The following is a 57,292-nucleotide window of genomic DNA, read 5'->3' as shown; positions in this document are numbered from 1 at the left end:
TTATGCTCATTTTCTATGGAACAGAGAATCTGCTTGTTACATTCTGGACTCGCACAGTTGACATAACGTTCACATGGTGTGCCGTCGAAGTGATCCCTGCCAACGATTACATGATCAACTCGATTGATTGGGACACTTATGCGCTCGTCGAACACATAGCATTTGCCATCCCACAGCTCTCCTTTCACGTCCTCATCTTTTCCGTACGTGACAATACCTCCATGCAGCTGTGCTACATCTTCGAACCCTTCTCTTTTTAAAAAGCCGGAAAATTTCTCGCAGCGGATGCCGCCGGTGCAGTAAGTTAACACTTTTTTTCCTTCAAATTTATCTTTATTTTTCTGGAGCCAGTCAGGCAGCTCCCGGAAGTTGTGAATATCCGGGCGGATGGCACCCCGGAAATGGCCGAGATCGTATTCATAATCATTTCGTGCGTCAAGAATGATGGTGTCCTCACGTTCCATCGCTTCCTTAAATGCCTTTGGATCCAAGTATTCGCCGGTAAGTTCATTCGGATCTATATCCTCGTCAAGCTTTAGGGAGACAACTTCCTCACGCGGTCGCACATGCATTTTCTTAAAAGCATGGCCGGCTGACTCATCAATCTTAAATTCTGTATCGGCAAAACGGGCATCTGCCGTCAGATTCTTCATATACTGAGTAGTCTGTTCAATGGTCCCGGAAACTGTGCCGTTAATGCCTTCCTCTGCCACGAGAATCCTGCCCTTCAGCCCAAGTTCCTTACAGTAGCGAAGATGCTCAGAGGCAAACTCCTCCGGGTCCTCGATGCGGACATAGTTATAATAAAGCAGTACTTGATACTTTTCCATTTTCATCACCTATTTCATATATTTGCAAGATATATTCCATATAGGCATATAGAGCTCTCTTACAATAGTCTATTGTAAAAAAAACGGAGAATGATTGCAACTCATTTCACGTTCCTGCCCCACATACAGTGGAAAAGAAGGGGGGCAGATCATGAGTTTTTGGAGCGATGTTTCAGCGGATGCGTGGGTACAGGTGTTCAGCACAGTTCTTGGTGCGTTTATCGGTACTTTGCTGGCAGGAGTTATTTCAGTCTGGCTTTATACAAAGGAGCAGCGGGATCGAATGAAAGTGGAAACAAAAGGATTTAAAAGAAATTTTATCCTCTATTATACCCCACGAATCAAAGCAGCCCTTCAACTTGCGAAGGAAGTGGATCTCAGAGACAATGATTTTTCGAAAAATGAGAGAAGATATTACGCCCTGAATGAAGTAATTAATGAAGCAAAGCGCTATTATCTCCGTGAACTTGAGCCCCTTACACTGATTGAACGACATGAACTATTTGAAGATATTTATATGAACCTCGTAAATATTCAGACATTTTCCAGATACACAACAAATGAAGCAAATTATACGTTATATGCGGAGATTATGGGTATAGATAAGATAATGACACAGTCGATTGAACGTATTGAAGCACGAATGAAAGAAATTACAGAGGAGGTTCATAATGATTAATGGAGGGAAGATACGATGTGGCTGAAAAAGAAAACGATGGAGGAGCTGCTGGCGTTGGAGCAGGAGCTTCAATTTTCCATGCTTGATGATGAGAGTGACATGTCACTTGCAATTTCTGTACTTGAGGAGATTTATAGGAGAATGGTTCAGGATGAAGAAAAAGCTAGTGAAGCCGATTTAATAAATTATAAGAAAAGGCTGATAACCTCCCTGTCATTTTATGGAGTACATCTGCAAAATGAAAATCGGCCGGATATGTTAAGACGAGCGCTTCGATTTGAACGGGAAAATCCACTCGTCCATTTTCTGCTTGGACAGCAGGCCTATCAATCCAAAAGCTATTTTGAAGGTATTATTCATTTTCAGAATGCCATCACATTTCAGCAGACAGTTCATGAAAAGCCTTATAAGCTTACAAAAACACAGCATCAGTTCGCCCATCTTTATTTAAGTAACAGCGCTTGTCTCCTTGCAGAAAAAGCACAGAACAACGCTGATAAAATTTTAGAAACAACAGGAAGTCACGATGCCGCTCTTACTGATATTATCCGCCGTAATGAAATTTTTTTACAAAAGAATCAGTACAGCTTTATTTCTGAATTATCGTTCAGGCAGGGAGATAAAGAAGAGTGCAGGCTTCATCTGGCCGCGGAGGATACCATTATTTTATTCGTCGAATCCGGCAGTTCTCAGATTATATTTAATGGCAATAAGAAAGAAATCTCTCTGATTCAGGCGGAGGTATTCCAATATTTATGTCAGCACAGCAGCCGGAAGGCGGCTGCTAGTTCAAAGGACCTGGAATTTATTTTTTTAGCAGAAGGGGAAGGAGCCGTGCAGGCGATGCAGCAGAGCATGGATAGTCTGAAGAGCAGACTTCTCGAAATCGGACTTAAAGAGGGTCTGTTTGTAACGGTGTCAGGGAGGACAGGCCCGTCTTATTATTATAATCAAGCTGTACCATTCCTTATTATTCACAAAAGTGAAGAGAGTTTCCTATTGCGAAAATAAGCCGATGGATGAAACAAAAAAACCTCCGCATCACAGTAAGTGGTGATACGGAGGCAGAATCATTTTTTTACTAGCGGCTGCGCCAGTCTCCATAACGTCTGTGATCCGAGCCGCCATAGATTTCACTTTTCTCATAGTTTACGATCAGGCTCTGAACGCTGCCAAAGTACATAGATGTCTGGGTTTCATCGATAGAATATCCGCGGTCCTCGAGCTCTTCGACCGTTTTTTTAGGAAAGCGTCCTTCTAGATAAATTTCTTTCTTGTCCAGATTTTTGTGCGCCCGGTTTTCGTCAATTGCTTCATCTATTGGCTGCTCCAATAAAACATGCCGGCTCAGTACCTGCGTTAATACAGGGGTGATTCTCCTGCCTCCGGCCATACCTATGCCAATTACCGGCTTATCATCCTTTGAAAGGATAGTCGGAGAAATATAGCTGTAAGGGCGTTTTCCTGGCTCGTATTCGTTTGGTGATTTATCACTGTCTGTAAAGTTATCTAACTGGTTGTTTAAGAAAAAGCCATTGGTATACTCTCCAGAGCCAAAGTAATCACTAATAGTATTGGTAACAGAGACCATCATGCCGTTTTGATCTACAATGACAAAATGGGTCGTATTTCCATCTTTGTCCTTTTCTCCACTGGTCAATTTCTCTCCATCGAGTGAATCTGTTGACACGTCTGAAGCCAGCTCTTCTGTATAATCCTTGCTGATCAATTTATCGGTCGGAACATCGACAAAATCAGGATCTCCAACATGTTCATAGCGGTTGGAGTAAGTTTTATCATTGATCTCACTTGTTCGTTCAATGAAATCAGCCTGGCTTGCTGCTGTTTGTTCCAGCTTTAAATGCTCTGCCATCTGCAGAGATTGAACAAGCATGACCCCGCCGGCGGGAGGTGGAGGAGCCAGCACGTCATAGTCTTTAAATGAACCTTGTATAGGTTCTGTTTTCACAACTTCATAATCCTCAAGGTCTTCCTTGGAAATATCACTTTTTTTTGCAATACCCGCGGCAATTTTTCCTTCGTAAAAGGCATCTGGACCGTGCTCGCTGATATCTGACATGGTGTCAGCAAGAGATTCCTGCTTTAACCTCGTTCCTTCCGGCAGGGCCATTCCATTTGGAAAGAACAGTGACGTATCTTCTCCTTCCACCCGATAGCCTGCGTCACTTAAACGCCCGTGAAGGTTTTCAGATACCGACACACCATCCTCAGCCTGGGATATTGCCGGATCCATTAATTTCTCCATCGATAGCGTTCCATAGTCACTATGCACAACATCCATTCCCTTTACCAGGCCTGGAACGCCTATCTTTGAGTCAGGCATTGATTCTTCACTGGGAGCCGTCTCCCGATAATCATATACAGACGGTTCATCAGAATGTCCTTCAGGTGGATGAACAAGCATGATACCGCCTCCGCCTATTCCGGAAGCAGACGGCTCCGTCACTCCAAGAGAATAAGATACCGCTATTGCTGCATCCACGGCATTGCCCCCTTTTCGGAGCACATCCATTCCAACACCTGTGGCATCAGGGTTATCGGTGGCAACCCCGATTCCCGCGCTGTTTCTACGGTCCGCTTCAAATTCCCCGGACTCTTCATCAAGATGCTCAGATGTTTCAGGTTCAGACGGAGTATACAGGGAGGACTTAATACTAAGTAAAACAGCAGCTGCGAGCAGTAAAATGACTACTCGAGTACTGTCTTTCAAGTTTCCCATTTACTCCACATCCTTTTTATATAAACACCACTAAAGTAACCAGTGTTAAAATAAACCCGAGTATTGTATGAGGCTTTGTTTTCGTTTTATAGCCCTTCACAATTTTTAATAGACTTTCCTGAAATGTTAAATTTGTGCTTGATGTTTCCATGATATCGTCTCCTTTTAAATAATAAATGAATTGTAAATGGAAAGAATTCCAAAGGTGGTAAAGCAGAGCAGTAACGTAGTGGCTACGGTCGGAACAAATCCCTGACGCTGTATCGTATTTGCGATCAGTCCAGGGACTATTAACCCGATGGCCTGCAGCTGGATGACATCTGTCGGGATAATACCGAAGGCGGCATCAAAGCTGAGCTTCAGTACGATACCTATCATAAGCATCGCCGTAAACTTTCTTCGGCCGTATAGAATTGTGTAGTTTGCAATGATATTCATTACCACAAGATAGGTGGCAAAACTAACAAACAAAATGGATACGAGATAGAGAGGCTCGTCTACGATTAGAGCGAGATATCCCGGCACTACTAGTCCGGCTGGTAAAATGCCGGTCTTTTCTGCAAAGAGTAAACTAAGCGCAACGCCGGCCACTAGAGCGATGGTTATTTCTTCTAAGCCCATTTTTTGTACTCCTCCTTTGTACTGGACATACTGAGTTCTTCTAATGCTTCAACAAATGGTTCCGCTGCGCCGTGAATATTACCGACACCATAGATAACACTGTGATCAAGATGTGGCTGAAGTTCTGCAACAATTTCGTCGGTTGAATATCCTTCTAGATTTAATAAATAGTCAGCGGGGATATTCTCCTTGTTATAGCTCTCTACAATCGGACCTGTGGTTTCCCCTATTAAAAGCAGCGTTTTACACGGGATATGCGGAAGAACATCGGAAGCAAATTGCTCTGTCCGATCAACACGGTCCTCTCGGCAGTTCATAACTACAATCGGTTCCTCTGTTGGATAGCCAAGCATTTTCACACGTTCCCAAATATTAATGGTGGAAGCAGCGTCATTAGCTGCAAATCCATTCACAAGAAAGGACGATGACTGCTCATCGCTTCCAATCGGGGTAATCTGCATGGAGCCAGGGTCCGGCCATGCATTAAGCATTCCTTTAAATGCTGTATCTTCATCAATGCCAAGCGCGTCAGCTACTGCCAGAGCAAGAGCGGCATTTTCAGGAAACACCATATATTTGAACTTCAGAAGGTATTCCTCAGGAACACGTGACGTGTCGCAGACAATTACTTCGGTGTTACGTTGTTCGGCTATTTTTTTAAAATATGGAACATACGGACTTTCGTTAATAATTAAGTACCCGTTTTCAGGGATTGTCGCTGTGAAGGAAAGTGCTACTTCATCGAGCGTTGGCCCCATGACATCCATATGGTCCTCTAATACGTTGACAATTACGCCGATATTTGCCTGCAGCATCTGTTTTTGAAAAACCACCTGATAATCTGGATTGACGGCCATACATTCACTCACCAAAGCGTCTGCTTCAAGATCAGCGGCAGTTTCCACAACTTTTCTTTGCTCTCCGATATTAGGCCCTTCATGGCGGCGTTTAATTGGTTCTTCATTATTATCGAACCAATAAAGCATCCTTGCCTGCGTCCCAGTGGTCTTCCCGACTGTTTTGTAGTCCGCCTCGGTTAAAATACCTGTGATTAATCGGGTTACAGTCGATTTTCCGCGGATACCGTTCACGTTTACACGAACAGGCAGCGAATGAATGTTTTTCTGGTGTTTACGGCGCTCTAAAACACCCAATATGAATAACAAAACAATAAATGGAGGTATGATGTAAATCATCTCATTCTCCCTTCCCTCATGCGAATTTTTTCATATTGAAAGTTTTTTCAAATGAAGACGTATTACAGTTACTGTGCCGTAAAACACCCCTTTTCTTTACTATTTGAAAACTATGAGAGAGCGGTGAGAAAATCTCTCAATGCTCATCCCTGTTGAATAGTAACGGTATATGAAAATAGTGACAAGGTTAATATAGCCAGTCTTTTTTACAATTTATTCCATTGATTTTCTAGGACGCTTGTAATGTGTTTTGTAAATTTTTATAAAGCCGGGAGCGTATGAATACGGTCATAACAGAGTTTTTGACTTTACATATGGTTTATAAAAGTCCGTTCGCTTCCCGAATCTTCGTGAACTTATTCACGATTTTCCTGCAACCTAATACATAGCTAGAAAAAGATGATACTATTTGACTTTACTAAATCAGGAGTCAATATAGGAAAATAATCGATGTGCTCCTTTCTCACCCTTTTTTATTATTAGGGCGGCGTAAATAGTTATCGACTGTTGAATGGTATCTCTGTGCTTTATTTGAGTAAAGGTATATTTAGCATGATTTTATTCCAGTTTTCCCCATGAATACAGCTACGGTGACTTTTGGCGGTTATTTTCACAATATTGCCTCCTCCCCTATTACGTTAGGACTTCTTCCTTTGGTAGATAAGAACACGGATTATTGGATTTCTATGGAAAAAGAGAAAACCTCTTCTAGAAGTCTCTGCTAAAAGATAAGTCAAAAGACGTGAATATAAAAAAAGCGTTGCAGCAGGCGTTTGGGGGACGATGACAAATTATATTTAACTTTTTGCAATATATATATTGCAAAAAGGAATATAAGAGCTATAATATAGAAAACAGGACTTAGGAGAGGAGTGGGGATGTGTATGTTTTTGTCACCTAAAATGAAAGACGAAAGAATTACAATAATGCAAAACAAAATCTACAAAGAGATTTATATTCTAGTTATTTTATTCTGTCTGGGGTCTATTGCCGTCAAACACTATCTGTATGGTTTTGAATTTCAGCTGATCGCCACGGAGTTGTTCATTTTGATCGGGCAGGGGATATATTACTCAGTGAGGGCATCGATGACCGGGCTGTTTTCATCAGAAGTAGAATTGCATGATCGAAGAAGCAGGCTGCCAATGAGCTCGAAAACTATTCTTATAGGTCTGCTGTTTGGAGCCGCCCTTTCCTTGTACTTCGGGATAAGAAGCGCTGTGCTGTATGGAGAGGGGACGGCACAGTCCTTGAATTATTTCCTGATTACCTTTTTGGGGGCCTTCATGATCTATGTACCGTTTTTAGCAGTCACTATGGCAGTCAGTTTTTATATTTCGAAGAAAAAAAGTGACGCTGCGGTGGAAAAAGCTCTTAAAGATGATGACGAATGAAAAATCTGAAATTAAAAAGTGCACGTGCAGAGATGGATTTATCACAGGAAGAACTGGCAAAGCGTGTAGGGGTTTCCAGACAGACAATCGGGCTCATTGAACTTGGGAAATACAATCCGAGCTTAAGCTTATGTCTGGCGATTTGTAAGACGCTGTCCCGGACGCTTGATGATTTGTTTTGGGAGGAAGAAAGGTAAGTTAGGTTTGCGGTTTCGCATGATTCTGATGATATCTTTAATAGGGGAAGAATAAGAAGAGGAGGGTGCAAGAGGAGAATCAAAAGTTTATTGTCAAAGATTCCCACTATCTATTTTGATAATCGGAGTCTTTTTGTCTTTAAAGAGAGTTATTTTCACACCTCTTAGCAAGTTGGATACCTTGAATAGTTCCGTTGTTATAGCCACATGTTCACTCCGATGATCTGTGGTCTGGAGTGGAATGTTCATTCTGTTTATAGAGGAAAAATAAGCCTGTGGATTTGATGCGGACATGAGAGCCGTTATTTTATTTGAGTCATCTGATTTCTAACGGTTGGCTGACATAAGGTACGCTATTTTCCTGAAAGGTGAAGAAATCAGCTCCCACTTCGGTTAATAACGGAACTCATGTCTGGCGATGCAATAAAAATGGGTTGTTTGGAGAAAATAGCGGAAGCGGCAGTGACAGCGGGGAAGAGGACGCTTCTCACAATCTCTCCCGCAAGTCAATCATAAAAAGCTGCCGTGATGACCAGCTATATGAGCCGAAACTTAATCCCCATTCATAATTTCCGAAACAATTTCAAAAGAGCGAAGGCGGGCGCGGTGATCATATATTTGAGCGTTGATCATCATTTCGTCTGCCTGCGTTTCCTCTAAAAATTGCTGCATTCGCTGCTTCACCGTCACTTTACTGCCAAATATAGAAGCGCCGAGCTGCTGATGCAGAGCCATTTTTTCCCGTTCTGTCCATACCTCGTCCATGTTATCAACTGGCGGCTGCAGGGGTTCTTCCGTATTTCTGACAAGGTTTAGAAACTGCTGCTGCAGCGATGTGCCGAGATACTCAGCCTCCTCGTCGGTATCCGCTGCGACGATGTTCATGCCGACCATGGCATAAGGCTTTTCAAGTACCTGCGACGGTTCAAAGGAGCGGCGGTACAAATCAAGAGCCGGAATCGTGTTTTCAGGGGAAAAATGACTTGCAAAGGCAAATGGTAGTCCGAGCTGACCGGCCAGTCTTGCGCTGAATCCGCTTGATCCAAGCAGCCAGATAGGAATATCGAGCCCCTGGCCGGGGAAAGCGCGGACATAGCCTTTTCCTGGATCCGGTCTAAAGTACGAACGAAGCTCTTCCAATAGCTGAGGAAATTCATCGCCGGTGCTGCGGTGATTTTTCCTCAATGCCATAGCTGTCCGCTGGTCCGTTCCCGGTGCCCGTCCGAGACCAAGATCAATACGGCCGGGATGAAGAGATTCAAGGGTTCCAAAGTGCTCTGCGATGATAAGAGGGGCGTGGTTCGGCAGCATAATCCCGCCTGAACCGACCCGGATCGTCGAAGTTCCCTGCGCTATGTGATTAATAAGAACAGATGTGGCAGAGCTTCCGATGAATGGCATATTATGGTGCTCTGCCATCCAATAACGATGAAAGCCCCACTTTTCCGTGTGCTGGGCAATATCAAGTGTATTTTGAAAGGATTCTGCAATGGTGCCGCCGGCAATAATAGGCGAGAGATCAAGAACTGAGTAGCGAATATCGTTCAGCGGTTTTGAATGATTGTGTGCTGTCATCTGCTTTCAACTTCTTTCATTTTGGCCCTGTTAACATATTGATGGTTATGAAGAGACATGACGAGAAGTTTTACGAACGTGCTGTCATTGACCAACAATGTATAGTAACTGGACCTTAATTTTATGTATGGTGCATTTTACATTCTACCAATTATTTTTCGGGTGCCAAAATAAAATGCTCGGAGTTTTGGAGCAGTCTTTAAATGGGTACAGAGGAATAAATCATAAAAGAGGGGGGCGCAGATGAAAGCTTCAGTACCCACTAGAAAAATTGATGAAATGGGACGAATCGTTATTCCGAAAAATATCCGTGAACAGCTGGGACTGATGGATACGAAGCTTGAGCTGGATCAATCAGTGGAGCCATACGGGCTTCGTGTAACCGCGGCGCCAGACCAAAGCAGTAATTCTTTTAAAACCCTGGATGACCATGGACGTCTGCAGATACCGGCTGAAATGCGCCGCGAGTTTGCGTGGAAGAAGGGAACGGAAGTAGGCATTACAATTGAAAACAAAGCCGCGGTTTTTTCAGTGAAGGTTCCAGAATGCAAAATCTGCGGGTCTGATACAGGACTGTTTCCGATCAAAGAGTCGTTTCTCTGTGAACATTGTTTAAAGATGGCAAACGAGGAACTAGTGATGAGATGGAGAAACGTGTTTAATAAATTGGCGGAAGAGTATATTCAATATTGTGAAAAATCGCTCACTTTTGAAGATTTAGAGGATGTTCATCAGGCGCGCGTAAAAGGCCGGCGTCTTCGGGCACTGCTGCTTTTTCTAGGGATGAAAAAGGATCACAAAATTTTAAAGAATATAAAAGAAGCTCATAAGCTGCTCGGAGAAGTGAGAGAACGTGATGTTCTCATAGCTGCGTTTCAAAAACGAGCAGAGCAGGAGGCAAACGATGAACATGCTGAGGTTTACCTTGAACTAAAAGAAATTACAAAAAAGCAGATGAAAAAACAAAAACGAAAGCTTGAGAAAAACCTTTTGAATATTATAGATGATAAATTCAGGAGGCGGACGCAGGAGTTTGAGATAAATATTTTACCTGAACTTGTGCTGCCGCTTGATATCAAAGTACGGCTCGCTGAATATACGAGTGTGTACAGCGAAACGGTAGAAAACTATCGGAAAGCAGCGGAAGAATTTAGAAAGGAATCCGGGGAAGCGCTGAAGGCCCTGCATGAGGTGAGAATTAAATCAAAGGAAATAAGATACTGTTATAACTTTCTTGGGAAAGTATATGGGAATCATTATAAAATACAGGCGAAGCCGTATAAGAAAAATCAACGGCAGCTCGGCGACATTAATGACAGGCGTGATTGGCTGAAAGCGTTGAAGAAAGAAATGAAAAAACTTGAAGCAGAGGACACTGCGATTGACGAGTTCAAGCAGCAGCTCGAGCATGAATTGAACGAGCATGTCAATGCTTTAGAAATACAATAGGATCGTCTTTTTGAAATGAATGATCTGTGCGGAGAGCGCACATATTAAAGAGGAAAACATTTCAAGGAGGCAGAGGATATGGCACGGATTGGCGTAGAGGAAACATTAACAGATGTTCAGCAGCTCCTTCGTGAGCACGGTCACGACGTAGTGGTATTAAAGCGTGAACAGGATATGAATGGCTGTGACTGCTGTGTAATTTCAGGGCAGGACCAAAACATGATGAACATGCAGAATGCCGAATTCCAGGGCTCGGTTATCAACGCGCATGGCTTTAATTCAGAAGAAATCTGCGATGAAGTAGAAGAAAAACTGCAGCTTCATTAAAAAAAATTGTGGGGGCCAGGCCCCCACAATTTTTACACAATTCAAGCTGGTTGGTAATTGGTGTGGTACGTTACATAGTGAGAGAGGTATTAATGAATGGGGGAAGAATGATGAAAATTGAAGTTTGGTCAGATATTGTATGTCCATTTTGTTATATCGGAAAAAGACGTCTTGAGGAGGCGCTCCGGCAGTTCTCTTCAGCAGACGGACCACCGCAGATAGTCTACCGGAGCTTTCAGCTGGATCCATCCGCTGTGAAAAAAAGGGATCAAACTGTCCATGAAAAGCTTGCTTCTAAATATGGAGTGTCTATCGACCAGGCGAAAGCAATGCATAATCAGATGGCTGAGCAGGCAAAGCAAGTCGGACTTCATTATCAATTTGATACGATGATCCCTGCGAATACGGAGGACGCTCACCGCTTGAGCCACTTTGCGAAAGAAAATGGGAAAATGGAAGATTTCATGGAACGGGTAATGAAGGCTTATTTTACAGAGTCGCTAGATATCGACGATCATGAAACTCTGGCGTCATTAGCTGCTGAAGCCGGTCTCGACAAAGAAAATGCGCTGGCAGTTCTCTCTGAAGATGCCTATCGCGAAGAAGTGCAGCAGGATCAGGAGGACGGACTACAGGCTGGAGTCAAAGGGGTACCCTGCTTCGTGTTTAACAAAAAATATGCCTTATCCGGAGCCCAGCCAGTGGAAGCGTTCCTGCAAGTGTTAGAAAAAGCAGATATAGAAGAAAAAGTTGAATAACACTCTTTTAGTGGATATGTAAATAATTAATGAAACCGAAGACTCAGTCAAGGAGACTGAAATCTTTGGTTTTTTTCGTTAGGACAGTTGACGAAAATAATTGTTAACTTTAAAATTATAAAGGTTAACAATTAATTAACCAACAGAAATGAGTGACTTTTCCTAATGAGCGATGATCCATTTTACAGCATTCGGATGCGGTCAGCAGAAGGCGGTGCCCATGGAAAAGGCGGGAGACATATTTCGGGTGGAGAAGCGCTGGCAAAAAAAGATCAGCTTGCTGAAAAAACGGCGTCGTTAACAGAAAAAGCTTTTTCTCATGAACGTGGCACACCGGATTTTTTTAACGTCACTATTGAAAAAGTAACCAGACGAATTCAGCGGCAGCGGCCGCTGTCTGTATTTTCAACCCCAGCAGCTACCGTGGAGGAAGGAAGAAAGGTGGCGGTCAAACTCCTGAATACGTGTGGACTTTCAATCATCGCAATTGAGCGGGCCATAAACATACTTGAAAACAATTTTGAAACGAGAGGCGCTATTATTATTGACAAATCCACAGGCGAGCGCCTGGACGATCGTCGAGAAAAAGGCGTACGCGTTTCTCAGCTTGATTGGGAGGCCGAGAATTTTAAGAGCTGGGCCAAAACACAAAAACAGCCTCGCAATGAACGAATGAAAGAAGCACTTACCATTGCTTCTAAGGTGTGCAGCCACCCCGCCACAGCAGCAGAATTATGCTGGAGCGATGACCCTGACTACATAACGGGCTATGCCGCCGGCACGCGTATTGGCTACCACAGAATCACAAAGATGAAAGAAATAGGAGACAACAGAGGCGGCAGACTTATATTTGCAGACGGCAGCATGCATCTGTCATCTTACATCGAATACCTGGAAACACAACCACTACTTATCGAAGGGATGAACAGTGAATGAATTTGGTAGATAAAAGTAAAAAACATTTATGGCTTCCATTTACTCAAATGAAGGATTATGACGAGCATCCACTCATTATCGAAAGCGGAGAGGGAATTAAAGTAAAAGATATTTACGGAAAAGAATACTTTGACGCTTTTTCCTCCGTATGGCTGAATGTCCATGGTCACCGTAAACAAGAGCTCGATGAAGCCATCACTGCCCAGCTGGGAAAAATTGCGCATTCGACACTGCTTGGCATGACTAATGTTCCGGCGGCAGATCTGGCCGAAAAGCTCGTTTCTCTCACTCCCGCCGAACTGACGAGAGTGTTTTATTCAGACAGTGGGGCTGAAGCAGTTGAAATTGCCGTGAAAATGGCTTTTCAGTACTGGCAGAATATAGGGAAAACACAAAAGCAAAAATTTATCTCGGTAAAAAATGGCTATCACGGCGATACGATCGGTGCCGTCAGCGTCGGATCAATTGATATTTTTCACGCTGTATACGGACCGCTTATGTTCGAAGGTTACCGTACACCGGTCCCAAATGTGTACCGGTATCCAGGAGAAAGCCCTGATAAGTGCCGCGATGAAAGTCTGAAAAGCCTTGAAAGCCTTCTCGAGGAGGAGCATGAAAATATCGCCGGCTTAACGATAGAATCAATGGTTCAGGGTGCAGGTGGAATGATTGTAATGCCTGAAGGTTATTTGAGCGGAGTGCGTCAGCTTTGCACGAAATATGACGTGCTTATGATTGTTGACGAAGTGGCGACCGGGTTTGGACGCACCGGAAAAATGTTTGCCTGCGAGCATGAAGCAGTGAGTCCGGATTTACTTTGTGCGGGAAAAGGATTGACTGGCGGCTATCTGCCGGTAGCAGTGACAATGACGACAGAGCAGATTTATGAAGCGTTTTACGATGACTATGAAACATTGAAAACTTTCTTTCACGGACATTCCTATACTGGGAATCAGCTTGGCTGTGCTGCAGCCTTAGAAAACTTGCGATTGTTTGAGCAGGACGATATTGTCGGGCTGGTGGCAGACCGATCAGTCTACCTGCAGCGGCTGCTCACAGAGTTTACTGAACTGCCTCATGTTGGGGATGTGCGGCAGCTTGGGTATATGTGCGGAATCGAAATAGTATTAAATAAAAAAACGAAGGAGCCATTTCCCTTCGAGAGCAGGACCGCCTATAAAGCTTCATTGAAAATGAGAGAATTAGGCCTGCTCACACGGCCGATGGGAGATGTATCTGTTTTTATGCCTCCGCTCGTAAGCACGAAAGAAGAACTGAGGGAAATGACTGAAATCATGAAAGAAGCAATTGAGAAAGTAACCGTGGAGGAGGCGGAGCGTCTTGAACAGGCCGGTATATAGCTGGGCGGAAGAAGCATTAGAAAAAATCGAAAACCTCGGGCTCTACCGAAAAACAAGAAAAATGGAAAGTTCGCCTGCGGGCTCGGTGGTTATCGGTAGAAAAGAGATGATAATGGCTTCTTCCAATAATTATCTCGGTCTTGCCTCTCATCCGGAAACGATCTCAGCTGCGGCCGGGGCTGTTCTGCAGTTCGGGGTCGGAAGCAGCGGTTCTCGACTTACCACTGGGACAAGCCCCTGGCATGAGGAGCTCGAGTTAAAGATTGCGGCTTATAAACGAACAGATGCAGCACTTTTGTTTTCCAGCGGTTACCTTGCCAATATTGGAGTGATATCAACAATCGCCGGGGAAGAAGATATTATATTAAGTGATGAACTTAATCACGCAAGCCTTATTGATGGCTGCCGGTTAAGTAAGGCCAAAACAAGCATTTACCGTCATACGGATATGTTGCATCTTGAAGCTCTGTTAACGGGTGCAAAGCATTTTCAGAACCGTTTTATTGTGACGGACGGAGTGTTTAGTATGGATGGAGACATCGCACCGCTGCCTGAAATTACAAGACTCGCAAAAAAGTATAAAGCATATGTGATTGTGGATGATGCTCATGGAACGGGCGTTCTTGGGGACACTGGCCGCGGCACTCCGGAGTATTTTCAAGAAGCTGTTGACCTCAGCATAGGAACCTTAAGTAAAGCGATTGGAACGGAGGGAGGTTTTGCCGCAGGTTCGCGCATCCTTATCGAACTGCTGCGGAACCGGGCGCGAACGTTTATTTTCCAGACTGCTCTGCCGCCTGCATCTGCTGCAGCTGCACTTGCTGCAATTGAAATCATGGATAAGGAACCGGAACGTCTGCAACAGCTTCAGCGTAATATCCGTTTTCTTCAAGAAAGGCTTGCCTCTCTTGGATTTTCTGTCAGCGAACATCCTACGCCAATTCTTCCTATTTTTATTGGAGAAGCAAAAGCTGCAGTACACTTTGCTGAAATACTCGACGATGAAGGAATTTACGCACCGGCAATACGGCCTCCGACGGTGCCGGAAGGAAAAAGCCGTATTCGTGTAACCGTAATGGCAGATCATACGATTGATCAGCTTCAAAAGGTCTGTGCGGCCTTTCAAAAAGCAGGCCGGGAATTGGAGTTGATATAAATGAGAAAAGGAATACTTGTGACAGGAACCGATACAGATGTCGGAAAAACATACATAGCTGCAGCGATAGCCGGTGCCCTCCGCCGCGAAGGAGTAGATGTCGGTGTATTTAAACCAATGCTGAGCGGTACTAAACGGGAGAGTCCGAAAAGCGATACGATGATCTTAAAAGCATTTGCCGGGAGCAGCCAGCCTCTGGAAGAAATAACTCCTTTCGTTTTTCAGGAACCACTCGCACCATTATTAGCCTCCACTCGAATGGGAATTTCCATTAAACTAATCGACATATTTATGCGCTGGCAGGCGATGAATGATAAACATTCCTTTTATATCGTGGAAGGGGCAGGCGGAATTTCGGTGCCGCTTGGAGAAGAGTACAACGTAAAAGACCTGGCACTCAAGCTCGGACTTCCTCTTCTGATTGTGGCAAGACCGGGTCTCGGGACAGTAAACCATACGGTGCTTACCGTTGACTATGCTCGCAGAGCCGGTCTCAACGTCTTGGGAGTAGTATTGACCGGCGGCAAAGAACACGAAGCAGGAGTTGCAGAAAAGACGAATCCACATCTGATAGAAACCTGCGCAAACGTGCCGGTCCTTGGGGTCATTCCATGGCTCGACTCAGATGATCAAGAAGAAATTATTACTACTGTACAAAATAAAATCAACTTATCTAATGTGAAAGGATGAGGCTGACATCATTCAATCAAAAACGCTGGAATTAACAAAAATTAGTCTGTTGGCCTGTCTGATTATAGTAACTGGAATGATCAAAATACCGTCACCGCTTCCCGGCTCAGAGTTTCAAATGTCAGCTCCGATAGCCGTAGCCATTGCTGTCGTATACGGATTCTGGCGTTATATCGCAGCCGGACTGATTGCGAGCTCGCTTCTACTAATGCTGGGGCTGCATACGATTATCAATGTGGAGGTTTCAATGATCTTTCGGATGGTGGCAGGCGGAATCATTGCTTTATTTGGCCACTCTGTGCCGGTTATCCTTCTTGCTGGTCCGGCTGGTACACTCGCCGCTCGTATTGGACTCGCAGAAACACTGCAGGTAAGCGCATGGCCATTAATTATCGGAGCCATCCCCGGCATGGTATTTACGATTCTGACGGTGATTCCTTTGATCCGCATATTAAAGCGCGCCGATAGTATCAGCAGCTATCATAAAAAGGAAAACGCTGCCTAAATAAAAAAAGCACCAGCGGTCGGTGCCAAGTGTAAGCTGCTGCAATTATTGAAATGATTATTTTATTGTGGCCAGCCACTTCGCAGCATGCTTATTCAAAGGATAGATTCTTTTTCTATCACCTCCTGCTTATATGATATGTACAGAAGGGTTTTTATTTTTGTATTACTATCTATAACAGTAAAAAAAGGCGGTTTTCCTGATAATTCCAGACTCAAAAGCAATGAACAGCTGTAAGCCATCCTCTTTTTAGTACTGAGTTTTCGTTCTTTTGTGTTTCCACATGATATAGCGGTAGCGTATGGTGCAGCCAATACAAAATCCCATGAGTGCAGCACCAGCAGCAGCGGCAACCAAAATACTAAAAATGTAACCAGCAGCGGTCCAATTTAAATAGAAGAAAATAACGGCCAATCCTAAAGCAGCTGTGGCAATCCACTGGTTGAACAGCTGCTGACTCTTGTCCTCCTGAATATATTGATCCCTGTCTTTTTTCAAAAACCTGCTGCCGAATCGAATAAGCGGATTCTGCTTGGTCATTAAAGTCATCACACCGATGATAAACGGAAGCAGTAGAACGACATGGTGGAGGATCAGAGCAAGGACGACAGTAATAATTATAAAAACTTGGTTCAGCTGAACAAGCGGCTTGGGGATTCCCATATCAATCTCTCCTTTACTTAATTCATATTATACATATCTGTATTATATTTTGTCTGAAATAAAGATTATGTAAGAAATCTATCAGGTTGACTGTCCAAACACACTATGGCTTGTTCTGCTGACAAGGGTTCCGTTATCGGCTGAAATGTAAGCCGAATTCCCTGTCAGCCAGGCTAATAGCTTACCTGAAGTCCGCAAAACATTCCAAAAAGAGCTATTTTGAAAGAATAGCGGATCTCATGTCCGCCTGAAGCACGTCGCCAGCATCGGCATGCTTCCCACAGACACTGGAGGAGGCAGGCAGCTTAATTTGTATGGTAAGCTGGTATTAGAATCTATAATTAACCTTACACGGGGAGGAGTCTGCTAGAATGAAATTCGATTTACACACCCATCATTACCGGTGCGGCCACGCAGCTGATGATATCGAAGATTACATAAAAGCCGCCATCGCTGCAGATTTGCACGTTATTGGCATTTCAGATCATTCTCCGTATTTTGCCGAGGATGGCGATCATCCATTTCAAGGATTAACAATGGCAAAAAGCGAATTCAGTTCCTACATTGAAGAAATTGTCCATTTAAAAGAAAAATATAAGAACGATATTGAAGTGCTTGCCGGAGTGGAATCAGATTATTTTCCTGCATCTGCTGAGATATACAGGATGGAATATGCCAAATATCCGCTCGATTATATTACCGGTTCCGTTCATTTTGTTGACGGCATTAATATATTTGATAAAAGCCGGTGGGATGGTATGAAGGAAGAGGAAATTCTGCGGGTGAAAGAGGATTATTATAAGCTGATACAGCTCTCCGCCAAAAGTGGTATGTTTCATATCCTTGGCCATATTGACGCAATAAAAGGCTATTTTCCTGAAATTGCGAAAGTGCAGACAATAGAAATCGACAACACATTGCAGGTGATCGCTGACGAGGATATCGCGATCGAAATTAATACGTCCGGAAAAATGAAGGACTGCGGCGGCTGGTATCCCGCGGGTGACATTCTTGAAAGAGCCTGCTATTTTGGCGTACCGGTCAGCTTTGGCTCAGACAGTCATCATCCGGAGAGAGTCGGTGAAGACTGGGCAGAGGTGCAGGCACACTTAAAAGAAATCGGCTATACCGAATGGCGGTTTTATAGAAAACAAAAACCAGTTGTGATACCGCTCTAATAGCGTCAAAAAACCTGATGTGATTTTCACATCAGGTTATTTTTTTATAGCTGCTATTTTTATAGCTGCTGTTTTTCTTATAGCTTTGTGATTGAATGTTATCAGGATCAAGGCCATTTCCCAGGGAGCCGAAGGATTTATCAGCAAACGGCTCCACTAATTCGTTATTTTCAAAATAGACCCTCGGCGTTTTCCATAGTGCTTTTAACGCCTTTCCCATCGGCATTTCGTGATATTTCTCCGGCCACATATTTTTAATGTGCTCTTTCACAAGCGGATAATACTTGGAGCTCATGCCCGGGAACAAATGGTGCTCGGTATGGTAGGAAAAGTTAAAGTGAAGCACGTCGACCCAGCGCGGCACCGTTACTGTTAAACTGTTGGCGAGCGGATCATTTACCGGTACAAGCGGATTGAGACGGTGATTCGTCGAAATATATGCCATCACGATAAAGTTTGCTATAAATAATGGAAGCAGGAACGCGAATACCCATTTTTCAAAGCCCATTAAAAACATTAATCCGATCCATGAAGCCCAAGGAAGTATCGCCTGCAGACACACCTCCGGCAGCTTTTTCTTTTTGCAGTCCTTAATATAAATACCAAACATTTTCAAAGAATGAGCAGTAAATTGAATGCTTAATGATGCAAAGCTAAAAAAAGCCCTAATGGATTGTGGCAGACGATAGACGTTGCGTATGCCTTTCATCCGAGAAACCTTTTCGAGTGTCGGCCAGGCATCAGGGTCTTTTTCATCATGCTGTGTGTGTACGTGATGTGTTAAATTATGCCACTTCGTCCAAAGTGCCGGACCTGTACTGAGTGGCCAAAATGCAATCGCGCCAAGCAGGTTTTTCAGCCATTTTTTGCGGACTACAGTGCCGTGGAGAATTTCGTGTCCTAAAAAACCCATCGCTGCAAAACTTGCTCCTATGATTAATGATAAAAAAACACTCAGAATGGGGTGAAGATCAAACAGGCCAATGACAATAAAGCTTGCGACTACTACGGTTAAATAGGCCAGGCCGCCTAAAAGACGGGCAGGAACTGGATTGAATACTTCCTTTGGAAGCTTCTTTTTTATGCGGGAGGCGTACCAGCCAAAGCTGTGAAATTCACTCATTAATATGCATCCTTCTTCCACCTTTTGGTATATAGTAATAATATTCAGACGGATCGCAGCCTTCACAATCTTAACAACGAAGTAGCTGTCAGTCAATAAATATTATAACCAGGTCTTAATATTTGATGAAACCTTATGAAAAAATGTCACATTCCTCAATACATTGTGTAGCAATATGGAAATATCATGCAAAAGAGTAAAGGACAAAGCAGGCTCTGCTATGATCATAGTAAGCCAAAAATGTGACTTAGGGGGTCAAAATAATGACAGATGAAAGAGATCGGAGGATTGAAGAGCTCGAGCGAAGAGTCACTCAGTTGGAGAAGCAGATATCAGCTGGGGGTCAGGAAGAAAATAAGGCTGCCGAATCAGCACAGCGGGAAAATTCAGTAATAAAATCAGGAACAGCGACAGAAAGTAAACCAAAAGTATTGACGGGAGATAATTTCGGTACCGTATGGCTTCCGCGAATATTTTTATTTGTACTGCTGTTAGGTGTTGTGTGGGCGTTTGCAGCAGCGTATGAAAATGGATTACTCACTGAACCATTAATTCTCGGGATTGGGTATAGTGTTTCAGCCGGTCTGCTCCTGGCAGGTGTTCACCAGTACCGAAAAGGAGCGACGGCATTTGCGCAGGTATTGCTGGCTGCAGCGGTTGTGATTCCAACGCTGACGACTTATACAGGACACATTCTATATGAAATGATCCCAGCACCAGCTGCGTTTGTGCTCAATTTATGTACTGCTTTACTAGCTGTGAGCCTGACAATTCATTATCGTTCTCAAGCTTTAGCCGTACTCGCTGCAGCCGGCGGGTTTCTAAACCCCATCCTAATCGACAGTAATGAAGCGAATATCTTCTTCTATGCGGCGTACGAATGGGTCATGTATGTGTTGTTTTTTGCGGTAGCGGTTCGTTATAGGTTTTTGGTACTATTTTATCTCTCGATCGCCGCATTGTATGTCGTTTATTTTCCGGTTTCCTGGACAGACTCGAACGCTGAAACGTATTTCCTGTACGGAGGACTGCTGATTCAGCATGCTCTTCTTGCGGTCGTTATGTTCAAATGGAAGCACTACCCCGCTCATCAAACTGGGGTGTTATTTTCTCAATTTGTCCTTTTAACTGCCTGGGCAGCCATGCATTTCTCCGACCAGACATTTGCGTGGATAACAACTTTACTGCTTGCTGTTCACCTGCTTGGAGCCGGGGCTGCATACAGGAAAGGGCACAACACTTCGTTGACAGCAGTGCTGCTTGCAGCTGCTGTATTTTCGATCCTTGCGCTGGTGCTGAGGTATTTCGACGATGTATTTACGGGGACGCTGGCGGTGACGGGAGCAGTTTCCATATCGCTGGGCTTAAAGCTTGGCTCCCGTTTTCAAAGCGGGCTCGGTCTCAGTACTCTTATCCTAAGTGTGCTGCTGCTCACTTATCACGTACCGTTTGAACTTTACTCGACAGAACATGTTAACTGGGCGGCTGTATTGGTAAGTGTTGCTGCTCTTTACGCTGCAGGGCACATTTTCTCGTTAAATGAAAAATATTTACGTCAATTTTATGCATTTGAAATTGCATTGCTATTACTCTTACTAAGCTATGTCAGCTTCTTTGTGCACGCTGTGACAATACGCTCAGCCGAAGAAGTGTGGCTGTATTCTTTATCCTTTTCGTGGATAATGTTTGCCGCAATCTGTATCTTAGCAGGATTCTGGAAAAATAACAGTCTATTTCGTCTGTTTGGTCTAGGGCTTTTGTTCGGAACGCTCGCCAAGGTTTTTTTCATCGATATATCCGAAGTCACGCTGATAGTCCGGGCTCTGCTGTTTATTGTACTAGGTGGTATTGGAGTATTACTGTCGAGATTTTTTTACAGTAGTCGTACCACCGATGATTAAAATAAAAGGGAGACAGAAATGTGGGTAAGGAAATATTTCGCAGCAAAAGCTTGGTCGTTCGCAGCCTCACCATGCAGGAACGTCCAATTTTAGAAAAATGGCTTAATGACCCTTTCGTGCTTAAATATTATGAAGGGCGCGATCATCCTTTTTCGATGGACAAAATAATGAAGGAATTTTACCGAGATGAAGAGGGGATGTTCAGATGTATCGTTGAATATCATGATCATCCCATTGGCTACATTCAATATTATTTAGTAGATGAACCGACAAAAAAACTCTATCACATAACCGACAATTCGAAGGCCATATATGGAATGGATCAATTTATTGGAGAAGCTCATTATCAGAACAAAGGAATTGGGACAGCATTAGTACAAGCGATGTCGGCGTATTTAATAGAAGAAATGCAGGCAGAGCTGATCGTTATGGATCCTCAGCAATGGAATAAGAGAGCGCTGCGATGCTATGAAAAAAGTGGATTTGTCATCGTTAAGCCACTTCTAAAGCATGAGTGGCACGAAGGGGAGTATCGGGACTGCTGGCTGATGGAGTACAGAGGAAAAGGCAGCCTCTAAAATTTGAAAGAGGCTCTCGCCTGCACTTTCGAAAGGAATGTATTTTTAACAATTCACCAATTTTCGCAGGGGCTGTATCATAAGTGATACTCGCCCCTTTTGCATGGTAAAAAAAGCAGGGGACAAGTCCTTCGCTTTCCGTGGGCAGCGCTTCAGCTAACCGGGCGAAACCCGCGCCCGGCGGATCTTCAGCCGCTGCTCTTCCCACTGGAGTCTTCGGACTTGTCCCCTGCTTATCTTCTATTTAGGATACTACTTTTTCTATAAAAAGGAGCTTTTGCCACAGCCCCTTTCATTTATACTGGATCTTTTTTTCCCGAAAAGTGAACAAAGGAAAAGGTAATAATGAAAAATAAAACGAGTGCGTTGCCAAAGAGATAACGAAAGTCCTGTGCAGGGAGGCCGGCAAGAATTGTTCCTGTATTCAGAAGCACCGGCATTGCCACCAGCCAGGCTTTCCAGCCGTTATGAGCAGAGCTCGAAAAGGAAAACAAAAGAATCAGCAGCGTGAAGGCGGCGGGGCGCCAGAATATCTCGATAAATTCACCGCGTGAATAATCAAGCCATTCGGTCAATCTTTCATTCATCCCAGTTAGCAGTGGAGCAGGTTCTAATCCCTCCTCATTATCCGTAATACCAATACTATACTCACTGGTGTAACCATCCTCCGGCTCATTAATCTGCCAGGCCAGGGAGGTCTGCTTGGCGTACGCCTCCAGCGCAATGATTGGGTTATTTAATACAACTGATGCCCATGTTTTTAAAAATCCGCTAAAATCATTCAAAATAATGTCACTGTTGTATTCCTCGTGAAATTTAATATCATCTGTAATATAAGGATCATAATTTTCTTCCCAGAGCTCGAGTGGAAGAATCGACGATAAATATTCGCTCTGCTCAGCTGAGAGGTTACCATCCTCGGAAATCGTCCTTGCAATCTGCTGGATCGGCATGCTTAACGATTCGGTTGCATTCGCCGATTTTACATCCAGCGCCTGAAACAGGGGCACAGTAATAATGATATAGACTCCAATGACAGCAGCACCGGCGCCAAGCAGCTGGCGGAAATAGGGGCGGTAAGCAATTAATAAGAGTACGAGCATGATTAGGACAATCGGAAAGCCGTTATTTCGAAATAATGCAATCGCTAACGCCGTTACGAATAACAAAAGCATATGAGAATATTTTGTGATCCACGTTCCTCTGCTGAGAACAATATTTGCCATGATAATAGTAAAAAGAAGCAGCGCCGCGTTATATATAACATCCTTCCACAGCGTCACTGGGAAAATACCGTTCATCGGAGCGAGAGCGTAAAGCCCGACCAATGTCCAAAGAATCCAGCGTTTGATGCCGGCTTTACCTAAAGTGTGAACCCCGTACCCAATGATAGAAGCAAGCAGCAGTATTTGAAAAAGTCCCATGACAGCCGGAGAAGCCCAGATACTGTGAAGCGCAATCATCAGCCATGTGTACACGACTGGATGCCAGTTGGAAAACTCCTGCGAAGTAATTTGATTCCAATGATTAAAAGAATCTGGACTCATATTGCCGGGAAAGAAGCTTGCCCAGTAAACGAGCCATACGAGACAACAAGGAACAGCGTACAGAAATATTTTCAGTTTAGGGCTATTTAGCGGTAAGACTTCTTTTTTATAGTGAATGACTGAATAAATAAGTGTGGCGGAAAAGACAAACAGAACCGCAAATACAGATAGAAATATTGGGACAGCCAAGTACCATGGCCTGGTTAAAATATGATCTGGCTCTCCCATCAGGCTTATTAAGAAAAGTAATGAAAAAAAGAAGCTGGCTGAGAGATAAAGCGGTTTTTTTAGAAACTCGGTCAGTTTGTTAAAAGCATCTATCATGAAAAACAAATAAAAAAAGGCAGTACTGCCCATGGTGTAAACGAATATTTTCATGAAAGAGGCATCACCGGGGGACTGCATCCAGGTGATGAGCGCTGCGCTGCTGAAAAGACCCAGCGCTGCACTTGTGAGTAGCAGCAGTAATTTATATTTCATGCATTATTTCCCTTTCATTTTTCCATCATCCTTAAGCGTATCTTAAGTCAGAAATGGGTAGATATTTGAGCACAGAAGTATTATAGCAGACAAAGTATAAATGATGTAACATTTAATAGAATCCGCGGAAGGATCAGCGGCATAAATATGGTCTTATGTGTGTTATTATCGCATTACGTTTCGTGTTTCCCGACTAGACAGTAAACATTTTTATGGTAGAATGATTAATGAAAAAAAGATAGTGTGATAAAATAAGATAATGATTCATTTTTTCAAAATGCTTTCTTCCGTAAGGAAGGGTTTTATACATATACTTTTTTAGCCGGATGGCTTATTTTATTTTGGTTCGGTAAATGTCTACTTATAATGGAAGAAAAAGTCTGGCTGCTAATGGATATCGGCGGGAGTATGGTTTTCTTTAATTGTATTTTCAACGGCGGAGAGATCACGCATTACCAGCAGGGATATAACGAGTGAATCCAAATTCATTCTGGTCTACGGACAGCTTTCACGTGAGGACAATTATTAATTTGAAGGAACAGGTTCATTAAAGAGAAAAACAAGGAGAATACTACCGATGAACTTAAAGCAACTATTAATTAGAATAGTAGGCCCCAGATTACTGCCGCTTACGAGAGCAGTGTTAAAGCGGCACTATAATCAGAATAAGCAATTAACCAGCCTGGAGAACGATCAAAAAGTGCTGGTTTTAGTTCCTCACGTGGACGATGAAACGATTGGGGCCGGCGGGACGATAAAAAATCATGTAAATCAGGGATCGGAAGTCCGCTGTGCGCTCATTACTGACGGCTCCAACAGCCGCAGTGAGCTGGATAAATCTGAATTAACACAGATCCGCAAAAAAGAAATGGCAAAAGTAAAAGATATTCTTGGGATTTCACACGTTCACTATTTTGATTTTCCGGACAGCAAAGTGGAGAGCACCCCGGACTCACAGGAGAAGCTGTTACAGATTATTAACGAGTTTGATCCTGATTTGATTTACACTACGACCATTGTCGATGCTCATCATGACCATATTGTTACAGCCGAGCTCCTAGCTGATACACTAAAGCAGACAGAAAAAGACTATGCGGTGCGGATGTATGAGATAAACTGCCCGATTCCGCCTGGAGAAATTAACTGTGTGGTGGACATTTCCGAGAGCATGGAGGTCAAGCAGAAAGCAATCAACATCTTTGCCTCGCAGACAATCGACTTCAGTGGATTTTTAGAGCTGAACCGACTAAAAAGATATTTAATTAAAGATAATCTTCCTGAATACGCAGAAGTATTTATTGAAAGTAATAAAGTAGAGTTCATTCATAAGATTGAAGCTATAAAAAATCAGAATTATAACTTCTCGAAAATTTTCAAACAGGCGAATCGAACGGACACTCTTCTGTGGGCCTTATTTAAAAATTATCATTTGAAAAAAGATATATACCGGAATGCCTCTGCACATGCTGCCGGACACATCGAAAAAAACCATTAATCAAACTAGGGAGGCACACTCCATGCTTTTAGATTTATCTAACAATAGAAATTTGCATCGCATGCTGGAGACATCGTTTCTGCTTTTTATACTAATCCAGCCGCTTATCGATGTGTTGGCCTATTTTAATATTCCAATATCCTCGCTTTTACGTGTAGCAGCCATTCTGGCTGGTTTTGTTTATTTAATGGGGCTGAGTAAAGGACGGTGGAAGAAATTTTCTGTTACATACCTCGCTGTCCTGTTTATCTATCTGGGACTTCACTTTGGCAACAATTTAATTTTTAAAGATCCCATGTCGATTCCTGCAGAATTAAATTACATATTTAAGACAGCTTACTTCCTAGTGATGCTGCTCGTATACATAACTGTTATTTATAACATCAGCTTTAAGGAAAACTGGCTGTCGAAGGTTCAGCAGTACATATTTATCAACATGGCGTTTATCAGCTTGATCATGTTTATCGCTCAGCTTACAGGAACGGGAAAAGACAGCTACGATATGCTTGCGAGGCAGGGCCACTCCGGCTGGTTTTTTTCTGGGAATGAATTAAGTGCCATTCTGGCTATGGGCTTTTGTGCGGCGTTTCTATATTACCTGCAGCGCAGAACAACAGCGGTTAAAATGATTCTGCTTCCGTTCATTATATTAATGGGATGGTCGATGCTCACAATTGGAACGAAAGCCGCTTTCGGCGGGCTGATATTTGTGCTTGGGCTGGCACTTTTTTATACAATATTTGAAGCCGTTAAGCATAAACGGTTTACGAATGTGGTCATCGTAGTATCAATGATTGTCATTACGGCCGTCACTGTGCCTGTTTCAGCAGTCGGTAACAATTTGGATTTAGCAGTCGGTCCAATTTTTGAGAATTTGGGCAGCGGAGACGAGGAAGAAGGCGGCGGAGAAGAGGAAGCACCGCCGGAGAGCGAGGGAGATGTTCCGGAGGAGGATGTCCCGGAGGAAGAGCAGAGCTACAGCCCTCTGCAGATGCTCGTATTGAACGGCAGGGATGAGTTCTTTGGAAATCTTGTGTACTACTATGAGAACGCTCCGCTATCCCAGCAGCTCCTTGGGATGGGGAGAGGAGGAAATTACGAAACCTCCTCTAAATTTGTAGAAATGGACTTTTTCGACTGGTTCTTTAACTTCGGGGTCATTGGATTTGTCATCTTAATGCTTCCGCTTGCGACAATCGGCTCCATTATCGTCAAGCACATCATAAAGGCACGATTCGGCCAGGTCGACTTTCCTCTGTTGTTTATTGGGCTTGGTGCCTGCATTGGACTTGGCGCGGGGTTTGTCGCGGGGCATGTCCTTTCCTCTCCAGCGCCGGCAATCTATTTAGCCATATTTATCGGCTACCTTTATACGCTTGCTGCGAAGAAAAATCGAGGAAACAACGTATGATTAGAGAGTATCAGCCGGGAGATGAACAGCAGATTCAGGCTTTGTTTACGAAGGTATTTCAGAAGGAGCGCACCCGCTCGGTCTGGGATTGGAAATTTAAGGGACGGATGCATGAAGCCCGTCCATGGGCGTTCGTATTTGAAGAAAACAACACTATTATCGGCCATATTTCGCTGTGGGTAAGTGCGGCCTATATCGAAGGAGTCGAAAAAAAAATCGGCTTGAGAATTGATACGATGGTCGACCCGGACGCACGCGGGCGTGGAATATATAAGAGGCTGAATGAAAAGATGATCGCGAAAGCAACAGAAGAAGGAATATTTCTTTTATATGGATTTCCAGCGGAAAAAGCGAAAGATTTACTAATTTCATACACTGGTGCAGTTCACATCGGGAATATTTCCAGATACACCCTTATTACGAATCCTGCAGCTTTGGCGGGAGCATTTTTAAAAGCGGCAAAGCCATTTATTCCGGCCGGTGAATTGTTTAAGAAAGTAAAATATGCACGAGTGACGAAAACACTTTCTCCTGGATGGACAGTGGAGGAGGCTGACAATATCGACAGCTCATTTGATAAACTTGCTGAGGATCTAAAAAGTCTCCGTCCTGTGATGCTGAAAAGAGACGCTGACTTCTTAAAATGGCGCTATTTCAGCCATCCTGAAAATAGCTATAAGCTACTGGCATTATGGAACAATAGGGAATTGAAAGGCTTCGTTGTGGTAAAAAAAGAGACAAAAACAACATCGAAAGGCAGCGTTTATATTGGAAGCATCGTCGACTGGCTTGCTTATCCGGAGGACCATATATGGGACTATTTAGTAACGGCTGCACTAGAGCAATTAAAGAATACTGCCTATATTCAAACATGGGTCCTGCCTGAAACAGAGGCAGCCCGCTCCTTAAAGCGGGGAGCTTTCAAAGAAAAGGATCAACCAATGCCGATCGTAGCTCACTTTTTACAAGAAACCAGCAGCTTTATGGAAAAAGACAGCTGGTGGATCACTCAGGGGGATGTGGATTCCTTTTAACCTGTGGAAAAAATGACTTCCTCGTTTTCATGTATGATGGGAACGGGGTTTTAATTATCAAGCAGAGATTGATCTTTTTCAAAAGTTTCTTGAAAACATTCCAATGCTTCTTTATAGTGATAATCAGTAAATCGCAATAACTGAAAATATAATACAGAAGCATAATAAATGGAACGGCCTGCGGGTCAAATACAGCTAGCAAGTGAGGATAAAAATGAACACTTCAGGTTTAAAAGAGCTTATCAGTGTTATTATTCCGACAAGAAATCGAGAGAAACTGCTGAGTCAGGCGGTTAACAGCGTACTCCAGCAAACTCATGAGCATCTTGAATTAATCATTGTGGACGAAGCGTCGGACGACGGAACAGAAGAATATATTAAAAGCATTGACGATCAAAGAATTCACTACATCCGTCATGATCAGCCTAAAGGCGGCAATATTGCAAGAAACAATGGCTTTAAGCAGGCAGCCGGCGATTATATTGCCTTTTTAGATGATGATGATATTTGGTCCCGAAAAAAATTAGAAAAGCAGTATGCTGCAATGAAAAAGCATCCAGATGCAGGGATGGTCAGCTGCAACAACCTTGTCTTTAATGAAAAAGGCAGCATTTTACGGCAGAGCAGCCGCGGCAGTAACAAATATTATTCTCAGAAAGAGGCACTTCAAAAAATTCTGATCGATAATTTTATCGGAGGTGCTTCATTTCCGTTAATCCGCAGAGAATGTCTAGAAAAAGTTAACGGTTTTCGGGAGCATTTAAAGAGCGCTCAGGAAACGGATCTGTATGTCCGCATCATTCACGCGGGCTATGGCGTATTTATTTGTGAGGACCCGTTAATTTTATACCGGGTCCACTCCAACAACCGGATTACTGACAGCTTTGAACCAAAGCTTCAAGGTCTTGAGGAGCTGTACCGTTACAAGAAGGATAATATTCTTCTGCAGCTGAACGATGAAACAGCGATCCATGTGACGGAAGAGCACATTATGAAGCTGAGCGAGGTTTATATTCGAAACAAAAATTATAAAAAGTTCCTTGAGGTAAAGAAAAATATTGAAAAGAACGATTTAGACAAGAACGCACTGCTGCGGGCAAAAATTCAGGGAAAAGTCTTGAAAAACCGTCTGTCGCATACACCGCCGGGCAGAGGAATAAAAACACTGGTACAGAGTGCAAAATCGAGAAAATTAAACAGCTATTGGCAGCAATACATTAAGACAGAATTTCCACATAAGTGAATGAATTTCATAAGTCAATTTCTATCGGTAATTGAATTTTTCAGCAGCATGCGCTCGTGTCCCGCTGCTACGGACCGTACCTGCTGGTGTCGAGGGAGTGCTGGTTTTCGTCGACATGGAGTCCCCGCCTTCCGCTGCAGGTCTTTTCACGAGCGGACGATAGTGAAAAATTGGATGCGGACAGGAGTTCCGTTATTCTATCAAATTTCCCTCTTATTGAATGGCCGGCGGATAGGAGGTACGCTAACTGCTTAATTGACAGGTAATTTGGCTTTTGTTTCAGGCGTCAACGGAACCCATGTCCGGCACCGCCGGAGAACCGGTAGTTGCCGTCCAAACAACACTCATATACTGATTCAAATAATTACTCGAATAAACAGTGCAGCGCACAGAAACATCCTCATCTTTATCCATGGTGGGGATTCTTTGACGCTTATTCTAAAATACCACGGCATCTGAAAAGGAAAGGCGCTGCCTGCGCTGATCTAAGGGGAATTCAGTGATGATAAACAAACTAAAAAGTGCTTTTAAAAATCTAAAGAAACGACCATTTGTGCGTAATGTCATCATCATGGCCTCAGGCACCGCGGCAGCTCAGGCGATCGGGATGGCCCTGTCACCGGTGATCACCCGCCTGTATGGACCAGAAGCGTTCGGAATGATGGGCGTTTTCACAGCGGCTGTGATGATTATTTCACCGGTGGCCGCCTTAACATATCCTATTGCGATTGTGCTTCCGAGGAAAAACAGCGATGCCACCGGATTAATCCGACTGTCTTTATATATCGCAGCCGCTATTTCCGTGATGGTGGGGCTCATATTGTTATTTTTCAACGAGTCGATTGCCCGGCTTTTTCGTATTGAAGACATCGCTGTGTATTTGTATTTAATTCCGTTGGTAATTTTGTTTGCAGGATTTTTACAGGTAGCTGAACAGTGGCTTATCAGAACGCAGCAATTCAGCATAACTGCCAGAGTTAAAGTGATGCATGCAATTATACTACAGGGAAGTAAGGTAGGAATGGGCTTCTTTCATCCGGTGGCTGCCGTCCTGATAGTGTTAACGGTTCTCGGGCAGGCATTAAATGCGTTTATGCTGATATTATCGGCAAAACGAGCCGGTGTACGAAAACCGGTGAAGAAAGAGGAAGAAGCTGCATCCTTAAAGGAATTGGCGGACAGACATAGAGACTTTCCAAAGTATAGAGCGCCGGAGGCATTAATCAGTGCAGTCTCTCAGAATCTGCCGGTTTTGATGTTAAGTACATTTTTCGGACCTGCGGCAGCAGGCTTTTATTCGATCGGCCGAACAGTGCTGAACATGCCGACTCAGCTGATAGGAAAGTCTGTTGGGGACGTATTTTATCCGCGAATTTCGGAAGCGGCCAACAAAGGGGAAAATCTTACATATTTGATTAAGAAGGCGACAAATGGACTCGCAGTAGTAGCTGCAGTCCCATTCGGTCTTGTCTTTTTATTCGGGCCCTGGTTGTTCAGCTTTGTATTTGGTGCTGATTGGCAGGACGCAGGGGAATATGCGCGCTGGATGGCATTATGGTCGTTTTTTGGATTCATGAACAGGCCGAGTGTCCGTGCCCTTCCAGTATTGTCAGCCCAGGCGTTTCACTTGAAGTACACTATTGTCATGCTGGTAATTCGGCTTGGCGCGCTTGCTGTTGGTTATTATGTGTTCTCGAGTGATCTCGCAGCAATAGCTCTATTTGGAATTTCAGGCTCCCTGCTCAATGCAGGACTGATTTTATGTACATTAAATATCAGCAAAAAATTCGATGCGGAGCGGGAAGGACGTAAATAATTTCGATTTCCCGTGCAAGTCTAAATAATGGTGGTATAACAAATGAGCGATTTTATTTATAAGAAGAAGCCTGCTGAGCCAGGGTCTTTTATTAAGGAAATACAAACCATATACCAGGAGGATAAGCCTGAGGTCCGCGAATTTCATGGTGAATGGGGTACTTTGGCGGTAAGTGAAAATCTTTATCACGGCTTTCAGCCTCACGAATCAGAACAGTATATCACTGTAGTGTTAGGCGGCCCAGTTCTTTGTTTTCAAGAAAACGACTTTCTTCAAGATGGAGATCAGACGGCTGGAACAACGGCAGTACATGAGCGATGGCTTCATGGCCGAATGAAATGGGACGAGGATGTAAGCGGTCCGTTTGTAGTCTTTATTCTAAATAAACAGACGTCTGAACTAACTTGTGTCACTGACCTAATGGCTTTTATCCCGGTATATGCCTGCGGTGAGAAAGAAGATCTGCTGCTGGCAACTCATGTGGATATGCTGGCCGGAGCCGCCGGTGAACAGAACAATGTTGATGTTGCCTCTCAGGCTGACTTTATTCTGCACGGGATCGTGACCTATCCTTATACGGCATATACGAATCTGCGCCAGCTGGCCCCTGCGTCAGTACATACTTCTAAAGAAAAGGGAGCTCCGCTGCAGACAGAAGAATACTGGCTTCCAAAAGAAATTATCACCGACCATACATTAGAGCAGACAGCAGCAGAGAGCAGACACAGTCTCCAGAACTACGTGGATACAACGGTTCAAGGGCTCGACCCGGTGGCTCAGTTTATCAGCGGGGGAGAGGATTCACGCGTTCTATCAGCACTTTTGCCGGGAAAAATTCGCAGGGATGCGTATATCTTCCTTGATGGAATGAACCGTGAAGGAGAAATCGCTAAAAAAGCGGCTGTCGCTTACGGAGCGGAGTTTCATGTGGAAACTCGGAATAAAACGCATTACTTGAATATACTTCCGAGTGCAGCGGACCTTGTAGGAAGCGGCTCGCAATTTCACCACGTGCATACGTTCGGATTTCACAAAAAGTGTAACTTGAACCGCTACGCTGCGGTGTATGGAGGTCTATTTTCAGATGCCCTGCTGAAGGGGGCACGCATCAAGAAAATCAGGGGCTCCACCCGATTTCCCTTTGTACCTCAAATAAAGCGGCGTTCGTACTCAGCAGGAGCTCCTGTCTCCAACAAAGCATTTACAAAAGAGATACTATCTGAAATCACGAAACGACGTCAGGCTCATCTGGAGTATGTAAAAAGCCTACGCCCGGAATCATCGGAGGAATGGTTTGAGCTGTGGCCGAGCTCAATGAACATGAACATTCCTAATCTGCATGGCAACCGCAGGCTTTTCCGAAGCTATGAACCATTTATGGCAAAGGACATAGTGAAATTAAGTGCATCCATTCCGCAAAAATGGAAAATGAACCGCCGGTTGTTTCAAAAAGCTGCGAAGCCGCTGCTGCAACCGACCAAATGGCTTTTTCACGGTGAAGGAAAGCTCCCCTATTATCCATGGTTTATCAATGTTATTATTCAGTTCGTAATTTGGGCAGCTCGTGAAATAAAACGAAAAACTGGTAAAACAAAAGCTCATCAGGAATCATGGGCGGACTGGCTGTCGATTATGGGCACTGAGGAATGGCAGCGCTCCATCGATCAGTATGCCGATGGCATTAATATAATAGCGGCGGGACTAAAGAAAAAAGATGTGCATGCGTTATTTAGCAGCGGCACACTCACGAAAAGCCACCGTATTAATTTAATGCAGGTAATTTATCACGGACATAAAAAGAATAATCGTTGAGACACCTGTATACTGGAGACAGCTTAGGCAGGGCTGACGATTGCGAAAAAGAGTGTGTGCGGACAGTAGATCCGTTATTCGCTCAAAAAGGGAACTTTTTGAAGGGCTGGCGGACATGAGATACGCTATTTGCCTGAATAGCGAGGGATTTGGCCAACTATACGGCAGATAACAGAACCCATGTCCGCCAAAACAATAAAAATCGGTTGTTTGGAGCAAATAGCGGAACCAGGGTCTGGATAACCGCAGCCTTACTACAAAAATCAAATTTCCACAAATCTCCGTCTGAGGATTGTATGGATTTGGGAAAAAAAGTACAAGATATGGCTGAGGAGGTGAAGCCCCTTGGCTCAGGATGTGCTTTGTGAAGTAAACAACTGTAAGTACTGGGATAATGGCAATAAATGTACAGCAGAAAGCATTTACGTTATCAGCCATAACGGCAGAGAAGCATCAGATATGGGAGAAACTGATTGTAAAACATTTGAAAAAGAGCATTAAAAAAACCAGAGACTGGGACTAATCAAAAATAGTCTCATGAAAGACGAATATTAAATTCTTTGAATGAGAAAACAGGTTTAATGCGTAGTCAAAGTGCGAAGACTTCCGAGGGAACAGCATGAGTCTCGGAGACTCCACAGGCAGCGTTCTTCCTGTCAGAAAGGCTCGGTCCGTACCTTCGGAAAGCGAAGTGTTTTGACGGAACTAATTACAAAAACTTATAGGTCACAAACAATCCAGACTGATTCAGTAGAATCGTCTGGGTTTTGCAATAAATAATATACTTTTGTCCCAGTCTCTTCCTGTATTTAATCTGATTAGAACTAGTGAACTTTCACTAATTCAAATGCAGTCAGCGGCGCTTCTTTGTTGGCATTGCCTGCCAATATACATTAGTTTCCCTGAAAGTCCTATACAGGAAGAATGATAGTAAAGGTCGTCCCTTTTCCTTTGACACTTTCCACGTCTACCCTTCCTCCAGTTTTATTAACAGTGCTGTAAACCATAATCATCCCCATGCCGGTGCCTTCCTCTTTTGTTGAATAATACGGTCTGCCGAGCCGGGACAGTTCTTCTTTTGTCATTCCAATCCCAGTATCCTTTATCTTGATAATTATCGATTGCTTTTGATTATAAATGGTGACTGTGAGAACACCACCGTTTTCCTGCATTGCTTCAATGGCATTTTTATATAAGTTCAACAGACATTGCTGGACCTGGTTTTTGTCGCACATTCGTTTTAAGGTGTTTGTAAAGGTCTGGTACACTTCGACTTTATGAAGATGGGCATACGGCATCATTATATTTTTTACGTATTCGGTTTCTTCCTTCAGGTCGGTATAGACCATATTCTCTGATTGGGGCTTCGCAAGAGCCAGATAATCATTCACGATATTTTCTGCCCGTTTTAATTCCTGAAGTGAAAAATCGATGTAGCTTCTTTCTTCCCAGGAAAGGGTTTTTGATTCATTCAGCAACTGCAGAAAGCCTTTTGTCACAGTGAGAGGATTTCTAATTTCATGGGACACACTTGCGGACAGCTCACTGATGACGTTCAACCGTTCCGAATGTAAAAAATATTCCCTTGTCTTGATATTCAATAAAATCCGTTCAATAAGGATCATGATAATAATGGTAGCTGCCACCTGAATAGACAAGGCATTAATGGTAATAATCCAAAACTCCGTATTTAATTCAGGAAAGAAAAAGCTCAGGGTAAATAAATAAAAAACCATCGTTGAAAAGGTCGCAAATGAAGCAGCAAATATTCTATTTCTTGACTCAAGCTTTACAAATTTTTCATGAAACAAAGGCACGATGAAAAAGATAATCGTGGAAAAAGCGAGAGACAAAAATGCTCCATCGCCTCCAATGAGGAAACGATAGGCGTTGAGCATGATAAATAACGGAAGTGCTGTTTTGTAGCCTCCGAACAAAGCTGCAAGGACAAATGGTACATATCGCAGGTCAAATATGAAGCCAATATCCAATTGAATCGGAAAGCTCATGCAAAGAAGCATCGTTATCGATGAAAGAAATATCACTAGAAACTTATTGTTGTGGATTTGAACTTTGTGTTCAAAAAAAAGTAAAAACATTAACACAGGGAATAGCAGGATTAAAAAGTTAATTAATAAGGTCTCAATCAAAATCAGAACGTCCTCTCATCGATGTATCGTCTCATTATAGTATATGGCTTAATAATATATTTTTAAATCCTACCTTGTTCAATAAATGTTCTAAAAACATGCACCTTTTTTCTTATGGTGTACGTCTTTTGATACGCCGTAATATATGACTGAGAAAGGCAAGCATTGGGAGCTCCAGCATTGCGCCGATGATTAATGCTAGGGCTGTATAAGGCTGGTCCGGAAAAGCTGTAACAGCTATAGCAAGAGCAATGGGAGAATTGCGAGCAATCACTGTAAAGCTTAAACTGATTTTTTCCGGAGGAGCAAACCCTAATAAACGTCCTGTAAGCTGACTGACTGCTATATTTATCACAAAGAAGCATAACAGCGGCAGCACCAAAAGTATAATTACTTCTAAATTTTTAATTAAAACACTGCCATTAGCTGTAAACATTGCCGCGACAGCCATGCAAAGTAAGAAAAGGGGAAGGCCTTCCGTTTTTTTAATTACAGATTTCCTTTTGTCATTTTTTAGTACTGCCTGCGTCACAACAGCCAGGATAAGAGGTACAGCCAGCACTAATAGAATGCTCTCAAATAAGAAGGCTGGTTCAACAAAAGCAGCTTTCCCGCTGAATAGCAGTAGATACACCGGCAGCAAAAGAAGCTGGAGCAGTAAATTCAGCGGCAGTACACTTGCGGAAAGAGCTGTATTTCCTTTGGAGAGGCGGGTGAAAATTAAGTACCAATCCGTGCACGGCGTTACCAGCAGCATGATAAAGCCTAGCCAGAGCCCGGGTTGGCCGGATAGAAATATCATTGCGAGAACCCATGCGAGAAGAGGTGTCCAAACAAAGTTGAGCAGAAGGCTTGCTCCTGCAAATGACTTGTGTTGAAGACCAGCTTTTACTTTTTTGACAGGAAGCTGCAAAAAAGTAAAATAAAGCATTCCCATAAGGAATGGGGTCAGCAGAAAGCCGGAGCTGTTATGTAAGAACTCCACAAGACTGAGGCTCAGGCCGATAGCAGCTGCAGTAAAAATAAATAGTGGGTACAGTTTGTCTGTAAGAGTCATTGAATTATAAGGATCCTTTGAGATGTGTTTTTTTCAAGCAATATCTGAGCGGGGCAAACGAATCAAGAAACCATCCTTTTTCTGCCATTTTACTGAGTTTAATCTTATCATCTTGCTCACTAAAGGCAAGTCCACCGAAAAATATATCTTTTTTCTTAATTTTCATTTTTTTCCTTCCCTTCTGCCATTTGAATAACCTCATGTCCGTGATTAACCATTGCCTGTCTTCTTTCCAAATCAGCTGTTACAGCTTTTCTTCCGGAGTCGGTAACGACATACAGCTTCCGCCGGTCCTGTTCATCATATAGCTGAATCAGGTCATGCTTGAGAAACTTCTTAATGAGCGTATACATTGTGGCCGGGCCGATTGTAAATTCGTCATCGGTCAATTCCACGATATATTGCATGATGGCATAGCCATGTCTTGGTTCGAGCAGAGATAACAGGATGTAATAGGCAGAGTCCGTTAATGTATCAGTAGAAAACGTATCTTTTTTACCCACTAATTCTATCTCCTTTATATCAATTATAGATATATCTACTATGGATATAGTATGATGAATTACTATCTTAGTCAATAATTTTTCTCTTCATGGAAATTGTTAGGAATAGTGATAAAATGATAAGAAAGAAATATTCTGAAAATAGGAACGGGAGAGGAAGATTATGAAGCAGAACATTTATGATGAAGATACTTTTTATCAAGAATATAAAACAATGCGCGAAAGCGGAACTTCCTACAATGATTTCATTGAACAGCCGGCATTACGTGCAGCACTTGGAGATCCGGGGGGGAAAGATATCCTCGATCTCGGCTGCGGTGCCGGAGCGTTTGCGTATTATTGTGCAGCCAATAAAGCGAAAAGTGTACGAGGAATTGATATATCTTCAAATATGATTAACCAGGCGAGAATGACAAACCATCATGAGAACATCATCTACGAACAGTCATCAATGGAAGATTGTCAATTACCAGCCGCGGGCTTTGATATGGCAGTCAGTTCTCTGGCCATGCACTACATAAAGAATTACAGCTCCATTGTGGAAAAGACCCATACTGCACTCAGGCACGGCGGAATATTTATTTTTACGATGGAGCATCCTTATGCCACGGCCCGGAGAGGCATGGGAAAATGGATTAAAGATAAGAAGGGGAATAAACTTTACTGGGCACTTGATAATTATCAGGAGGAAGGAAAAAGGGAGCAGCACTGGGTGATTGATGGCGTCATAAAATACCACCGTACGATCAGCAGTCTGATGAACACGCTGATTGCTTCAGGCTTTTTAATTGAAGAAGTTCAGGAGCCAAAACCGACAGCAGAGGGGTTAGAAAAACAGCCTAAACTTTGCAGTGAACTGCGAAAGCCTTCGTTTCTTTTAATTAAATCCAGGAAAAAAGGAGAGTCGTAATTGAAGCAGCGTACTGCACCACCTCTACAGACAGCTCGTTTGTTCATAGATAAATTTTTTCCGGAATGTGATGCGGCACTTTTGGCTGGAAGCGTAGTGCGCGGGGAGACGACAAAAACGTCTGATTTGGATATTGTCATTTTTGATGAAACACTGAAGAGCTCGTATCGTGAATCCTTTTTTGAATTTGGATGGCCGATTGAATTGTTTGCTCATTCGTTCACCACCTATCAAGCCTTTATTGAAAAGGATTGTGGAGAGGGAGTTCCAATGAAGGCAAGAATGCTTGCCGAGGGTATCATTTTAAAAGGAGAGAAGAAGGCTGCGCCGGTGAAAGAAAAAGCACAAAAACGGCTCGTGGAAGGACCTGCAGAATGGTCAGACGAAACCATTCGTATAAAGCGTTATTTTATCACGGATGCACTGGATGATTTTCTGGGAGCTGAAAAACGGGACGAGGAGCTGTGCATAGCCAATACGCTGTTCGAGCTGCTTCATGAATTTGTCCTCCGTACAAACCGGAGGTGGGCTGGCAAATCCAAGGGGATCATTAGAGCATTAGAAGCATATGATCCAGATTTCACTGACTTTTTCGTGCAATCGTTCGAAGCCTTTTACCGTCACGGAAAAAAGCAGATGGTGGTATCACTTGTCGAGCAAATGCTTTCACCATATGGAGGGAAACTTTTTGCCGGCTTTTCTTCCGGAAAGGATGAAGAAAATGAGCCAATTAGATAAGGCGTTAGATCTTCTAAAGGAAGGAAAATACGAGGAGTCCAATAAACTTATGGTGGCACTGGCCGAACAATCACCTGATAATGCTTATCTCCACTATCAATGTGCCTGCAGCTTTGACAGGATAGGCTTAGAAGCTGAGGCGGTGCCTCACTATGAACGAGCGATTCTTCTCGGGCTTACTGAAAAGGATCTTTCAGAGGCATATGTCGGTCTGGGGAGCACCTATCGAACCCTCGGAGAATATGACAAAGCGTATGAAGTATTGCAGACGGGTTTACGTCAATTTCCAGATCGCCATGCCATCCGCGTGTTTTATTCGATGACCCTGTATAATTTGCAGAACCACCAGGAGGCAATGAAAGAACTTCTAAACTGTCTGCTTGATACAACCACTGATCATCAGTTATTAAATTATAAAAGGGCAATCAGATTTTACTCCGATAAGCTGGATCAGCAATGGAAGGGGAGTGAATAGAAGTGAACATAACCCGCCAGCAGGAGGAGAAATACCTGCCCGTTCCTGAGGATAAGCAGCGAATTAAGGTGCTTCTTTCAAAGCTTCATCGTTCGGTAACTGCGGCCAGAGAAAATGAAAATGCTTATTATGATGAAATGAAAGACAGGAAAGCAGTTGAGTGTTATTACCGCGGCATTGATATGAATCATGACAGCATGGAAGAGCTGCAGCAATCGCTGAGTCAACTGCTGCAGGAGACACACACGAGACAGGTGCGCTATAATCCGGCAGAATATGTTTATCCGTGGGTGGATCTGCGGCCGGACGGCACTTTAACAAACGTGTATTCGGGAGAGAAACGCAACGCGGAAGAAGTCATAAAAGAAGATGCAGACATCGCTGCAAGACGTAGAACAGCAATGGAAAACGAATCCGATGACGAGCAGGCCCCAGCCATTGCCGCTGAGTTGAAATTTAACTGTGAACATGCTGTCCCGCAATCGTGGTTTGGTGAAAAGGAGCCTATGAGGGGCGACATTCATCACTTATTCACATGCGAGCCTGTCTGCAATTCCATCCGAAGCAATTACCCTTACTATGATTTTGAGGACTACACTCCCGGAAGTATCGATCCAAATCGAGTTGAAAAAGCATGCGGAAAAGCTGAGAAGGAGCTGTTTGAGCCGGAGCACGGAAAAGGACCTGCTGCAAGAGCCATGCTATATTTTTTACTAAGGTATCCGGAAGAGATAGACGCCTCTTATTCAGAAGCCATAGATGTGGAACTGTTACAAAAATGGCATAAAGAATTTCCCCCGGACCTTTACGAAAAACACCGTAACCAGGCAATTTTTGAAATTCAGGGCAATCGCAATCCTTTTATTGATTTTCCAGACAAACATTTAATGACAAAAGTATAGATGAGGTGACTTGGATGGAGCAATGGATTGAAGAACTTTTTACAGATGAATTATTAATAGAAGCAGCCGGCAGATATGGAGCAGCAGTTTCGAAGTCTGAAAAACTTGGGGATTTTGAGAATTACGTATTTGAAGTGCACATAAATGACACTCCCTATATTTTAAGACTGACCCACTCCTCGCATCGTAGCAAAGCAGCAATCGAAGCAGAGATCGATTGGGTTAACTTTCTTCACTCCCATGATATCAACGTCTCCCTTGTTCATCCTTCTCGGAATGGGGAGCTTGTCGAGGTAATCCCTGCAGGTGATACGTCATTCTTCGTCTGTTTGTTTGAAAAAGCGCCCGGCCAAAGGGTGAAGATTTCTGATGAGCTTTTTGGACCGGAACTGTTTGAAAAATGGGGTAAAATAACAGCAAGTATGCACTCTGTATCAATGGACTATCAGCCGGGGGCATCCAGGAGGGAAGACTGGCTGGCAGAGGATCTGCATAATCTGCCATATTACTTAGATCAACAGAAAGACAAAGAAATTATTTCCGGAGGTAAACAAATTGTAAACAGTATCAATGCCATGCCAAAAACAAAGGAAACCTTCGGCCTGATTCACGCCGACATCCACCCCGGGAACTTTTTCTATCATGACGGAGAGATTCATGTTTTTGACTTTGATGACAGTGTGTATTTCTATTACGTAAGCGATATTGCGATTCCAATATATTATTCTGTCTGGATAAAGCACTCAGGCAGCAGCCTGGAGGAGCGGTCCCGCTTCGGAGAAGAACTGCTCTACCATTTTCTAAAAGGTTACAAAACAATACTTCCGCTCGATCCTGATTTCATCAAAAAAATCCCGCTTTTCTTAAGGCTTAGAGATTATGATCTCTACGCTGTTTTCCACAAAAAATGGGATGTGGCGACGTTAGGGGAAAAAGAACAACAGCTGCTCGCGCGGATCCGTAATCGTCTTGTTACAGGTGAATTGGTGGCAGAGATTAACTACGACCGCCTGCTTTCTAATCTAAGCAGGTAGCTGCTGTTGTATTAACAAATGAGTGCAGAAGAAATGTGGGAAGGATTTTTTTAATTGGATGCCGAATGATATTAATAACAGAAGAGATCTAGTGGGCATACAGCATAAGAAAGGGGTGCTCAGAAAATGAAGCAGTGGACGAAAGAAATTGAGATTCACGCTCCGGTGGAAGAGGTGTGGAGTTTATTTGACGGGTCTTTAGAAAATATGCAGAAAATTATGCCTCAGGTGATTGAGCATAAGCCGGTGAAGGTTACGGAAGGCGGGATTGGCAGTATATACCGGCAAAAATATCAAGAAGGCAAGCGTGTAGAGGAATATGAAGTGGAAACGCTCGAGTATATGGATGCACCAGGCAATAAGGTGTTAAAGGTCGGTTTTACGATTGCCAATATGTTCGAGATCACAGCAGCGTACGAGTTAATTAAAATGAATGAAAATAAAACTCATTTCCGCTATACGGCAACGAATAAGCCTCTCAAATGGTATATAAAGCCACTGATTGTGCTGGCCAGCAGCAAGGTAGTCGTGACTTTCGTGGAGCGTGTGAAACGAGTGGCAGAGGAGGAAGCAGCCAGACCAAGTGTAAAATCATAATAATAACGCAGCAGCACGGTCCGCACATGGGACTGTGCTGCTTTTTAGTTATGGTCTCTGAACCTTTTATTCCTCATTTCTTAATTCCATTTCCACTTCACTGTTCAAATTACCTAGTCTTTCTTCTCATTTTAGAAAAAACAGATTAATCACTTTCTAGAAGGGTATTAAGAGTATGGATTCTTTCACAGGAAACTCGGAGATGATGAACTTCAGGAGCATGAAGACTTATATTCATGCTCCAGCGAGCCATTCCGCATGGTTAAATGTAACGTAATTATCTATGTATAGATAAGGGAAAGGAGCTGATAAAATGGCAAAAATGAAGCACGCCAAAGATTTTTTAGATATTAAGCTAGGTAAATATTATATTTTTTTTAGAAAAAGATACAAAATCGTTAGTATGCTTAATGATCTATCCACGGGGATATTATTTTTAACAGGGAGCATATTATATTTATTTGACCCACCCATTCAAACCATAGGAAATGTATTTTTTATATTAGCTAGTTTTCAGTTGCTCATGCGGCCGATTATCCGTATTATTCACGATTCCAGTCTGAGACATTATTCAGCCAGATATATAAAGAAGCCCGATAAAAATCAAGAAAAACACGCTATCGTAACCGATTCTACAGATCACTCTTCCAGTCAAAAGCATTCATTCACGTATCGTAAAAACCAGCGGTAATAGATAGACCATTAGAGTTAACCTATAAACCAGAAGTGGACCTCGGCCTTATCATCTTTTTCACATATGTCAAAGAATAATAAATCAATTAGCAGGTATAAATGAAGTGGAGGATGGAGGGTGAGGTACATTTTCATTCTATGAGAAGAACGTTATACCCGCAGTCTAAATTAAAAATCCAGTCTATAAATACTTCATGCACCTGCTTTTGAAGCAACCATTCAAGGTACTTCAAATCATAAAGCTGTTTTTCAATTTTTCGTTTTTTTATCTTTACTTCAGCGGTATATCCTTCTTTAATAAACTCTTTTTCGAGTCCCCCGAGCACCCCGTAATGATAGACAACTATGATATGATCACTTGGCCAATATGCTTTTGTCCCTTCCGGCTTTTTTTCCTCCTTGGCTATTAAATCATTTAGTTTTGTTTCCACTTCGAAGCAGTTTAAATTCCAGAAATTTTCCAGGGGAGTTAAAAACTCCCGGATATGAATAGAGAAGAAGCCTTTCTTGATGGAAACATATACGGAGCCTGGTCCTTTGCTAAAATAATCTTTAAATCTTTTAACAATAATACTGGCTGCTCTATGTTCAAGAGACTGACCTGTTTCTTCCAATCGAAACACTCCTTTACTTGAGTAATTTTTTTGATAAAGGGTAGATTCCGATGCTTTGAATAACTAAAGAGAGCAGAACAGCTGCAAAGGTAAGAGATATTAATACGTCAGCATTTGCAGTATTCTGAGCGGACAGACTGAGTATTAAAAAAACAGACATCGAACCTTTCAGGCCTGACCAGCTGATAAGAGTAGCTTTTCTCCAGCTGATACTATGGCGCCAGGCGGGGAAAAGCTTAATGGATCCGGTGATGATGATAAACCTAACTACTATTGAAGCCATAAATATAAGCACAGCCAAGCCCCAGTAATGAAACGACAAATGCCCGGCAGCCTCAATTCCGATGAGTAAAAATAACAAGGATAATATAGAAATCTCCACAATATCCCAGAAGCCGTCCAACGACTCCCTGAAGTGATCCTCTTTTATGGATCTCCCAAATTCATAGGATAAAACTATCCCGGCAAAAACTGTCGCTAATACACCTGAAAAACCAAAATGTTCGGCAAGGTGGAAAATGCCATAAGCGACAATAATGCTTAACATGACCTGATATTCACGATGGTGAGTAAAATGGACTGCCTTGCTGAAAATCCAGCCTACAAGTACGCCAATAATAATTCCGCCTAAAGATACATAGAAAAATTCCCCCAGAAAACCTCCAACAGAAAAAGAAGTATCATTAAGGTATATCCCTAAAATCACAGAGAATATGACAATGCTCGTTCCGTCATTTATAAGCGACTCTCCTTCCACAACTTCAGCCAGCATTTGGTCCTTGGAAGATTTCTGTAATATGGAAACAACGGAGACAGGATCTGTAGGAGTAAGAATGGAAGCTATTAATAAGGCTCCAATAAATGATAATGGAAGAAACATACTCCCCAGAGCATAAATGAGTACTCCTAAGATAATGACAGTCAGCATAAGACCAATGCTGGCCAAAAAACCAATGATGCCGGCATTCTTTTTCAGAGAGGAAGGCGAAAAATGATACGCTGATGTAAAAAGCAGTACAGGTAAAAAAACATGATATATCATGGTCTCTGTTACTTCTATAACAGAAAAATACGGCACAAAATAAAGCCCAATACCTATAAGTACCAAAAGAGGAGGAACAGGTATTTTTTCTTTTATCTTATCCAGAGTGAAAATCACATACCCAATAAATAATAAAAGAATAATAGCTGAAATTGACATAGAATATCTCCCTATTATTATGTCTATTACTGCCTTTCCTAATTTGAAGAGTTATCCTACTCCTTCACTTCAATTCTTTAAATTAAACAATAACCAAAAAAACTAAATAAATTACCTATTTTTATTTGTTTCTTCATAAAACTTTAGTTTCACATTTTTAGTAGCTTTCTAGAAAAAATTAATGATTGTCTGCTATAGGCGCGGCGGGGGGAAAACATCGATTTCCGGTGGAAAAGGACTCGGAAACGTGGAAAAGAGATCCACCCGCGTGAAAGCGGGCAGTTGAGGTGGAAAGCGAAGCTGGAAGAGAGGAAACGCTCACCGGAAACGCGGAAACCGCACCCAGGCGAGTGGAAAAATTCCCAGTATGGTGGAAAACCTAAGATGGCCGGGGAAATCAACCGTTTCCGGAGGAAAAGAACTCGGAAACGTGGAAAAGAGATCCACCCGCGTGAAAGCCGGCAATTGAGGAGGAAAGCGAAGCTGGAAGAGAGGAAACGCTCACCGGAAACGTGGAAACCGCACCCGGGCGAGTGGAAAAATACCCAGTATGGTGGAAAACCAAAGATAGCCGGGGAAATCAGCCGTTTCCGGAGGAAAAGGACTCGGAAGCGAGGAAACGGCATCCACCCCCGCATCTCCTGTTTCATCAGATTTCCATACTATCCATTTTTATCACCATCATTTCTGTTCTCCAGAAAGAGCACAATCGTGATGGTTAAAATGACACAAATAACGATTTTGATTAAACTGAAAATTGGTGAAAACAACACTGCCAGTCCTACTCCAAGAGCAATTATTCCATACAGCGGAGTTTTGTAGGCAAACTGGCCGAGCACCCCGCCGAATATAGCTGGAAGGACAAATTCGAAGGCTCCCTCGATTGGCGCTGGCAGGACAGAGATGATATAAGAGCCGCTGATAATCACAGAAATAATTACTACGATATTGACGAGCGACGCCACAGCGATGGCGAGAGCCCCGGAGATTTCCGCTTTTTTTGAGCCTGCCTCTGCGCCGATGGCATTCTGGGCCGCGGCCGAGCAGGGAAGACACATGTTAGCAATGTTTCCGGTTAAAAATGCCATGTATGTGCCGGCGGTGCCAAGGGTGGGGTAATACGTAATCGGCTCCAGCACCCACATAATTCCGATAAAGGCCGCATAGCCGACGACTCCTGCTGCAATCGCGTCCCAGCCTGGATGATGGTTTAAAATAAAAGAAAGATAGAGGGGAGGCAGGAGGCAGGCAATGATTAATAGCCACAGCGTCGCGCGTCCCCAAAAATGGGCCTGGCTGTGAAAAGAATCCATGCTTTCTGAGCTGACCGATCCCATTTCTTTTACAGAAACGTTCTTTTCGTTCATAGCCATAAGCTGATTCACTCCTTGAGGGTTAGAAAATGGAAGTAAGGTATCCGCCTGTCATTCCGATCACAAGAGCAATGCCGAGTGCCCATTCCTTCAGCCAATTTACCTTTTTACTGCTGGCGAGCCACATCATCACGGCCATTGATACACCTGAAATAATTGCAGCAGCCGACTGACTTGTCCCGGCAGACATTTCAGCGCTTGCCAGGTAGCCAAAAACGCCGAGCATGGCGGCTGTTGACACGATCCCCATAGCTTTGGCATTTTTCTTTACTACCTTTTTTTGAATGTTTCCAAGTGATTTCGTGAACAGGGCGGTAAAGATCAGCCAGCCTGTTCCACCGAGACACATGGTCCACACGACATTTGTAAAAGCCAGGTTAGAAAAGTTCTCTCCGCCTAAATCTGCGCCAAAAACATCAGCGCCGATGCCGGCTGCTCCTGATTCAGTGGCAGCGGAGCCAATGATGCCAATCCGCATCAAGGTGATCGGCGAGCCGATTAATGTCAAAAGAGACACAACAATAATCGCAATTGCGAAGGACGGTCCTAACGAGCTGATAAATCCAGTTTTAATAGAACTGTTGACCTCGTGCTTGCTCATTCCAATATTTGGAGCTGTCTTAGATGCAATATTCAAAAAAATGACCGCTTGAAAGATAACTATACTGACAACTAAAAAAGCCAGAATCCATAAGGGGCTGCTGTTTGCGGTGCTCATCACTTCCTGCATACATGGTGCCTCCCTTTAGATTTGTTCGTTATACCTTTTCCTGTGTTGCCGCGAAGCTTTCTTCAACTCCTGACAAATAGTTGAATACTGATGCAATAAAGAGCCTGCCGATGTAGAGCATGGCTTTTTCGTCTACATTAAACTTCGGATGATGGTGAGGGTACACATCCTTTTCCTCCAGAGCTCCACCAACCCAGAAAAAACAGCCCGGCACTTCCTTTAGATAATAAGCAAAATCCTCCATACCCATCTGTGCGTCTATGTGTTCTATCATGTCCTTTCCGTACAGCGCCGTCGCTACATTTTCTATCCGTCTGGTTTCGCCGGGGTGGTTGCAGACGGCTGGATATCCTCTCGTGTAGGTGTATTCTGCTTCTGCCCCCAGACCATGGCAGGTGGAGGATGCAATTGATTCGATTGATTTTTCAATCCAGTCCTGAATATCCTTATCAAAGGTGCGAACCGTACCGGTGATTTTCGCTGAGTCAGGAATGACGTTGTAGCCTTCTCCGCCCTTAAAGGAAGCAATAGTCACCACGGCAGGCTTGACCGGGTCAATCTGGCGGCTGACTATCTGCTGGAGGTTGAGCAGCACTTGACTGCCGGTCACTAACGGGTCGACTGTAAAATGCGGAGTGGCAGCATGTCCGCCTTTTCCGGCAATCTCAATTTCGAACGTGTCCCCGTTTGCCATGGCCAATCCTTCTTTAAGCCCAATTTTTCCAAGAGGATGCTTAGAAGAAACGTGAGCACCGTAAACGACATCGACTCCGTCCAGGCAGCCATCCTCGATCATAAATTTGGCACCGCCAGGGATGACTTCTTCTGCGAATTGATGCAAGAATACGACAGTGCCTTCCAGTTTATCGCGATGTTCACTTAATACTTTTGCCGTGCCGAGCAGGCTGGCAGTATGGATATCGTGACCGCAGGCATGCATAATCCCGGGGATACGTGATTTGTATTCAACATCTTTTTCATCCTGGATAGGAAGTGCATCAAAATCTGCCCTCAGCGCCACTGTTTTCCCCGGCTTGTCCCCTCGTAAAATGCCGACGACACCCTTACCGCCGACACCAGTTCTCACGTCCAGCCCAAGATCTGATAGAAAATTCGCAATTTTTCCCGGAGTTTTCTCCTCCTTATGAGACAGCTCGGGATACATATGGAGATCTCTTCGAAACTCAACTAAATCCGGATACAACTCTTCTAATCTCTCAAACATTGGATCGAGCACAGCACATTCTCCCTTTCTTTTCAAAATTAATTGACAAAATATTTCGTGTAGTGCCATTTTACATCACGTACAAGTGAAAAAATCAAGTGTATGGTCAATATTTCTGCTTAACTTTTCTAAATAATGAGAAAATTAATCATAAATATTGCATATAAAGGATAATTGTTCTAAGTTTGTTGAATTTAAAATTCCAGAGATGGTAGAAGAAAGATTGAAAATTTCTCCATGCATTGAAACAGACAAACGGATGGAGGCGTACATGTAAAAACAGGTATTATATGGGGGTGGCATGATTGCGAGTACTGGTTTTCATTTTTACTTTCTCCTGTATTATCCTACTATGAAAAGTAGATCACTTGACCTCTTCCAAAGAGTCAAACGGCGATACTTGGGAAGTTTATCTACTAGCTGAGGTATTTGGAATATTGATTGGTTATGCTATTATCATGTTTGCTCTGATATATGTTGTTTTAACAATGTAAACTCAAAGAAAATACGTAGGAGTGGAATAAGTTATGCCTGCGATCCGCGAATTACCAAGGAATAAATTTCATCGATGCGTTCCGCTTCTCGAGCATAATCGTCATACAGAAGTGGAAGCTATCGTAAAAGAAAACAACACGGGGAGAATTTTCGTTGATAATCTTCTTTCCCCGCAGTCTGGAATGGTCTGGCAGGGGAACAATGACGGCTTCTTTTTTATAGGGGATGCTCAATCCGAAATCTTTTATCACGAACTGTCATCATTCATCGATACTATTATTAGGCAGGAAATGCTCGCAATGGAGCTTGAAGAATTCGAAATGATCGGTACTCATCCTGGCTGGAATAAGATGTTTCCGACTTTGTTTCCAGATCGTTCCCTGCAGCAATGGGAGCAGCATGTCTACACCTTTGAGGAGAGCTCTCATTTCCCGGAACTGCCGCCTCTGCATGAAAAATATAAAATAAAAAGGATAACAGAAGCTCTTTATGAAAGTAAATCCTATATCAATATTTCGTATATCCACCGAAAAATAAAGGAATCATGGCTTTCCGCAGAAGCATTTTTTGAAAAAGGCAGGGGATACTGTGCAGTGGATGGAGATGAGATAGTAAGCCTCTGTTATACTAATTATGCCGCAGATAGGAAGCAATGTATTGCAATTGAGACCTCCGAAGCCCATCAGAAAAAAGGACTTGCTGCCAGAGTGGGACTGCATTACGTCAAGGATTGTATTCAAGAAGGACTGATTCCGTACTGGGACTGCATGGCATCCAATGAGGCCTCTGCTGCGTTAGCGCGAAAACTTGGCTTTACTTATCAATTCAGCTATAGTGGATATGAATTTTCTTACGGTGAGAAAAAGGAGACCGTCTAATGAATGAAGAAAGAGTATCAAGTGAGATATCGTAACAATACGAGGAACAGGTGACGACACGTGAAAAGAATTTATATAATTTCAGGACCGGCTGGAGCCGGAAAATCAACTACTGCAAAAATGCTGGCAGAATCCCTGCCGCAAAGCGCTTACATAGAAGGAGATGTCGTCAATCATATGGTGGAAAGCGGGTATCTGCCGCCGTGGGAAAGCAGTGAGCAGCTCGCTTTGACATGGCAGAACATTGCGGGGCTGGCGGTCCAATTCCTTCAGGCAGATTATGAGGTAGTCATTGATTATGTAGCGTTTCCTCAAGAAGTGAAGCGTTTTTCGAGCTTCGTCGTAGACGCTGTTGAAAATGTAGAGATCATTTATGTGGTTCTCTGGGCAGATAATGAAGTGCTTCTGCAGCGCGATGCACAAAGAGAGCCGGACCTGCAGATGGGGAGCCGCTGTCTTGAGCTTGTCGAGGAGCTGACAGCTTCCGGAGTGCCGGACCGATTTTATTTTGAGACGAGTCTCATTACCTCCGAAGATATACCTTTCATGCTAGAAAAAATAAAAACTTCTCCCGATTTTGTGTATTTATCGTATCAAGCGTTTCTGTAGGAATACAGTGACGCTTTTTTACTTTTATAAAAAATTACATGCATCATTTTTTGGGTGGGAAGATATATTGAAGATGGTGCTTTTATAAAGTACAAAAATAAATTTATTTTTTTCAAACAGTTGGCACTTTCAAAACGTTATCTAGATGAAAAGGGGGGAGAGGGGTGGAATTTAAGCAAATCTTTGAACAATTAAAGCCTGACCTCTTCCGCTTTGCAAGGTCGATTGCCCGCCACGAGCAGGAAGCAGATGATTTGGTGCAGGAAGCAGCAGTGAAAGCAATGGCTGAGGAAAACCTTGGAGAATTACCACACTATAAGCAAAAGGCCTGGTTTTTCCGCGTTATGAAAAATCAAATGATTGATGAGCGACGTAAAGAGAAACGAACAACTGCCTGGGAGGACCATTTGGATGAAACACTTCCAGCTGCCACCGCTGGAAACCATCTCGAGATGGTGGAGCTGTTATCCTCCCTGCCGGAGGAGTTGAGTGATATCCTCTTTAAACGCTATTGGCTCGGGCTATCCAGCCAGGAAATCGGCAGTCAGCTTGAAATGCCTGCGGCAACCGTACGCTACAAGCTGCATACTGCAGTCAAAAAATTACGGAAAAAATTAGAACGGGAGGGATGAACGATGAAAAATCAAACCATCGGCAATGTAGGAATGCTGAATTTAACGAGTGCTACCGAAAAAAGTATCGCTCATATTGCCCGTATTGAAAATGTGGGATTAATCATATACAGACGAGAAAATGCGCATCTATTGACAAAATTGAATATCGGCAATGTAGGGGAAACGCTGGAGATAAAGGACGACTATTCGTTCCATAATGGAAATTTAACAATGGATCATGAGTATTTTCAGTCGATTACATCCCCTATCAATCTGGTTGTGAATGGTATTCTAACGATCGCAAAAGACGTAGAAGCAGAAGAAATACGCGAAAAAATTGCAAATCTGAGGGTTCATGGAATGATTTTTGCCCCAGGACACCTTGGCGGGGTTATCCAGCAGGTAGCGGAAAGTGTATCCGGCTCTGTGGAAACTTATAGCCACATGCCTCCACGTATGAAAAACGGGAAATTTCAATTAACGACTGCGGTGCTTCAATCAATCGACGAGCCGGAGAGGCTTATGGTGAATGGCGTCCTGCTGCTTCATCCGTCTCTTGATATGGAGCTTTTCAAGGAGAAAGTCGAAGGAGTTACGATTAATGGCAAGGTGGTGCTGAATGAAAACCAGATGCCTGATTTTCACCAGAAGCTTTCTGTTTTAAATGGAAAAATGGACGTCACTCCTGCAGGATTTCAACATGTGACGACCACTCTTAAGCTCTCTTCGCGTTCCCTGAAGCGGTTTAAGCAGGCAAAGCTCTACACGAAGAAACCGATTTTTCTAGAAAAGGATGTGTCCCGGGAAGCATTTGTCAATGCGGTGACTGCGCTCGAATCCAGCTCGCTCATCGTCTGTCCGGAGCATCTCGAAGATCTCGTTTATGAATGCTGTCCGTCCCTTGAAGCGGAAGTGCTGCCATTTGAACATCACTACCATTTTATTGATGGGGAAGAAGATTGGACGAATGAACAGTTTTCAGCTTACGAACAGCCATTGGCTCTGATTGTGGAAGGGCAGCTCAAGCTGAATGAGAAGGTAAATCCAGAAGTGGTAAAAGAAAAAATTGCATCGCTTGATGTAATCGGGGAGGTTGTGGTTTCCTCATCTGCGTTGAAAGGAGTGCTGCAGCCGCTGATAAGGCTGAAAGAGGGTGCGATTTCCGATGCTTCCGAGAAAGAGATGCGTTCAAGTCTTGCCAATATAGGAGAGTTATCTCTTTAAGAAAGAGGTGCTTCATGTGTTAATTCCTGATAAAAATACGGTACACCGGCGAATGGTAGAATTTGAAAAAGAAGCCGTTAATTATAGATGCTTTAGAAAAGAGAAAAAGAGAAAAAAAACAACAGCAAAAAAAGGAAAAGACACACTGGATAACAAAGTAAAGAAGCCAGCCTAGCTGATAGGCTGGTTTTTCTTTTCATTTTTCAGCGTTAAATAACATCTAGTGCAGAAAGGAGAATGTAATTATGGACCAAGTCCGGCTTATTAAACCTACTGTTTATTACCAAAAGGAGTATATGGAGTTTTATAATGAATGGATTGAAAGTGGGGAACCGATGATTCCATGGGTAATAGCTGAAGATCCAGCAGACTTTTCATGGATGCTTCATATCTTCATGCCCATGCAGCCGGCAGAGAGCTTCCTGACGGGTGGGTGCCTCATTCCACATTTTGGTTGTTTCATGCGGAACAGAAGCTGATTGGAGTTGTAAACATCAGACATACGCTGACGAAGATGCTTTTTCAGAGCGGCGGCCACATAGGTTATGGCATCCGCCCATCGGAAAGGCGGAAAGGCTACGGCGGTGTACTGCTGGAATTATCCCTTAAAGAGGCAAAAAAAGCCGGCATCACGAAGGCGCTGGTTGTCTGCGATGATTGGAATACTGCATCAGAAAGAACAATACGAAAAAACGGCGGGACAGCCGATGAAGACTTTGTAGAAAACGATGGTAATATCGTAAAAAGATTCTGGATTTCGTTATAATATTTCAAAGAAGCTGGAAGAACGGAATGGATAAGTAAGACAAAAAGCCTTCAGTGATATCACTGAAGGGGGGCGTTACCACCTGAGGGGACCCAACCATCGCCGTACCGTTTCTGCTTAACATCATTTGTTTCCTTCGCTATGGAAGGCTGGTCGCTTCGCGGCAGGCCTGTTTCCTCAGAAACTTCACTTACACACCAGACGTGTAAAGCGAAATAGTTGTTATACATCCTCAGCCCACTATTTAATTGTTTCGTAATCGAACCCTTCTTCAACTCCTTCGAATCGTACAACCAGAAGGTGTTACGATAAGGAAACCTAAATGGTTGAGCCTCCTCAAATGACAACGCTTTCAATTATACTTATGTAATACCCGCTTCTTTATTTTTAAAACCTATTTTTTTAAATTTATTTTGAGAATAATTTTCATGAAATTTTCACAGCAGCGTCCTGTAGGAGTCGTCGCCTTACGCTACAATCGAATGATTGTGTTTTACATTGATTCAATTGTTTAAAGAATATTAATGTAAAGTTTAAGAATGAGAGGCAAGTGGTCAGCATTGCTAATGCTTAAGCAAAGGTACTTTCGTGCTTCCCTCCTGTTTCAATGACACGTGGAGATCCAATGCTCGGTTTATCGACGCGAAAAATATCTCCTGAGTGCTCTTTATTCCGAGAGCGTTCAATTGTTCATGCAGCCATGCTTCATCGACGCCATGCTCGTGCAGTACTTTACTATATGTATGTCCTTCCATAATAACGGGGACAGCTAAGCCTGAATCTGAAACATTTATGCCGAGATCTTCCGCTGTCACTTCCAATTTCTGAGGCTTTTTCAGCACACTTAAGGAGCCGTTTGATTCCACAACCGCTGTTTCCACATCTTTAAGGTCAAAGACACCTTTTTCACGAAGCATCTGCAGAATATTATCGATAGAGTAGTTAATTGCTTTGAGATTTTGGTTAAGCAGCTGGCCTTTTTGTACCACAATCGTTGGTTCAAAGGTGATTATTCTTCCAATTTTACGGTTAGCTGTTTTCAGGCGTGCTGCCGTTTTTTGAAGGAGAGCAATCAGAATAATAGCTATCGCAGTGGGGAGGTGTTCGATTTCTGGATTCGCAATATCGGCTCCTACCACTGAGCCAAGTGTGAGAATTACTAAAAAATCAAAGATAGGAAGCTCGCCAATTGCACGCTTACCCATAAAAATACCTACAAATAACAGCAGCGGCAGGATCGTAACGACTCTACCTAAAACAATCAAACCATCCTTCATCAACTGTTCCATATGGTCATTCCCTGCCTTTCAAAAATCCTGTTTAGTGGCGTAGAAGAGGTATATGCATAGCCTGATTATTTTTCGGAGATATATGAAGCTCATAGCGCCGGTTGATGGAGGCATAAAAAACTTCAGTGATATCTGTAATTCCTTTTTCGTTCAGCTTCTGCATGAGCCAAGATTCATCCAATTTAAAATCTGTCAGGACACTGTGTTGAATTTCTCCATCCATTACCACTGGCAGTGCAATAAGAGAGCCGGCAGAATGGACTTCCAAATCCTCTGCCGTTACTGGACGATGAGTTGGCTTCAATAATACACTTAACGCCCCATTCGCTTCGATGACGGCGGTTTCCACCTCCCGCAGGTCAAACACGTCTTTCTCGCGCAGCATCTGCAGTAGATTATCAATGGAATAATCAATCTTTTTCAGGCTCTGATCGAGCATGATGCCATCCTGAACCACGATAGTTGGCTCAAAGGTAATTAATCGGCCTGCTTTCCGGCTCGAAATTTTAAAGCGGGCGACTGCTTTTTGAAGGAGTGCTATAAGCACAATTGCAATAACTGTCGGAATATGCTTGATTTGAGGGTCAGCAATATCTGCTCCAACCACTGCCCCGAGAGTAAGGATGATTAAAAAATCAAAAATAGGCAGCTCTCCGATCGCACGTTTTCCCATAAATATGGTTACTGCCAACAACAGCGGCAAAATCGTCACGATTCTGCCAAGTACGAGCGCAGAATCCTTTAAGGTTTCAACCATTTAACTTTTCCTTTCTATTAGTGATATGGAATTACAAAAAGACCATCATCGGCAACCCATTCCGCAAGCAGCACGTCGTCAATTTTATGCAATCCATTCGCACGCAGCTCTGAATGAAGCCATTGTTCATTCTTTTCTATTTCTGCAAGATCTTCTCGTCTCAACTCCCCGTCCCGGATAATTGTTATTGGTACATACACCGGCTGTGGCGGCATTTGAAAATCCTCCTGGGTCGTTTTTTGGTACTGGGATTTTTTTAAAATACTAATCGATCCATTAGGCTCAATATATGCATAAGCCACCTCGCGGATGGAAAACACTTCACTCTGGCGTAGAAGACTTTGCAGCTGTGTGATATTCATCCTGCTCTTTTTGAGAGCATTAATATCTAACTTCCCCTCTCGAATGACCATCGATGGTTTACCTTCAAATGCTGAACGAAGAGAAAAATTCTTCCATCCACTAAACTCTACAATAAAAAGCAATGACCCCCACACCATAATGGAGAACAAAATGGGGAGGAGTCCGACATTTTTGTCGTATACCGCGTTTCCAAGCAGTTCGCTTAGAACAATCGCGGCTATAAATGTAAAAGGGGTGATTTGGTCAATGATTTTTGCTCCAAGCCATTTGATGAGGATAAATAATGCCACAAATCCTGTGACTAATTTAATTGCTATATCTGTTATTTCTATCACTGGCTTCCCCCCATGGTTGAAATAATAAATTAGTAGAAAATGGCTTTTATCAGCTTTACCAAGCGAAAAAGTAAATATACATCACGAGAAGAGCAGCACCGATTTTCAAAAGCTCACTTGACATATAACCAAATGGTTTCATATATTAGGTGAGGAGGAATCATACAAGTGCCAACAACACCCGAAATCCGCAAGCAGACAGTTTTTAAAGCAGATATTCAAAAGGTATGGGATAAGGTAGCCACTGCGGAAGGGATGGAAGCGTGGTTTATGCCGAATGATTTTAAGCAGGAGGAGGGAGGAGAATTTACAATTCAGTCTCCGTTTGGACCGACGCCCTGCAGGGTATTGGAACTCGATCCCCCTAACCGTCTTATTTTTTCGTGGGGACAGGCCGGCTGGAAAATAGTTATTGAGCTGAAGGACCTTGGCGAAGAAACCGAATTTACTCTCATCCATTCAGGCTGGGGCGAAGCGGAGGAGGTACTTCCTGGCCCGGGACCGGGGAAAACAAATGAAGAGATCCGCGATACTATGAACAATGGCTGGGATGCGATCGTTTATGAAAGACTTCGAGAAGTAGTGGAAGTGTAATGGCTGAAGCACAAAAGCACGATGTGTTTCAGGCAGTCGCAGATCCAAGCCGCCGTAAAATACTGCAGCTTCTGACAGAGAAGAACATGCCGGTCGCTAAGATTACGGGACATTTTTCGATGAGCCGCACAGCCGTTTCCAAGCATCTCCGCATTCTGGCGGAGGCGGAGCTGGTGGAGTCTGAAAAATTTGGGCGTGAAACCCACTACCGTCTTCAGCCTGAAGGACTGCAGGAGCTGAAGGACTGGCTCTCCTACTTCGAACAATTCTGGGATAATAAATTGGAAAAGCTGCGCTGCATTTTAGAGGACGAAGACTAAATATCCCCCCTTGCTTCAGGGAAGCGAGGGGGGATGATGCGTAAAGCGGAGTGTCAGGAAGTATGGCGGTCGGCATAAATGGCCATAGCATCCCGCATAAATGCAGCAAGGCCTTCTCCGAACTGATCAATATTAGCCGTAAACCGCTTGTCATCGACATACAGTTGCCCGAGCCCCTTAAAGGCATCAACCGAATAACTGCCCATTTTATTTAAGAGAACATACCATTTTTTAATGCTGGCCTGCGCTTCCTCTGATTCGGGAGCCAGGTGTCGAACTTTTGCAAGCTCTCTGTATACATTATTCATCTCGTCGGCAAATGCCTTCTGTTCTTCAGCTGACATACGGTTTATTTTGGTATTGGACTCATCAACAGCTTTGTCTCCCCAGCGTTCACGGGCTTCCTGTTCGTACGGGTTATGGCTGAAATCAAATCCCTCAAATTTCTCCTTGTTCGTCATGTGGATTTCTCCTTTCTCATGCTGCAATGTCTTTTCAATGGACGCAATCATGCGGTTCAAACGACGTTGTTTTTCCAAAAGCATACGGCGCTGCAGCTCCAGTGCTTCAAGCCTGTCGAAGGAAGGGCGCTCGATGATTTCTTTTATTTTCTTCAAGGGAAAGCCAAGCTCTTTATAAAATAATATTTGCTGAAGCTTCTCAAGATCTGCGTCGGAATAAAGACGGTAGCCGGCTGCCGTCGTTTCCTGCGGAGACAATAATCGAATGTCATCATAATGATGCAGTGTGCGTACACTAACACCCGTCATGTCGGCGACTTCCTTTACTTTCATGGCCATCTCGCTACCCTCCCTTCACTCATTACTTTAATGTATCACGTAACGTTAGAGTCAAACATTTTTTCAAAATTATTTATTCCTGAAGACGCAGGAGTCTTTTCCAAAAATAAACTGCCCAACCTAAACTGACAAGTAAACATCCGCTGAAAAGAAAACACTGTACAATAAAATACTGCGTTTGAAAGGCAGTCATGAACCAGGCAGCGGGAAAAAAGTAGGCTGCATATGTCCACCACCCGCTGAAAAGGGGGAGTGCAGCGCTGAGCAGCAGAATAATATTGAGAAGCTTTGATAACGCGAGCCCTTCCACCTTATTTGCGGCGAGACTTCCTGACGCAAGCATCACTACCGGGGCCTGCAGGGAGGCGGCTGCAACCGCCGGCACCAGCGATAAGAGGGGATATCCCTGTGTGTCATACAAAATGATGATTACAACTGAAAAGAAGACGGAAACTGTAACAGGCAGTAATAATCGAAAGAAGAGGTAGCCATGATAGCGCAGCGGCGAAACAGCATAATATCTCAGGAGGTGCTGCCCTTTTTCCTCCAGCATGAGAAATCCGGCGAGCAGCCCAATCATCAGTGGCGTCATTAAAAGCAGTGCTCCTAAAATAAGCGGATGTTTTGTTACAAGAGAAAACGGGAGAAGCGGCAGTGCCCACTTCACCAGTGCGAGCATCAGAAGCGGAGCAGCAAGAGTCAAAAGCAGAAGCGGGTCGCGGGTGATGTGCTTGCGGTCCATTTTTAACAATTGAAATATTGTATTCATCGAATCCCTCCTACCAGCCGCTTCGAACAAATACATGCTACAGCATAAGCGGCAGTGCCCCATAAAAGCATTACAGCAAGTGACACCACAGCAGGTATCTCCGATGCAGCCGGATATAGGCCATTTACCGCCGCACGTGCAGGAAAAGCATGCCAAAGAGGGTGAGATAAAGGTGGGAAAAAGTCTACAAGCGGGACATATAACAGCGTAATGACAAGCGCCCCTGCAAGTAAATATTGATTAACGGATGATAGAAAGATAGAAACGATCAATCCGGTCAGGGTAAAAAAGATGGAGCTTAGGGATACTGCCATGATAAAAAGGACGGTGTTTTTCGGAAACCCGGCAGCTCCCAAATGAATGACGGTGCTGCTGAGGATAGTGAGAACTAACAGTGACAGCACCTTTGCCAGTACATAGTTTCTGCGGAGGAGAGGGCTCACTGATAATGGCCGAAGGATGCCCTGATCTTTTTCAAAAAGTATTATTGCCCCGATAAAAAAGAAGCCGAGCATTGTCGGATCCGTAAAGATTACTGCCGCTGCTGCCGCGTCAAGCCAATGCTTTGGGACGAAGGAGAGA

The 57,292-nt window shown here is 43.4% G+C and carries 60 protein-coding genes and 1 pseudogene (2 of these 61 only partly in view); 37 read left to right on the top strand and 24 right to left on the bottom strand.

All coding sequences use genetic code 11. From position 1 onward, the window contains the following. On the bottom strand, positions 1–836 hold the 5' portion of the coding sequence (trhO, locus tag ACE4RR_RS12390) for an oxygen-dependent tRNA uridine(34) hydroxylase TrhO (RefSeq protein WP_375535733.1). It extends 133 nt beyond the left edge of the window; 836 of the gene's 969 nt are visible here — the first part of the coding sequence; it begins with the start codon at positions 834–836; the stop codon falls past the left edge of the window. A gap of 145 nt (positions 837–981) precedes the next feature. On the opposite strand from trhO, the gene ACE4RR_RS12385 reads away from it, so the two are divergent. Then, a complete protein-coding gene (locus tag ACE4RR_RS12385) occupies positions 982–1,509 on the top strand; it encodes a hypothetical protein (RefSeq protein ID WP_375535732.1) in 528 nt (175 codons plus the stop codon). A 15-nt stretch (positions 1,510–1,524) separates the two neighbouring features. Continuing rightward, on the top strand, positions 1,525–2,520 hold the full coding sequence (locus ACE4RR_RS12380) for a hypothetical protein (protein ID WP_375535731.1): 996 nt from the start codon (positions 1,525–1,527) through the stop codon (positions 2,518–2,520). A gap of 70 nt (positions 2,521–2,590) precedes the next feature. Here the strand turns inward: ACE4RR_RS12380 and ggt are convergent, their stop codons facing one another. Genes ggt through pgsB form a run of 4 tightly spaced genes read right to left on the bottom strand, consistent with a single transcriptional unit; the run spans position 2,591 to position 6,066 of the window. Then, positions 2,591–4,249 carry a gamma-glutamyltransferase gene (gene ggt / locus ACE4RR_RS12375; RefSeq protein WP_375535730.1) on the bottom strand — a complete coding sequence of 553 codons (1,659 nt, stop codon included), beginning with the start codon at positions 4,247–4,249 and terminating at the stop codon, positions 2,591–2,593. Positions 4,250–4,265: 16 nt separating this feature from the next. Further along, a complete protein-coding gene (locus ACE4RR_RS12370) occupies positions 4,266–4,400 on the bottom strand; it encodes a hypothetical protein (RefSeq protein ID WP_375535729.1) in 135 nt (44 codons plus the stop codon). Between the two features lie 14 nt (positions 4,401–4,414). Continuing rightward, the gene (gene pgsC, locus ACE4RR_RS12365; RefSeq protein ID WP_375535728.1) at positions 4,415–4,870 is read right to left on the bottom strand and encodes a poly-gamma-glutamate biosynthesis protein PgsC; all 456 of its coding nucleotides are present in this window, start codon (positions 4,868–4,870) and stop codon (positions 4,415–4,417) included. Then, entirely contained in the window at positions 4,861–6,066 is a 1,206-nt protein-coding gene (pgsB, locus tag ACE4RR_RS12360; RefSeq protein ID WP_375535727.1) for a poly-gamma-glutamate synthase PgsB, read from the bottom strand. Before pgsB ends, pgsC begins: the two co-directional genes overlap by 10 nt. An 884-nt stretch (positions 6,067–6,950) precedes the next feature. Between pgsB and ACE4RR_RS12355 the strand changes: the two genes are divergently transcribed. Next, on the top strand, positions 6,951–7,460 hold the full coding sequence (locus ACE4RR_RS12355) for a DUF6773 family protein (RefSeq protein ID WP_375535726.1): 510 nt from the start codon (positions 6,951–6,953) through the stop codon (positions 7,458–7,460). Further along, positions 7,457–7,657, top strand: a complete 201-nt coding sequence (locus tag ACE4RR_RS12350) for a helix-turn-helix transcriptional regulator (protein ID WP_375535725.1) — start codon at positions 7,457–7,459, stop codon at positions 7,655–7,657. Before ACE4RR_RS12355 ends, ACE4RR_RS12350 begins: the two co-directional genes overlap by 4 nt. A 552-nt stretch (positions 7,658–8,209) precedes the next feature. Here the strand turns inward: ACE4RR_RS12350 and ACE4RR_RS12345 are convergent. Then, positions 8,210–9,232, bottom strand: coding sequence for an LLM class flavin-dependent oxidoreductase (locus tag ACE4RR_RS12345; RefSeq protein WP_375535724.1), 1,023 nt, complete (start codon positions 9,230–9,232; stop codon positions 8,210–8,212). Positions 9,233–9,475: 243 nt separating this feature from the next. Here ACE4RR_RS12345 and ACE4RR_RS12340 point away from each other — a divergent pair, with 243 nt between their 5' ends. The 8 genes from ACE4RR_RS12340 to ACE4RR_RS12305 all read left to right on the top strand — a co-directional run bounded on the left by ACE4RR_RS12340 (position 9,476) and on the right by ACE4RR_RS12305 (position 16,414). Next, positions 9,476–10,681 (top strand): CHAD domain-containing protein, encoded by a 1,206-nt coding sequence (locus ACE4RR_RS12340; protein WP_375535723.1) that lies wholly within the window; start codon positions 9,476–9,478, stop codon positions 10,679–10,681. Between the two features lie 78 nt (positions 10,682–10,759). Beyond that, entirely contained in the window at positions 10,760–11,008 is a 249-nt protein-coding gene (locus tag ACE4RR_RS12335) for a YkuS family protein (protein WP_375535722.1), read from the top strand. 110 nt (positions 11,009–11,118) lie between these two features. Further along, positions 11,119–11,766 (top strand): DsbA family oxidoreductase, encoded by a 648-nt coding sequence (locus tag ACE4RR_RS12330; protein WP_375535721.1) that lies wholly within the window; start codon positions 11,119–11,121, stop codon positions 11,764–11,766. Positions 11,767–11,931: 165 nt separating this feature from the next. Next, on the top strand, positions 11,932–12,702 hold the full coding sequence (locus ACE4RR_RS12325) for a 6-carboxyhexanoate--CoA ligase (RefSeq protein WP_375535720.1): 771 nt from the start codon (positions 11,932–11,934) through the stop codon (positions 12,700–12,702). Beyond that, a complete protein-coding gene (bioA, locus tag ACE4RR_RS12320; RefSeq protein WP_375535719.1) occupies positions 12,699–14,063 on the top strand; it encodes an adenosylmethionine--8-amino-7-oxononanoate transaminase in 1,365 nt (454 codons plus the stop codon). Before ACE4RR_RS12325 ends, bioA begins: the two co-directional genes overlap by 4 nt. Further along, positions 14,044–15,219, top strand: coding sequence for an 8-amino-7-oxononanoate synthase (bioF, locus tag ACE4RR_RS12315; protein WP_375535718.1), 1,176 nt, complete (start codon positions 14,044–14,046; stop codon positions 15,217–15,219). Before bioA ends, bioF begins: the two co-directional genes overlap by 20 nt. Further along, positions 15,220–15,909: a dethiobiotin synthase gene (gene bioD, locus ACE4RR_RS12310; protein WP_375535717.1), complete on the top strand. Its 690-nt coding sequence runs from the start codon at positions 15,220–15,222 to the stop codon at positions 15,907–15,909. It abuts the gene before it with no gap. Positions 15,910–16,027: 118 nt separating this feature from the next. Next, positions 16,028–16,414, top strand: a complete 387-nt coding sequence (locus ACE4RR_RS12305; RefSeq protein ID WP_375535716.1) for a hypothetical protein — start codon at positions 16,028–16,030, stop codon at positions 16,412–16,414. Positions 16,415–16,663: 249 nt separating this feature from the next. Here ACE4RR_RS12305 and ACE4RR_RS12300 read toward each other — a convergent pair whose 3' ends face one another. Then, positions 16,664–17,077, bottom strand: coding sequence for a DUF4395 domain-containing protein (locus ACE4RR_RS12300; protein ID WP_375535715.1), 414 nt, complete (start codon positions 17,075–17,077; stop codon positions 16,664–16,666). 371 nt (positions 17,078–17,448) lie between these two features. On the opposite strand from ACE4RR_RS12300, the gene ACE4RR_RS12295 reads away from it, so the two are divergent. Further along, complete coding sequence (locus tag ACE4RR_RS12295) at positions 17,449–18,255, top strand: histidinol-phosphatase (protein ID WP_375535714.1); 807 nt, start codon at positions 17,449–17,451, stop codon at positions 18,253–18,255. A 31-nt stretch (positions 18,256–18,286) separates the two neighbouring features. Here the strand turns inward: ACE4RR_RS12295 and desB are convergent, their stop codons facing one another. Beyond that, complete coding sequence (gene desB, locus ACE4RR_RS12290; protein ID WP_375535713.1) at positions 18,287–19,378, bottom strand: Delta(10) desaturase DesB; 1,092 nt, start codon at positions 19,376–19,378, stop codon at positions 18,287–18,289. Between the two features lie 263 nt (positions 19,379–19,641). Here desB and ACE4RR_RS12285 point away from each other — a divergent pair, with 263 nt between their 5' ends. Both ACE4RR_RS12285 and ACE4RR_RS12280 read left to right on the top strand, forming a co-directional pair. Beyond that, positions 19,642–21,279, top strand: coding sequence for a DUF2339 domain-containing protein (locus tag ACE4RR_RS12285; RefSeq protein ID WP_375535712.1), 1,638 nt, complete (start codon positions 19,642–19,644; stop codon positions 21,277–21,279). A gap of 20 nt (positions 21,280–21,299) precedes the next feature. Further along, complete coding sequence (locus ACE4RR_RS12280; protein ID WP_375535711.1) at positions 21,300–21,857, top strand: GNAT family N-acetyltransferase; 558 nt, start codon at positions 21,300–21,302, stop codon at positions 21,855–21,857. A gap of 296 nt (positions 21,858–22,153) precedes the next feature. Here ACE4RR_RS12280 and ACE4RR_RS12275 read toward each other — a convergent pair whose 3' ends face one another. Further along, a complete protein-coding gene (locus ACE4RR_RS12275; protein ID WP_375535710.1) occupies positions 22,154–23,884 on the bottom strand; it encodes a DUF6020 family protein in 1,731 nt (576 codons plus the stop codon). 577 nt (positions 23,885–24,461) lie between these two features. On the opposite strand from ACE4RR_RS12275, the gene ACE4RR_RS12270 reads away from it, so the two are divergent. From ACE4RR_RS12270 to ACE4RR_RS12240, 7 genes are all read left to right on the top strand, one after another. Further along, a complete protein-coding gene (locus tag ACE4RR_RS12270) occupies positions 24,462–25,379 on the top strand; it encodes a PIG-L deacetylase family protein (RefSeq protein WP_375535709.1) in 918 nt (305 codons plus the stop codon). A gap of 22 nt (positions 25,380–25,401) precedes the next feature. Next, entirely contained in the window at positions 25,402–26,790 is a 1,389-nt protein-coding gene (locus ACE4RR_RS12265; protein WP_375535708.1) for an O-antigen ligase family protein, read from the top strand. Beyond that, complete coding sequence (locus ACE4RR_RS12260) at positions 26,787–27,824, top strand: GNAT family N-acetyltransferase (protein WP_375535707.1); 1,038 nt, start codon at positions 26,787–26,789, stop codon at positions 27,822–27,824. The genes ACE4RR_RS12265 and ACE4RR_RS12260 overlap by 4 nt, the downstream gene beginning before the upstream one ends. A gap of 214 nt (positions 27,825–28,038) precedes the next feature. Continuing rightward, complete coding sequence (locus ACE4RR_RS12255) at positions 28,039–29,067, top strand: glycosyltransferase family 2 protein (RefSeq protein WP_375535706.1); 1,029 nt, start codon at positions 28,039–28,041, stop codon at positions 29,065–29,067. 502 nt (positions 29,068–29,569) lie between these two features. Next, positions 29,570–30,883 carry a lipopolysaccharide biosynthesis protein gene (locus tag ACE4RR_RS12250; protein ID WP_375535705.1) on the top strand — a complete coding sequence of 438 codons (1,314 nt, stop codon included), beginning with the start codon at positions 29,570–29,572 and terminating at the stop codon, positions 30,881–30,883. Between the two features lie 42 nt (positions 30,884–30,925). Then, complete coding sequence (locus ACE4RR_RS12245; RefSeq protein ID WP_375535704.1) at positions 30,926–32,695, top strand: asparagine synthetase B family protein; 1,770 nt, start codon at positions 30,926–30,928, stop codon at positions 32,693–32,695. A gap of 345 nt (positions 32,696–33,040) precedes the next feature. Next, positions 33,041–33,196, top strand: coding sequence for a DUF1540 domain-containing protein (locus ACE4RR_RS12240; RefSeq protein WP_375535703.1), 156 nt, complete (start codon positions 33,041–33,043; stop codon positions 33,194–33,196). A 410-nt stretch (positions 33,197–33,606) separates the two neighbouring features. On the opposite strand, the gene ACE4RR_RS12235 is transcribed toward ACE4RR_RS12240, so the two are convergent. The 4 genes from ACE4RR_RS12235 to ACE4RR_RS12220 all read right to left on the bottom strand — a co-directional run bounded on the left by ACE4RR_RS12235 (position 33,607) and on the right by ACE4RR_RS12220 (position 36,405). Then, positions 33,607–34,794, bottom strand: a complete 1,188-nt coding sequence (locus tag ACE4RR_RS12235) for an ATP-binding protein (RefSeq protein WP_375535751.1) — start codon at positions 34,792–34,794, stop codon at positions 33,607–33,609. Positions 34,795–34,957: 163 nt separating this feature from the next. After that, positions 34,958–35,902 (bottom strand): arsenic resistance protein, encoded by a 945-nt coding sequence (locus ACE4RR_RS12230; RefSeq protein ID WP_375535702.1) that lies wholly within the window; start codon positions 35,900–35,902, stop codon positions 34,958–34,960. A 4-nt stretch (positions 35,903–35,906) separates the two neighbouring features. After that, entirely contained in the window at positions 35,907–36,068 is a 162-nt protein-coding gene (locus tag ACE4RR_RS12225) for a hypothetical protein (RefSeq protein WP_375535701.1), read from the bottom strand. Then, positions 36,058–36,405: a PadR family transcriptional regulator gene (locus ACE4RR_RS12220; RefSeq protein WP_375535700.1), complete on the bottom strand. Its 348-nt coding sequence runs from the start codon at positions 36,403–36,405 to the stop codon at positions 36,058–36,060. Before ACE4RR_RS12220 ends, ACE4RR_RS12225 begins: the two co-directional genes overlap by 11 nt. Before the next feature lie 163 nt (positions 36,406–36,568). Here ACE4RR_RS12220 and ACE4RR_RS12215 point away from each other — a divergent pair, with 163 nt between their 5' ends. The 7 genes from ACE4RR_RS12215 to ACE4RR_RS12185 all read left to right on the top strand — a co-directional run bounded on the left by ACE4RR_RS12215 (position 36,569) and on the right by ACE4RR_RS12185 (position 41,752). Beyond that, entirely contained in the window at positions 36,569–37,315 is a 747-nt protein-coding gene (locus tag ACE4RR_RS12215) for a class I SAM-dependent methyltransferase (protein ID WP_375535699.1), read from the top strand. After that, positions 37,316–38,053, top strand: coding sequence for a nucleotidyltransferase domain-containing protein (locus tag ACE4RR_RS12210; protein ID WP_375535698.1), 738 nt, complete (start codon positions 37,316–37,318; stop codon positions 38,051–38,053). It begins immediately after the preceding gene. After that, positions 38,037–38,528 (top strand): tetratricopeptide repeat protein, encoded by a 492-nt coding sequence (locus tag ACE4RR_RS12205; RefSeq protein ID WP_375535697.1) that lies wholly within the window; start codon positions 38,037–38,039, stop codon positions 38,526–38,528. Before ACE4RR_RS12210 ends, ACE4RR_RS12205 begins: the two co-directional genes overlap by 17 nt. Before the next feature lie 2 nt (positions 38,529–38,530). Further along, complete coding sequence (locus ACE4RR_RS12200) at positions 38,531–39,430, top strand: endonuclease I family protein (RefSeq protein WP_375535696.1); 900 nt, start codon at positions 38,531–38,533, stop codon at positions 39,428–39,430. A 14-nt stretch (positions 39,431–39,444) separates the two neighbouring features. Further along, entirely contained in the window at positions 39,445–40,464 is a 1,020-nt protein-coding gene (locus tag ACE4RR_RS12195; protein ID WP_375535695.1) for a phosphotransferase enzyme family protein, read from the top strand. Positions 40,465–40,590: 126 nt separating this feature from the next. After that, positions 40,591–41,061 (top strand): SRPBCC family protein, encoded by a 471-nt coding sequence (locus tag ACE4RR_RS12190; RefSeq protein WP_375535694.1) that lies wholly within the window; start codon positions 40,591–40,593, stop codon positions 41,059–41,061. Between the two features lie 313 nt (positions 41,062–41,374). After that, on the top strand, positions 41,375–41,752 hold the full coding sequence (locus ACE4RR_RS12185) for a YrhK family protein (protein ID WP_375535693.1): 378 nt from the start codon (positions 41,375–41,377) through the stop codon (positions 41,750–41,752). Between the two features lie 133 nt (positions 41,753–41,885). Here the strand turns inward: ACE4RR_RS12185 and ACE4RR_RS12180 are convergent, their stop codons facing one another. The 5 genes from ACE4RR_RS12180 to ACE4RR_RS12160 all read right to left on the bottom strand — a co-directional run bounded on the left by ACE4RR_RS12180 (position 41,886) and on the right by ACE4RR_RS12160 (position 46,909). Further along, complete coding sequence (locus ACE4RR_RS12180; RefSeq protein WP_375535692.1) at positions 41,886–42,368, bottom strand: Na-translocating system protein MpsC family protein; 483 nt, start codon at positions 42,366–42,368, stop codon at positions 41,886–41,888. A gap of 13 nt (positions 42,369–42,381) precedes the next feature. After that, positions 42,382–43,569 (bottom strand): cation:proton antiporter, encoded by a 1,188-nt coding sequence (locus tag ACE4RR_RS12175; RefSeq protein WP_375535691.1) that lies wholly within the window; start codon positions 43,567–43,569, stop codon positions 42,382–42,384. Positions 43,570–44,231: 662 nt separating this feature from the next. Then, the gene (locus ACE4RR_RS12170) at positions 44,232–44,942 is read right to left on the bottom strand and encodes a small-conductance mechanosensitive channel (RefSeq protein ID WP_375535690.1); all 711 of its coding nucleotides are present in this window, start codon (positions 44,940–44,942) and stop codon (positions 44,232–44,234) included. 22 nt (positions 44,943–44,964) lie between these two features. Further along, on the bottom strand, positions 44,965–45,672 hold the full coding sequence (locus ACE4RR_RS12165) for a DUF5058 family protein (RefSeq protein ID WP_375535689.1): 708 nt from the start codon (positions 45,670–45,672) through the stop codon (positions 44,965–44,967). Between the two features lie 28 nt (positions 45,673–45,700). Then, positions 45,701–46,909, bottom strand: coding sequence for a M20 metallopeptidase family protein (locus tag ACE4RR_RS12160; protein ID WP_375535688.1), 1,209 nt, complete (start codon positions 46,907–46,909; stop codon positions 45,701–45,703). Positions 46,910–47,424: 515 nt separating this feature from the next. On the opposite strand from ACE4RR_RS12160, the gene ACE4RR_RS12155 reads away from it, so the two are divergent. The 6 genes and pseudogenes from ACE4RR_RS12155 (at position 47,425) to ACE4RR_RS12130 (ending at position 51,483) form a co-directional block, all read left to right on the top strand. Continuing rightward, positions 47,425–48,270 carry a GNAT family N-acetyltransferase gene (locus ACE4RR_RS12155; RefSeq protein WP_375535687.1) on the top strand — a complete coding sequence of 282 codons (846 nt, stop codon included), beginning with the start codon at positions 47,425–47,427 and terminating at the stop codon, positions 48,268–48,270. 60 nt (positions 48,271–48,330) lie between these two features. Further along, the gene (locus ACE4RR_RS12150) at positions 48,331–48,879 is read left to right on the top strand and encodes an AAA family ATPase (RefSeq protein ID WP_375535686.1); all 549 of its coding nucleotides are present in this window, start codon (positions 48,331–48,333) and stop codon (positions 48,877–48,879) included. Between the two features lie 164 nt (positions 48,880–49,043). Further along, a complete protein-coding gene (locus tag ACE4RR_RS12145; protein WP_375535685.1) occupies positions 49,044–49,511 on the top strand; it encodes an RNA polymerase sigma factor in 468 nt (155 codons plus the stop codon). A gap of 3 nt (positions 49,512–49,514) precedes the next feature. Beyond that, positions 49,515–50,717: a hypothetical protein gene (locus ACE4RR_RS12140; protein ID WP_375535684.1), complete on the top strand. Its 1,203-nt coding sequence runs from the start codon at positions 49,515–49,517 to the stop codon at positions 50,715–50,717. A 16-nt stretch (positions 50,718–50,733) separates the two neighbouring features. Continuing rightward, complete coding sequence (locus tag ACE4RR_RS12135) at positions 50,734–50,892, top strand: hypothetical protein (RefSeq protein WP_375535683.1); 159 nt, start codon at positions 50,734–50,736, stop codon at positions 50,890–50,892. A gap of 70 nt (positions 50,893–50,962) precedes the next feature. Further along, positions 50,963–51,483, top strand: a pseudogene (locus tag ACE4RR_RS12130) (GNAT family N-acetyltransferase). A 563-nt stretch (positions 51,484–52,046) separates the two neighbouring features. Here the strand turns inward: ACE4RR_RS12130 and ACE4RR_RS12125 are convergent. From ACE4RR_RS12125 to ACE4RR_RS12115, 3 genes are read right to left on the bottom strand one after another with little or no spacing between them, the layout of a single operon-like run. Beyond that, positions 52,047–52,772 carry a DUF421 domain-containing protein gene (locus ACE4RR_RS12125; protein WP_375535682.1) on the bottom strand — a complete coding sequence of 242 codons (726 nt, stop codon included), beginning with the start codon at positions 52,770–52,772 and terminating at the stop codon, positions 52,047–52,049. 31 nt (positions 52,773–52,803) lie between these two features. Continuing rightward, positions 52,804–53,529 (bottom strand): DUF421 domain-containing protein, encoded by a 726-nt coding sequence (locus ACE4RR_RS12120; protein ID WP_375535681.1) that lies wholly within the window; start codon positions 53,527–53,529, stop codon positions 52,804–52,806. 17 nt (positions 53,530–53,546) lie between these two features. After that, positions 53,547–54,227, bottom strand: a complete 681-nt coding sequence (locus tag ACE4RR_RS12115) for a DUF421 domain-containing protein (protein WP_375535680.1) — start codon at positions 54,225–54,227, stop codon at positions 53,547–53,549. A 162-nt stretch (positions 54,228–54,389) separates the two neighbouring features. On the opposite strand from ACE4RR_RS12115, the gene ACE4RR_RS12110 reads away from it, so the two are divergent. Together ACE4RR_RS12110 and ACE4RR_RS12105 are read left to right on the top strand one after the other, a co-directional pair. After that, entirely contained in the window at positions 54,390–54,821 is a 432-nt protein-coding gene (locus ACE4RR_RS12110; protein ID WP_375535750.1) for an SRPBCC family protein, read from the top strand. After that, on the top strand, positions 54,821–55,141 hold the full coding sequence (locus tag ACE4RR_RS12105; protein WP_375535679.1) for an ArsR/SmtB family transcription factor: 321 nt from the start codon (positions 54,821–54,823) through the stop codon (positions 55,139–55,141). Before ACE4RR_RS12110 ends, ACE4RR_RS12105 begins: the two co-directional genes overlap by 1 nt. 53 nt (positions 55,142–55,194) lie before the next feature. On the opposite strand, the gene ACE4RR_RS12100 is transcribed toward ACE4RR_RS12105, so the two are convergent. The 3 genes from ACE4RR_RS12100 to ACE4RR_RS12090 all read right to left on the bottom strand — a co-directional run. Further along, a complete protein-coding gene (locus ACE4RR_RS12100) occupies positions 55,195–55,941 on the bottom strand; it encodes a MerR family transcriptional regulator (protein ID WP_375535678.1) in 747 nt (248 codons plus the stop codon). A gap of 73 nt (positions 55,942–56,014) precedes the next feature. Further along, a complete protein-coding gene (locus ACE4RR_RS12095) occupies positions 56,015–56,710 on the bottom strand; it encodes a hypothetical protein (RefSeq protein WP_375535677.1) in 696 nt (231 codons plus the stop codon). After that, on the bottom strand, positions 56,707–57,292 hold the 3' portion of the coding sequence (locus tag ACE4RR_RS12090; protein ID WP_375535676.1) for a fluoroquinolone export ABC transporter permease subunit. 92 nt of this gene lie beyond the right edge of the window; the window shows 586 of its 678 coding nt (coding positions 93–678); its start codon lies beyond the right edge, outside the window; its stop codon occupies positions 56,707–56,709. The genes ACE4RR_RS12095 and ACE4RR_RS12090 overlap by 4 nt, the downstream gene beginning before the upstream one ends.

It is taken from the genome of Alteribacillus sp. HJP-4, assembly GCF_042139015.1.
Lineage (GTDB): Bacteria > Bacillota > Bacilli > Bacillales > Marinococcaceae > JBHIKY01.
Note: the sequence above shows the minus strand (reverse complement) of the source record. Positions and strands in the feature narration are given on the sequence as shown.

What these genes read in the sequence shown, in the direction of transcription:
- ACE4RR_RS12385 (WP_375535732.1), top strand. Translation starts at nt 982, where the DNA reads ATGAGTTTTTGGAGCGATGTTTCAGCGGATGCGTGGGTACAGGTGTTC.
- ACE4RR_RS12380 (WP_375535731.1), top strand. Translation starts at nt 1,525, where the DNA reads ATGTGGCTGAAAAAGAAAACGATGGAGGAGCTGCTGGCGTTGGAGCAG.
- ggt (WP_375535730.1), bottom strand. Translation starts at nt 4,249, where the DNA reads ATGGGAAACTTGAAAGACAGTACTCGAGTAGTCATTTTACTGCTCGCA.
- ACE4RR_RS12370 (WP_375535729.1), bottom strand. Translation starts at nt 4,400, where the DNA reads ATGGAAACATCAAGCACAAATTTAACATTTCAGGAAAGTCTATTAAAA.
- pgsC (WP_375535728.1), bottom strand. Translation starts at nt 4,870, where the DNA reads ATGGGCTTAGAAGAAATAACCATCGCTCTAGTGGCCGGCGTTGCGCTT.
- pgsB (WP_375535727.1), bottom strand. Translation starts at nt 6,066, where the DNA reads ATGATTTACATCATACCTCCATTTATTGTTTTGTTATTCATATTGGGT.
- ACE4RR_RS12355 (WP_375535726.1), top strand. Translation starts at nt 6,951, where the DNA reads ATGTTTTTGTCACCTAAAATGAAAGACGAAAGAATTACAATAATGCAA.
- ACE4RR_RS12350 (WP_375535725.1), top strand. Translation starts at nt 7,457, where the DNA reads ATGAAAAATCTGAAATTAAAAAGTGCACGTGCAGAGATGGATTTATCA.
- ACE4RR_RS12345 (WP_375535724.1), bottom strand. Translation starts at nt 9,232, where the DNA reads ATGACAGCACACAATCATTCAAAACCGCTGAACGATATTCGCTACTCA.
- ACE4RR_RS12340 (WP_375535723.1), top strand. Translation starts at nt 9,476, where the DNA reads ATGAAAGCTTCAGTACCCACTAGAAAAATTGATGAAATGGGACGAATC.
- ACE4RR_RS12335 (WP_375535722.1), top strand. Translation starts at nt 10,760, where the DNA reads ATGGCACGGATTGGCGTAGAGGAAACATTAACAGATGTTCAGCAGCTC.
- ACE4RR_RS12330 (WP_375535721.1), top strand. Translation starts at nt 11,119, where the DNA reads ATGAAAATTGAAGTTTGGTCAGATATTGTATGTCCATTTTGTTATATC.
- ACE4RR_RS12325 (WP_375535720.1), top strand. Translation starts at nt 11,932, where the DNA reads ATGAGCGATGATCCATTTTACAGCATTCGGATGCGGTCAGCAGAAGGC.
- bioA (WP_375535719.1), top strand. Translation starts at nt 12,699, where the DNA reads ATGAATTTGGTAGATAAAAGTAAAAAACATTTATGGCTTCCATTTACT.
- bioD (WP_375535717.1), top strand. Translation starts at nt 15,220, where the DNA reads ATGAGAAAAGGAATACTTGTGACAGGAACCGATACAGATGTCGGAAAA.
- ACE4RR_RS12305 (WP_375535716.1), top strand. Translation starts at nt 16,028, where the DNA reads ATGTCAGCTCCGATAGCCGTAGCCATTGCTGTCGTATACGGATTCTGG.
- ACE4RR_RS12300 (WP_375535715.1), bottom strand. Translation starts at nt 17,077, where the DNA reads ATGGGAATCCCCAAGCCGCTTGTTCAGCTGAACCAAGTTTTTATAATT.
- ACE4RR_RS12295 (WP_375535714.1), top strand. Translation starts at nt 17,449, where the DNA reads ATGAAATTCGATTTACACACCCATCATTACCGGTGCGGCCACGCAGCT.
- desB (WP_375535713.1), bottom strand. Translation starts at nt 19,378, where the DNA reads ATGAGTGAATTTCACAGCTTTGGCTGGTACGCCTCCCGCATAAAAAAG.
- ACE4RR_RS12285 (WP_375535712.1), top strand. Translation starts at nt 19,642, where the DNA reads ATGACAGATGAAAGAGATCGGAGGATTGAAGAGCTCGAGCGAAGAGTC.
- ACE4RR_RS12275 (WP_375535710.1), bottom strand. Translation starts at nt 23,884, where the DNA reads ATGAAATATAAATTACTGCTGCTACTCACAAGTGCAGCGCTGGGTCTT.
- ACE4RR_RS12270 (WP_375535709.1), top strand. Translation starts at nt 24,462, where the DNA reads ATGAACTTAAAGCAACTATTAATTAGAATAGTAGGCCCCAGATTACTG.
- ACE4RR_RS12265 (WP_375535708.1), top strand. Translation starts at nt 25,402, where the DNA reads ATGCTTTTAGATTTATCTAACAATAGAAATTTGCATCGCATGCTGGAG.
- ACE4RR_RS12260 (WP_375535707.1), top strand. Translation starts at nt 26,787, where the DNA reads ATGATTAGAGAGTATCAGCCGGGAGATGAACAGCAGATTCAGGCTTTG.
- ACE4RR_RS12255 (WP_375535706.1), top strand. Translation starts at nt 28,039, where the DNA reads ATGAACACTTCAGGTTTAAAAGAGCTTATCAGTGTTATTATTCCGACA.
- ACE4RR_RS12250 (WP_375535705.1), top strand. Translation starts at nt 29,570, where the DNA reads ATGATAAACAAACTAAAAAGTGCTTTTAAAAATCTAAAGAAACGACCA.
- ACE4RR_RS12245 (WP_375535704.1), top strand. Translation starts at nt 30,926, where the DNA reads ATGAGCGATTTTATTTATAAGAAGAAGCCTGCTGAGCCAGGGTCTTTT.
- ACE4RR_RS12235 (WP_375535751.1), bottom strand. Translation starts at nt 34,794, where the DNA reads ATGTTTTTACTTTTTTTTGAACACAAAGTTCAAATCCACAACAATAAG.
- ACE4RR_RS12230 (WP_375535702.1), bottom strand. Translation starts at nt 35,902, where the DNA reads ATGACTCTTACAGACAAACTGTACCCACTATTTATTTTTACTGCAGCT.
- ACE4RR_RS12225 (WP_375535701.1), bottom strand. Translation starts at nt 36,068, where the DNA reads ATGAAAATTAAGAAAAAAGATATATTTTTCGGTGGACTTGCCTTTAGT.
- ACE4RR_RS12215 (WP_375535699.1), top strand. Translation starts at nt 36,569, where the DNA reads ATGAAGCAGAACATTTATGATGAAGATACTTTTTATCAAGAATATAAA.
- ACE4RR_RS12205 (WP_375535697.1), top strand. Translation starts at nt 38,037, where the DNA reads ATGAGCCAATTAGATAAGGCGTTAGATCTTCTAAAGGAAGGAAAATAC.
- ACE4RR_RS12195 (WP_375535695.1), top strand. Translation starts at nt 39,445, where the DNA reads ATGGAGCAATGGATTGAAGAACTTTTTACAGATGAATTATTAATAGAA.
- ACE4RR_RS12190 (WP_375535694.1), top strand. Translation starts at nt 40,591, where the DNA reads ATGAAGCAGTGGACGAAAGAAATTGAGATTCACGCTCCGGTGGAAGAG.
- ACE4RR_RS12185 (WP_375535693.1), top strand. Translation starts at nt 41,375, where the DNA reads ATGGCAAAAATGAAGCACGCCAAAGATTTTTTAGATATTAAGCTAGGT.
- ACE4RR_RS12175 (WP_375535691.1), bottom strand. Translation starts at nt 43,569, where the DNA reads ATGTCAATTTCAGCTATTATTCTTTTATTATTTATTGGGTATGTGATT.
- ACE4RR_RS12170 (WP_375535690.1), bottom strand. Translation starts at nt 44,942, where the DNA reads ATGGCTATGAACGAAAAGAACGTTTCTGTAAAAGAAATGGGATCGGTC.
- ACE4RR_RS12165 (WP_375535689.1), bottom strand. Translation starts at nt 45,672, where the DNA reads ATGCAGGAAGTGATGAGCACCGCAAACAGCAGCCCCTTATGGATTCTG.
- ACE4RR_RS12155 (WP_375535687.1), top strand. Translation starts at nt 47,425, where the DNA reads ATGCCTGCGATCCGCGAATTACCAAGGAATAAATTTCATCGATGCGTT.
- ACE4RR_RS12140 (WP_375535684.1), top strand. Translation starts at nt 49,515, where the DNA reads ATGAAAAATCAAACCATCGGCAATGTAGGAATGCTGAATTTAACGAGT.
- ACE4RR_RS12125 (WP_375535682.1), bottom strand. Translation starts at nt 52,772, where the DNA reads ATGGAACAGTTGATGAAGGATGGTTTGATTGTTTTAGGTAGAGTCGTT.
- ACE4RR_RS12120 (WP_375535681.1), bottom strand. Translation starts at nt 53,529, where the DNA reads ATGGTTGAAACCTTAAAGGATTCTGCGCTCGTACTTGGCAGAATCGTG.
- ACE4RR_RS12105 (WP_375535679.1), top strand. Translation starts at nt 54,821, where the DNA reads ATGGCTGAAGCACAAAAGCACGATGTGTTTCAGGCAGTCGCAGATCCA.
- ACE4RR_RS12100 (WP_375535678.1), bottom strand. Translation starts at nt 55,941, where the DNA reads ATGGCCATGAAAGTAAAGGAAGTCGCCGACATGACGGGTGTTAGTGTA.
- ACE4RR_RS12095 (WP_375535677.1), bottom strand. Translation starts at nt 56,710, where the DNA reads ATGAATACAATATTTCAATTGTTAAAAATGGACCGCAAGCACATCACC.